The sequence below is a fragment of the Protofrankia symbiont of Coriaria myrtifolia genome (genome assembly GCF_900634755.1).
GTDB lineage: Bacteria > Actinomycetota > Actinomycetes > Frankiales > Frankiaceae > Protofrankia > Protofrankia coriariae.
The window spans coordinates 1,536-51,936 of record NZ_CAAAFS010000168.1 but is presented as its reverse complement, the minus strand read 5'-3'; the positions used below and the strand labels follow the sequence as shown (position 1 = coordinate 51,936).

The 50,401-nt window shown below is 69.2% G+C and carries 37 protein-coding genes and 2 pseudogenes; 8 read left to right on the top strand and 31 right to left on the bottom strand.

The window, feature by feature from the left end:
• Positions 1-286 (top strand): annotated as a pseudogene (locus CM1CMNOD_RS09515) (hypothetical protein); the annotation flags it as partial.
• 384 nt (positions 287-670) lie between these two features.
• Here CM1CMNOD_RS09515 and CM1CMNOD_RS09510 read toward each other — a convergent pair.
• Positions 671-1,333, bottom strand: coding sequence for a TetR/AcrR family transcriptional regulator (locus CM1CMNOD_RS09510; RefSeq protein ID WP_131773949.1), 663 nt, complete (start codon positions 1,331-1,333; stop codon positions 671-673).
• A 609-nt stretch (positions 1,334-1,942) separates the two neighbouring features.
• Between CM1CMNOD_RS09510 and CM1CMNOD_RS09505 the strand changes: the two genes are divergently transcribed.
• Together CM1CMNOD_RS09505 and CM1CMNOD_RS22385 are read left to right on the top strand one after the other, a co-directional pair.
• Positions 1,943-4,282 (top strand): PEP/pyruvate-binding domain-containing protein, encoded by a 2,340-nt coding sequence (locus tag CM1CMNOD_RS09505; protein WP_013873446.1) that lies wholly within the window; start codon positions 1,943-1,945, stop codon positions 4,280-4,282.
• A complete protein-coding gene (locus CM1CMNOD_RS22385) occupies positions 4,266-4,736 on the top strand; it encodes a PEP-utilizing enzyme (RefSeq protein ID WP_202797691.1) in 471 nt (156 codons plus the stop codon). The genes CM1CMNOD_RS09505 and CM1CMNOD_RS22385 overlap by 17 nt, the downstream gene beginning before the upstream one ends.
• Positions 4,737-5,142: 406 nt before the next feature.
• On the opposite strand, the gene CM1CMNOD_RS09500 is transcribed toward CM1CMNOD_RS22385, so the two are convergent.
• The 13 genes from CM1CMNOD_RS09500 to CM1CMNOD_RS09440 all read right to left on the bottom strand — a co-directional run bounded on the left by CM1CMNOD_RS09500 (position 5,143) and on the right by CM1CMNOD_RS09440 (position 22,376).
• Positions 5,143-6,942: an acyclic terpene utilization AtuA family protein gene (locus CM1CMNOD_RS09500; protein ID WP_050803757.1), complete on the bottom strand. Its 1,800-nt coding sequence runs from the start codon at positions 6,940-6,942 to the stop codon at positions 5,143-5,145.
• Between the two features lie 55 nt (positions 6,943-6,997).
• On the bottom strand, positions 6,998-7,795 hold the full coding sequence (locus CM1CMNOD_RS09495) for a TIGR03084 family metal-binding protein (RefSeq protein ID WP_013873444.1): 798 nt from the start codon (positions 7,793-7,795) through the stop codon (positions 6,998-7,000).
• A gap of 64 nt (positions 7,796-7,859) precedes the next feature.
• Positions 7,860-9,848 (bottom strand): biotin carboxylase N-terminal domain-containing protein, encoded by a 1,989-nt coding sequence (locus CM1CMNOD_RS09490; protein WP_013873443.1) that lies wholly within the window; start codon positions 9,846-9,848, stop codon positions 7,860-7,862.
• Between the two features lie 5 nt (positions 9,849-9,853).
• Positions 9,854-11,488, bottom strand: coding sequence for an acyl-CoA carboxylase subunit beta (locus CM1CMNOD_RS09485; protein WP_013873442.1), 1,635 nt, complete (start codon positions 11,486-11,488; stop codon positions 9,854-9,856).
• Positions 11,489-11,498: 10 nt separating this feature from the next.
• Positions 11,499-12,653 (bottom strand): acyl-CoA dehydrogenase family protein, encoded by a 1,155-nt coding sequence (locus tag CM1CMNOD_RS09480; protein ID WP_013873441.1) that lies wholly within the window; start codon positions 12,651-12,653, stop codon positions 11,499-11,501.
• Between the two features lie 230 nt (positions 12,654-12,883).
• Positions 12,884-13,294, bottom strand: coding sequence for a transposase (locus tag CM1CMNOD_RS09475; protein ID WP_043603389.1), 411 nt, complete (start codon positions 13,292-13,294; stop codon positions 12,884-12,886).
• A 343-nt stretch (positions 13,295-13,637) separates the two neighbouring features.
• Entirely contained in the window at positions 13,638-15,806 is a 2,169-nt protein-coding gene (locus CM1CMNOD_RS09470; RefSeq protein ID WP_013873438.1) for a 3-hydroxyacyl-CoA dehydrogenase NAD-binding domain-containing protein, read from the bottom strand.
• A 29-nt stretch (positions 15,807-15,835) separates the two neighbouring features.
• Complete coding sequence (locus tag CM1CMNOD_RS09465) at positions 15,836-17,047, bottom strand: acetyl-CoA C-acetyltransferase (protein ID WP_043605993.1); 1,212 nt, start codon at positions 17,045-17,047, stop codon at positions 15,836-15,838.
• A gap of 144 nt (positions 17,048-17,191) precedes the next feature.
• A complete protein-coding gene (locus CM1CMNOD_RS09460; protein WP_013873436.1) occupies positions 17,192-18,703 on the bottom strand; it encodes an aldehyde dehydrogenase family protein in 1,512 nt (503 codons plus the stop codon).
• A gap of 47 nt (positions 18,704-18,750) precedes the next feature.
• Positions 18,751-19,275 carry a flavin reductase family protein gene (locus tag CM1CMNOD_RS09455; RefSeq protein WP_235433547.1) on the bottom strand — a complete coding sequence of 175 codons (525 nt, stop codon included), beginning with the start codon at positions 19,273-19,275 and terminating at the stop codon, positions 18,751-18,753.
• Between the two features lie 104 nt (positions 19,276-19,379).
• Positions 19,380-20,954, bottom strand: coding sequence for an AMP-binding protein (locus CM1CMNOD_RS09450; RefSeq protein ID WP_013873434.1), 1,575 nt, complete (start codon positions 20,952-20,954; stop codon positions 19,380-19,382).
• Between the two features lie 7 nt (positions 20,955-20,961).
• Positions 20,962-21,939 carry an NAD(P)H-dependent flavin oxidoreductase gene (locus CM1CMNOD_RS09445; protein ID WP_013873433.1) on the bottom strand — a complete coding sequence of 326 codons (978 nt, stop codon included), beginning with the start codon at positions 21,937-21,939 and terminating at the stop codon, positions 20,962-20,964.
• Between the two features lie 47 nt (positions 21,940-21,986).
• Positions 21,987-22,376: a hypothetical protein gene (locus tag CM1CMNOD_RS09440; RefSeq protein WP_013873432.1), complete on the bottom strand. Its 390-nt coding sequence runs from the start codon at positions 22,374-22,376 to the stop codon at positions 21,987-21,989.
• Between the two features lie 627 nt (positions 22,377-23,003).
• Here CM1CMNOD_RS09440 and CM1CMNOD_RS09435 point away from each other — a divergent pair.
• A complete protein-coding gene (locus tag CM1CMNOD_RS09435; RefSeq protein ID WP_013873431.1) occupies positions 23,004-24,215 on the top strand; it encodes an acyl-CoA dehydrogenase family protein in 1,212 nt (403 codons plus the stop codon).
• Between the two features lie 272 nt (positions 24,216-24,487).
• Here the strand turns inward: CM1CMNOD_RS09435 and CM1CMNOD_RS09430 are convergent, their stop codons facing one another.
• The 3 genes from CM1CMNOD_RS09430 to CM1CMNOD_RS09420 form a co-directional block, all read right to left on the bottom strand.
• Positions 24,488-25,711 carry a LuxR C-terminal-related transcriptional regulator gene (locus CM1CMNOD_RS09430; RefSeq protein WP_013873430.1) on the bottom strand — a complete coding sequence of 408 codons (1,224 nt, stop codon included), beginning with the start codon at positions 25,709-25,711 and terminating at the stop codon, positions 24,488-24,490.
• On the bottom strand, positions 25,708-26,877 hold the full coding sequence (locus tag CM1CMNOD_RS09425) for a helix-turn-helix transcriptional regulator (protein WP_013873429.1): 1,170 nt from the start codon (positions 26,875-26,877) through the stop codon (positions 25,708-25,710). The genes CM1CMNOD_RS09430 and CM1CMNOD_RS09425 overlap by 4 nt, the downstream gene beginning before the upstream one ends.
• Positions 26,878-27,141: 264 nt before the next feature.
• Entirely contained in the window at positions 27,142-28,332 is a 1,191-nt protein-coding gene (locus CM1CMNOD_RS09420; protein ID WP_013873428.1) for a TetR/AcrR family transcriptional regulator, read from the bottom strand.
• Positions 28,333-28,817: 485 nt separating this feature from the next.
• Between CM1CMNOD_RS09420 and CM1CMNOD_RS09415 the strand changes: the two genes are divergently transcribed.
• Complete coding sequence (locus tag CM1CMNOD_RS09415) at positions 28,818-29,855, top strand: TIGR03617 family F420-dependent LLM class oxidoreductase (protein ID WP_013873427.1); 1,038 nt, start codon at positions 28,818-28,820, stop codon at positions 29,853-29,855.
• A gap of 107 nt (positions 29,856-29,962) precedes the next feature.
• Here the strand turns inward: CM1CMNOD_RS09415 and CM1CMNOD_RS09410 are convergent, their stop codons facing one another.
• The 12 genes and pseudogenes from CM1CMNOD_RS09410 to CM1CMNOD_RS09355 all read right to left on the bottom strand — a co-directional run bounded on the left by CM1CMNOD_RS09410 (position 29,963) and on the right by CM1CMNOD_RS09355 (position 44,494).
• Complete coding sequence (locus CM1CMNOD_RS09410) at positions 29,963-30,169, bottom strand: hypothetical protein (protein WP_043603387.1); 207 nt, start codon at positions 30,167-30,169, stop codon at positions 29,963-29,965.
• Positions 30,170-30,177: 8 nt separating this feature from the next.
• Positions 30,178-31,353, bottom strand: a complete 1,176-nt coding sequence (locus tag CM1CMNOD_RS09405; RefSeq protein ID WP_013873425.1) for a peptidylprolyl isomerase — start codon at positions 31,351-31,353, stop codon at positions 30,178-30,180.
• Positions 31,350-33,713 carry an RND transporter gene (locus CM1CMNOD_RS09400; RefSeq protein WP_013873424.1) on the bottom strand — a complete coding sequence of 788 codons (2,364 nt, stop codon included), beginning with the start codon at positions 33,711-33,713 and terminating at the stop codon, positions 31,350-31,352. The genes CM1CMNOD_RS09405 and CM1CMNOD_RS09400 overlap by 4 nt, the downstream gene beginning before the upstream one ends.
• Before the next feature lie 159 nt (positions 33,714-33,872).
• A complete protein-coding gene (locus CM1CMNOD_RS09395; protein ID WP_013873423.1) occupies positions 33,873-35,162 on the bottom strand; it encodes an MlaD family protein in 1,290 nt (429 codons plus the stop codon).
• Positions 35,159-36,454 carry an MlaD family protein gene (locus CM1CMNOD_RS09390; RefSeq protein ID WP_013873422.1) on the bottom strand — a complete coding sequence of 432 codons (1,296 nt, stop codon included), beginning with the start codon at positions 36,452-36,454 and terminating at the stop codon, positions 35,159-35,161. The genes CM1CMNOD_RS09395 and CM1CMNOD_RS09390 overlap by 4 nt, the downstream gene beginning before the upstream one ends.
• Positions 36,451-37,926, bottom strand: a complete 1,476-nt coding sequence (locus CM1CMNOD_RS09385) for an MlaD family protein (protein WP_013873421.1) — start codon at positions 37,924-37,926, stop codon at positions 36,451-36,453. Before CM1CMNOD_RS09385 ends, CM1CMNOD_RS09390 begins: the two co-directional genes overlap by 4 nt.
• Positions 37,923-39,212 carry an MlaD family protein gene (locus CM1CMNOD_RS09380; RefSeq protein WP_013873420.1) on the bottom strand — a complete coding sequence of 430 codons (1,290 nt, stop codon included), beginning with the start codon at positions 39,210-39,212 and terminating at the stop codon, positions 37,923-37,925. Before CM1CMNOD_RS09380 ends, CM1CMNOD_RS09385 begins: the two co-directional genes overlap by 4 nt.
• 135 nt (positions 39,213-39,347) lie before the next feature.
• Positions 39,348-40,607, bottom strand: a complete 1,260-nt coding sequence (locus CM1CMNOD_RS09375) for an MlaD family protein (RefSeq protein ID WP_013873419.1) — start codon at positions 40,605-40,607, stop codon at positions 39,348-39,350.
• Positions 40,604-41,836, bottom strand: a complete 1,233-nt coding sequence (locus CM1CMNOD_RS09370; protein WP_013873418.1) for an MlaD family protein — start codon at positions 41,834-41,836, stop codon at positions 40,604-40,606. Before CM1CMNOD_RS09370 ends, CM1CMNOD_RS09375 begins: the two co-directional genes overlap by 4 nt.
• 5 nt (positions 41,837-41,841) lie before the next feature.
• Positions 41,842-42,634: pseudogene (locus tag CM1CMNOD_RS23955) on the bottom strand (ABC transporter ATP-binding protein).
• Between the two features lie 125 nt (positions 42,635-42,759).
• On the bottom strand, positions 42,760-43,617 hold the full coding sequence (locus CM1CMNOD_RS09360; RefSeq protein WP_013873417.1) for an ABC transporter permease: 858 nt from the start codon (positions 43,615-43,617) through the stop codon (positions 42,760-42,762).
• A gap of 16 nt (positions 43,618-43,633) precedes the next feature.
• Entirely contained in the window at positions 43,634-44,494 is an 861-nt protein-coding gene (locus CM1CMNOD_RS09355) for an MlaE family ABC transporter permease (protein ID WP_013873416.1), read from the bottom strand.
• 879 nt (positions 44,495-45,373) lie between these two features.
• On the opposite strand from CM1CMNOD_RS09355, the gene CM1CMNOD_RS21675 reads away from it, so the two are divergent.
• Both CM1CMNOD_RS21675 and CM1CMNOD_RS09345 read left to right on the top strand, forming a co-directional pair.
• Positions 45,374-46,156: a hypothetical protein gene (locus tag CM1CMNOD_RS21675; protein ID WP_013873415.1), complete on the top strand. Its 783-nt coding sequence runs from the start codon at positions 45,374-45,376 to the stop codon at positions 46,154-46,156.
• A gap of 49 nt (positions 46,157-46,205) precedes the next feature.
• Entirely contained in the window at positions 46,206-47,168 is a 963-nt protein-coding gene (locus CM1CMNOD_RS09345) for a hypothetical protein (protein ID WP_013873414.1), read from the top strand.
• A 347-nt stretch (positions 47,169-47,515) separates the two neighbouring features.
• Here the strand turns inward: CM1CMNOD_RS09345 and CM1CMNOD_RS09340 are convergent, their stop codons facing one another.
• On the bottom strand, positions 47,516-49,150 hold the full coding sequence (locus CM1CMNOD_RS09340; RefSeq protein WP_013873413.1) for an acyl-CoA synthetase: 1,635 nt from the start codon (positions 49,148-49,150) through the stop codon (positions 47,516-47,518).
• Positions 49,151-49,325: 175 nt separating this feature from the next.
• Here CM1CMNOD_RS09340 and CM1CMNOD_RS24390 point away from each other — a divergent pair, with 175 nt between their 5' ends.
• Positions 49,326-49,640, top strand: a complete 315-nt coding sequence (locus tag CM1CMNOD_RS24390; protein ID WP_043603384.1) for an SDR family NAD(P)-dependent oxidoreductase — start codon at positions 49,326-49,328, stop codon at positions 49,638-49,640.
• Positions 49,641-49,751: 111 nt separating this feature from the next.
• On the opposite strand, the gene CM1CMNOD_RS09330 is transcribed toward CM1CMNOD_RS24390, so the two are convergent.
• Positions 49,752-50,390, bottom strand: a complete 639-nt coding sequence (locus tag CM1CMNOD_RS09330) for a TetR/AcrR family transcriptional regulator (RefSeq protein WP_013873412.1) — start codon at positions 50,388-50,390, stop codon at positions 49,752-49,754.
• Between the last annotated feature and the right edge of the window lie 11 nt (positions 50,391-50,401).

The following is a 50,401-nucleotide window of genomic DNA, read 5'->3' as shown; positions in this document are numbered from 1 at the left end:
TTACGACCCAGCGACCCACGCGATCACAGAGAAGTCAATAGTTTCGCTGTTCAACCTGCGTCCGCTGCCGGGCCCCATTGTGACAGGTAGCGACGGAAACCTGTACGTGGCCGAAGGCGGCCTGGTTCTCGGCAGCAATGTCGGACGTTACAACCCGGTCACCAAGACCTACACCCCGATCCCGCTGCCCACGCCGCTGGGCGGGCCATGCGATCTCACGGTGCGGGGCAACAGCATCTACTTCGGCGAGTTCACCGGTAACCGCATCGGAAAACTCACCGTTTAGGAGCGCTCCGATCCCTGGCCACAGCCAGGGGATCATAGCCAGGAGGGCATGACCAGAAGGGCATGGTCGCCCGTTCCCGCCGGATCAGCTCCACCGGTCCGGCGGGAACGGGCGACCATCACCCGCCTCGAACCCGGCTGCCCGGTCACGCACCGTCTCGCACAGGCACCGTCTCGCGCGAGCCGCACCCGCGGTACCGACGGCCGGTTCCAGCCACACGGGCCTGACGGCGCATGCCGGCCGCCGACCGGCCGCCGGGCGAATCCCCGGCCACGCCAGGCGAATCCCCGGCCGCTGTCCGGCCGGACGCGCCGTACGGCGCCAGGCGGCTGGGCGGCACGAGAACTGTCAGCGTTCGTTCACGCCCGCTTGCTTACCACACGCTCACGGGCCCGGATCGGTGGTGAGCACCCGGCCGGATGCCGCGGACAGCTCACCCGCGAGGAAGCGGACCAGCATCTCGGTGGCGTCGTCCGTCTCCCGCTCGGTACCGACGATCGCGGAGAACAAGCCCATGCCGCACAGGATCGCGACGAGCATATCGCCGATCACCCGCGAATCCACGTCCGAGGGCAACTCGCCACGCGCGATCGCGCGATCGACACTGACGAGGAAGAAGTCGCGCATCTCGCCGATCTGCTCGCGGGCCTGGTTGGTGAGCTCCGGATAACGCAGCCCGTCGACCAGCGAGGTGATGGCGAACCTGGCGTACGTCGGGTCCTCGTGGTTGAGCGCCGCGCACACGCGGAAGACGGTCGCCACCTGGTCGACGAGGGCGGTGTGGGCGGACGTCTGTGTCCTCATCCGGTCGATCACACTGGGATACATCGATTCGAAGACCGCGGCGTAGAGGTCTGACTTCGACGGGAAGTACCGGTAGATGGTCGACCGCGTGACCCCCGCGTCCTCGGCGATCTCCGCCGGGGTCGCGTCCCGGTAGCCAACAGTGCTGAAGAGCGCCCGGGCGCTGCGGAGGATGCGCCCCCGGGTCACCGCCCCGTTCGATCCTGGCGGGCGGCCGAGCTTCCTCGCGCTGGGTTTGGACATCTTCTCCTTCACCGGAAACCACCGGTTCTCCGTCACCGCGGACGCCTACCGGCGCGCTGCCCGCTGATCCGGCGGAGCGGCGTCGTCAGTGCGGACAGCGTCGTCGGCGGAGACATCGTCAGTGGAGACACTGGTCGGCTGCCGCGATGGTAGTAGCAACGGATGTCCCGGAAACCGGGTTCCCGGGATCGCCGTCCGCCCGGCGACACGCCACCCGTACGGCCCGCCGGCCGGCCGATCACCGTGTGCCGGGCCGTCCGCCGTCTCCGGCGAGCCCCGGCCGCCACCAGCGCCGATCCGCACGAGCGAAGATCCACCGGATACGACCTGCCCGCCGGCCGTGACCAGCGGCTGGAGTAACCTGACCGCCCGATGTCACCAAACCATCATGAACTCGCCAAACCATCCCGAACCCACCATCGGGAGGGCCCAGCGGCGGCGACAGCGGCGCCCGCGGCCCGCACGGACGCCCCGGCGCGGACGGACAACTGAAAACGTCGGCCAGCGGCCTCGACATGGCCCCGGATCCCTCTCGACACCGGCTTCGCGAGGAATACACAGTTTCGCAAGGAAGCCCACCCTCCACCCATCGAGCCCCTTGGAGCAGTGATGTCCCCGGTGCCAGTCGCGCCCGAACGACCAGAGGCCCCCGTCCACGTCCTCCCGCTCGCGTCCTGCGCCGATGACGACGTCGCGGCCCTGGTCGGCGGGAAGGCCAGTGGCCTGGGCAGACTGATCAGCCAGGGCCTGCCGGTCCCCCCGGGCTTCGTCGTCACCACGGACGCCTACCGGGCCGGCGTCGCCGCCGCCGGCCTGGGCCCGCGGATCGACCAGTTGCTGGCCGGGGCCGGGACCCCGTCGGGCGACCACGAGGTCTCCGAGCGGATCCGCGCGCTGTTCGTCGACACGGTCATAACGTCCGACGTCGCCGCCGCGGTGCGGGCGGCCTACGCCGGACTTGGCCACGGGTCGGCCGCCGCCGATGGTGATCACGAGCAGGGCATCCCCGTCGCGGTCCGCTCGAGCGCCACCGCGGAGGACACCGCCGACGCCTCGTTCGCTGGTCAGCAGGAGACCTACCTGTGGATCCGCGGCGCCGACGACGTCGTCGCCAGGGTGCTCGACTGCTGGGCGAGCCTGTTCACCGCGCAGGCGATCGGCTATCGCGCCCGGTTGGGGGTGCCCGTCGAGGACGTCGCGATGGCGGTGGTCGTGCAGACGATGGTGCCCGCCGAAGCCGCCGGCGTCCTGATGACCCTGGAGCCGACGACCGGCGACCGGTCACGCGTCTACATCGAGTCCGCGTTCGGCCTCGGGGAGGCCGTCGTGCGCGGGGACGTCACCGCCGACCGCTACTGGGTCGCCAAGGAGACCCTCACCCTCACCGCCGAGCAGATCAACCCCAAGGAGAAGGCCTGGCGGTTCGACGCGCAGGCCGACGCGCTGCTCTTCACCGACGTCCCCGCCGAGCTGCAGAAGACGCCGTCGCTGCGCACGGAGGAGGCCGTCGCGCTCGCGGGCGTCGGCCGGCGCGTCGAGGAGGCGTTCGGGTTCCCGGTGGACATCGAGTGGGCCTTCGGCCCCGCCGACGCCGACGGGCAGCGGGAGCTGTTCACCCTGCAGGCAAGGCCCGAAACGGTCTGGAGCCGCCGGCCGGCGCCACCCGCCACGGCCGCCCAGCCCGCCGAAACAGCACAGCCCGCCGAAACAACGCCGACGGCCACCGCGCCGGTGGTCGACCCGTATGACGACTGGGACCCGCTGCACGACCCCAGCGCCCCGGAGCTGCACTGGTCGACGTCCAACCTCGGGGAGGCGATGCCCGGGATGCTGACCCCGCTGAGCTGGTCGTTGTGGTCCCCCGTGGTCGAACACGCGCCGCGGGAGGCCGCCCGCGCGATCGGCGGGCTGACCAGGGCCGAGAGCCGGGTACCGGCGGACGTCTCGCAGCGGTACATCCGTATCTTCTACGGCAGGCCCGCCATGCAGGCCGAGTTCCTCGCCCTGCTCGGGGACCGGATGCCCGGCACGACCGGGCCGGACGCGGTGGCGAGCATCCTCGGCCGGGTTCCCGAGGACATTGCCTTCGCTCCGACGGCACGGCGCTACCCGTCCGTGGCCTGGCGGCTTCCCGTGACCTTCGCGACGGCGCCGAAGAAGGCGCGGCAACTCGCGCGGGAGACCGACGAGTGGTGGCGCGCCAGCCTGGCGCGGGTGGACCAGCTCGGGCACGCCGACCTGCTCGCCCTGCTCCAGGACGCCGCCCGCCGGCACGACTACGCCGTCACCCTCCAGTCGATCCTGATCCTGAGCACGATGCAGCCGCTCTACGACACGCTGCGGAAGATCGTCGAACGGGCCGGGGTCGGGGACATCGCCACCCTCGGCGGCGTCGGCGGCGCCGAGATGGCGGTCGTCGCCGACATCTGGCGGGCCTCCCGTGGCGAGCTGACCGTCGAGGACGTGGTCGGTCGGCACGGTTTCCACGGACCGTTCGAGGGCGAGCTGTCCAGCCGGGTGTGGCGCGAGGACGACTCCCCGCTACGGAAGATCATCGAGGACTACGCCAGGCGGGACGACTCCGCGGATCCGGTTGCCCGGGAGCAGGCCCGCCGCCTTCAGCTCGCCGAGGCGCAGCGGGAGGTCGTCGCGGCGCTGCCCGTCACCGGCCGGCCGGCCGCGCGGACGGCGTTGCGGCTGGCCGCCGCCCGGCTGCCGCTGCGGGGCGTGCCGAAACGGTCGTTTCTCCAGGCCTTCGACGTCGCCCGGGCCTGCGCCCGCCGGATCGGCGCGCTGCTCGCCGCGGACGGGCGGCTGGCGGACCCGGAGGAGGTCTTCCACCTGACCGTGGACGAACTCACCGGCGACCCTGCCGGCGGACACCACCGCGCTGGTGGCCCGCCGCCGGGAGCGCCGCGCCCAGTACCAGCAGGTGACCATTCCGGGTGAGTGGAAGGGGTCGCCACAGCCCTCCCTCGTCACGGCGGCGGACCCCGCGGCGGACCCGTCGGGGGAACGGGTGATCAGCGGGATCGGGGTGAGCAGCGGCGTGGTCGAGGGCGTCGCCCGGGTGGTGACCGACCCCGCCTTCGCCGACGTCGAACCCGACGAGATCCTGGTGGCCCCGACCACCGACCCGAGCTGGTCGTCGATCATGTTCATCTCCGCGGCTCTGGTGGTCGACATCGGCGGGGCGCTCAGCCACGCCGCCGTCGTGGCACGCGAGCTCGGTATCCCGTGCGTAGTGAACACCCGGGCCGGCACCCGCGTCGTGCGGACCGGCGACCGGGTACGGGTCGACGGCACCGCCGGCACGGTCGAGATCCTCTCGAGCGCGCACGGCGACACCGAAGGGTCAGCCGTTGAGGAAACACGGGCCGAAGGAGCGGCGGCCACCCGATGAGTACGGGCCGTCCGGCCGGGCGGGAACGTCGGCCCACCCGACACCACCCGGCCGGGCGGCCCATGACCACAGCAGATCGCCAGGAGAACCCCGCGGGCGCCCGTGCCCGCCCGCGGCCGCGCCCCGCTCCATGCTCCCCGGCCCCGTACGCGGGACGGGGCCCGTACGCAGGACGGCCCCGGCATGGCTTCCAGAGCATGCCGGGGCCGTCCGCGACACCCCATACCGGTTTACGCGCCAGCGCGCCGCATGTGCCGCACGCGCGATCCGGCGCGCGCCGCCCGGTCTGCCCTTCGGTGTGAGACAGCCGACCGGCCTACCGGTACCGCGGGGAACGTCGCGACGAACTCGACGTCGCCACGTCCCCGCCGCGTTCCCACCGGGCCTTCGCCGGAGGAGATCGTTCCTACCGGACGAGCTCGGCGGGTACGTCGATGTGGCGAGAACGCACGTACTCGCCGAAACCCTTCGCCTGCGGGTCGGGGCGGGTCGCCGAGGCGACCCCCTCCCCCAGCAGCCCGACGACGACGAAGTTGAGCGCACGCAGGTTCGCCAGCTCGTACCTGCGGATCTCCAGGCTGGCGGCCTCCGGTACCAGTTCGGCGAACTTCCGCGTGGTCAGCTCGGCGGCGAGCCAGGCGTAGGTGGCGTCGTCCCGGGCCCAGATACCCACGTTCGCGTTGCCGCCCTTGTCCCCGGAGCGGGCGCCGGCCAGACGCCCGAGCGGGACCCGCACCCGTTCGCCCGTGCCCACCGGCGGGGTGGTCGTCACGCCCACGGGCTCCTCCGCGGCGGCCGGGGGCTGCGGCGCCGACGGGCTGTGCTCGATGACGAACTCGGAGCCGTCGTCGAGCACGACCCGCTGGGTGACGACGTCCCGGGCGACGAGCGTGGGCCAGTAGACGCCGTACGCGCTCTCGCTGGTGGGTGGTGTCGTGGTGTGGAAGCCGGCATAACCCCCCAGCGGGAGGGCCATGGTCGCGTTCGAGAAGGACCGGCCGACACGCGCGGGATCACGGTCCTTGACCGTGACCTGCAGGTGCGCGGTCGCCAGCGCGTTGATCTCGGCGTTGTCGTGGTCGAAGCGCAGCAGCCGCACGTCGACGGCGTCGAAGGAGTCCTCGCCGCCGAGGATGTCGAACAGCTCCTGGCGGGCCCACGCGGCCTTCTCCTCGATGTCGAGGCCGGTGATGACCAGGGTCATCGTGTTGCGGTAGCCGCCGAGGTAGTTCACGGCGACCTTCAGCTTGTCCGACGGGGCGCTGCCGCGGGTGCCGCTGAGCAGCACCCGGTCCGGGCCCTCCTGCGTCAGCTCGGCGGTGTCGAAATGGGCGACGACGTCGGGGTTGGCGTACGCAGGGCCGGCGATCTCGTAGAGCAGCTGGGCCGTGACCGTGCCGACCGAGACCAGGCCGCCGGTGTCGGGGTGCTTGGTGATCACGCTGCTGCCGTCGGCGGCCACCTCCGCGATGGGGAATCCCGGGTAGCGCCGGTCGGTGACCTCCGACAGGAACCCGTAGTTGCCGCCGCAGGCCTGCGGGCCGCACTCGATCACGTGGCCCGCCGCGACCGCTCCGGCGAGCTGGTCCCAGTCGGTCCGTCCCCAGCGATGCCACCAGGCCGCGGGGCCGACCACGAGGGACGCGTCGGTCACCCGGGGCGTCACGACGATGTCGGCGCCCGCCTCCAGCGCGGCGGCGATGCCCCATCCGCCGAGATAGGCGTTGGCGGTCACCGGCTGCACGCCCAGCTCGGCGAGCTTGCGTCCGGTGTCGAGGTTGACGAACGGCTCGCCGGCCGCCTGCAGCTCGTCGATGCGGCCCACGAGATCGTCACCGGTGACGTAGGCGACGCGGGGGGAGAGCCCAAGGCCCGCGGCGAGCTTGGTCACCTGCTCGGCCAGGCCACGGGGGTTGAGGCCGCCGGCGTTAGCGACGATCTTGATGCCGCGTTCCAGGCTGGTGGCCAGCACCTGCTCAAGCTGGGTGAGGAAGGTGCGGGCGTACCCGGCCTCGGGGTCGCGACGCCGGGCCTTCCACAGGATCAGCATCGTCAGCTCGGCGAGGTAGTCGCCGGTCAGCACGTCGATCGGGCCACCGTCGACCATCTGCTTCGCGGCGTCGATACGGTCCCCGTAGAAACCCGAGCAGTTGGCGATGCGTACCGGACGCCGCTGTGCGGCCGGTGTGGTCACGTGCGGCACCATCCTTCCTGCGAGGCCGATGGGACGGCCGACGAGGGGGTTGCTGAGGGGATCGCTGTCACGGGTGCTGCCCACCGGGGGGACGCCCCGGGCCCGGCGGCCCGGCGAAGACCTGGGCGATCTCGAGGAAGCGGGCCGCGGTGGCCCCGGTGGCCCGCAGGCCGAGGTCCGCGTGGTGGCGACGCTGGGTGACGAGCAGGCAGAAGTCGAGCGCCGGGCCGGTGATGACGTCGGCCGCGTCCGGCGGCCCCCACTGCCACAGCGAGCCGTCGGGGGCGGTGAGGCTGATCCGGATCGGGCTGTCGGGCGGGGGCAGCTGCCGGACGACGAAGCTCCAGCGGACCGTCGCGACGCCGAGGTGCGCGATGTGGCGCAGCCGGGCGGTCGGCTCACGCCGCACCCCCAGGGCGTCGGCGACGTCCTGCCCGTGCGCCCAGGTCTCCATCAGCCGGGCGGTGGCGGAGCTCGGGGCGCTCATCGGCGGGCCGAACCAGGGCAGCTTCGTCCCGGGCTCGACCGCCCCCAGCGTGTCCAGCAGTGTGCCGCGCGCCTGCTCGAACCAGGTGAGCAGCTTGCTGCCCGAGCGGTCCCGGTACCACAGGGCGACGTGCGCGGCGAAGTCCTCACCGAGGCCGGTCAGCTTCTTCACCTCGATGTCGAAGCGGTCCGGGTCGGTCGCGGCGAGCGTTGTCACGTCGTCGAAGTACGCCAGATGGCTGACCTGGTCCTTGATGTCCCAGCCGGCGGCCGGTGTCGGCGTGAGCCAGTCGGGCTCGTCAAGGCCGCGCAGCGCAGCCGTCAGCTCCTCGGTCTCGGCTGCCAGGTCGGCCAGCAGCGGGCCGATGTCGGCGGCCATCAGCGTCCGCTCCAGACCGGCGTGCGCTTCTCCCGGAACGCCCGGTTGCGGGTGACCGGTGCCGTCATGACTGTTCACCGTCGGCGGCGAGCACGGCCAGGACATGGCCGCCGTCGACGGTCTGGCCCTGGCGTGCGTTGATCTCCACCACCACGCCGTCCTGGGGGGCGGTGACGGTGTGCTCCATCTTCATCGCCTCCAGGACCAGCACCACGTCACCGGTGGTGACGGTCGCGCCCTCCTCCACGACGACCCGCACGACCGTGCCCGGCATGGGGGCGACCAGCGAGCCCGGGGCGACGTTCGCGCCCGGTTCGACGAACCGTGGGACCTCCCGCGCCACGGTCGAGGCGCCGCGGCCGTCGAGGTGGAAGACGGCCCCGTCGCGGGTCACGTACACGGTCGCGCGGACACCGTCGACGGTGATGTCGACCAGGCCGGCGTCGATGCGGTGGACCAGCGCCTCCAGCGCGCGGCCGTCCACACTGGCCTCGACCCGGTTGCCGTACTGGCGGTAGCGGACCTCGATCGCCCTGCCAGCCACCTCCAGCACGGTGCGCTGGGCCTCGGTCGGGACGTTGCGCCACCCCGGCGGCAGCGTCGGCAGCACCGCGTTCGCCCGGCGCCGCGTGGCATCGGTGAGCGTGGCCGCCAGCAGATGGGTCGCCAGGACGTCGTCGGGCAGGGCCGGAGTGCTCAGCGCCACCGGGTCGTGCCGGTTGAGATACCCGGTGTCGATGGCGCCGGCGCGGAACTCCTCCTCGCGCAGGATGCCCACCAGCAGCTCACGGTTGGTGGTCACGCCGTCCACCCGGGTGCGGGCGAGGGCCCGGCCGAGGCGGCGGATGGCGTCCGCCCGGGTCGGGCCGTGCGCGATGACCTTGGCGAGCATCGGGTCGTAGTGCACGCCGATCACCGACCCGTCGGCGATCCCGCTGTCGACGCGGATCCCCGTCAGCGCCGGCACCTCGAAGTGGTGCACCGTCCCGGTCGCCGGCAGGAAGCCGGCCGGGACGTCCTCGGCGTACAGCCGGACCTCGATGGCGTGCCCGTTGATGCGCGCCTGGCGCAGCTCGTCGGGCAGGGGCGCGCCCTCGGCCACCAGCAGCTGGGCGCGGACGAGGTCGAGGCCGGTTATCTCCTCGGTGACCGGATGCTCGACCTGCAGCCGCGTGTTCACCTCGAGGAAGAAGAACTGCCCCTGCTGGTCGAGGACGAACTCCACCGTCCCGGCACCGACGTAGCCGATCGCGTTCGCGGCGGCGACCGCGGCCGAGCCGAGGCGCTCGCGCAGCTCGTCGTCGACGGCGACTGAGGGGGCCTCCTCGATGATCTTCTGGTAGCGGCGCTGGATGGAGCACTCCCGCTCGAACAGGTGCACCGCGTTGCCGTGCTGGTCGGCGAAGATCTGCACCTCGATGTGCCGGGGACGCTCGACGTAGTGCTCCAGGAACACCGTCGCGTTCCCGAACGCCGAGGCCGCCTCGCGCTGCGCGCCGGCGACCGCCTCCGCGAGCTCGTCGACCTGGCGGACGATGCGCATGCCGCGTCCGCCACCGCCGTAGGCGGCCTTGACCAGCAGCGGGAACGCCAGGTCCGCGGCGGCCTGGGAGAGCTGTCCGCCGTCGGCGAGCAGGTCGGCGTCGATGACCAGGCCGGGCAGGACGGGCACCCCGGCCTTGTCCATCAGTTCCTTCGCCCTGGTCTTCGACCCCATCGCGTCGATGGCGTCCGGGGGTGGCCCGACGAAGGTGATGCCGGCGTCGGCACAGGCCCGAGCGAAGTCGGCGTTCTCCGACAGGAAGCCGTAGCCGGGGTGGATCGCGTCGGCCCCGGTGCGCTGGGCGGCGGCGATCACCAGGTCGCCCCGCAGGTACGTCTCGGTCGGGGTCGCGCCGGGCAGCCGGACCGCCTCGTCGGCCTCGCGGGCGAACGGGGCGTCGGCGTCCGGGTCGGAGAAGACCGCGACCGTGGCGATGTCCAGCTCGTGGGCGGTGCGGATGATCCTCGAAGCGATCTCACCGCGGTTGGCAATCAGCAGCTTGGTGACCACAGCACTCACATCCTGAAGACGCCGTAGCCGCGGCGCCCCTCGATCGGGCCCGAATGAGCGGCGGACAGGGCGATACCGAGCACGGTGCGGGTGTCGCGGGGGTCGAGGACACCGTCGTCGTAGAGCTTGCCACTCATGAAGAACGAGTGTGACTCGGCGCTGATCTGACCTTCGATCTCCTCGCGGCGCCGGTCGTCGGCCTCCTGGTCGAACGGCCGGCCGGCCGCGGCCGCCGCGGCCTTGCCGACGATCGACAGCACGCCGGCGAGCTGGGCGGCGCCCATGACGGCGCACTTGGCGCCCACCCAGGCGAACATCAGCCGCGGGTCGTAGGCCCGACCGGACATGCCGTAGTTGCCGGCGCCGAACGAGGCGGCCATGTTGACGGTCAGATGCGGCACGCGGCTGTTGGTGACGGCATTGATCATCTTGGCGCCGTCCTTGATGATGCCGCCCTGCTCGTAGGCCGCGCCGACCATGTATCCGGTGGTGTTCTGCAGGAACACCACCGGCGTGTCGGCCTGGTTGGCCAGCAGGATGAACTCCGAGGCCTTCTTGGCCTCCTCGCTGAACAGCACGCCGTTGGCGTTGGCCAGCACCCCGACCGGGAAGCCGTGGATGGAGGCCCAGCCGGTCACGATGCTCGTGCCGTAGTCGGGCTTGTACTCACCGAAGCGAGAGCCGTCGACGACCCGGGCGAGCACCTCGCGTGGGTCGAAGGGAACACGGAAGTCCGACGGCGCGATCCCGAGCAGCTCGTCGGGATCGTAGAGGGGCGGGTCGGCCGGCAGGCTCGGGCCGGGGCCGAGCTTCCGCCAGTTGATCTCGGAGAGGATGCGCCGGCCGATGCGGATCGCGTCCTGCTCGTCGACGGCGAAGTGGTCGGCGAGCCCGGAGACCCGGGCGTGCATCGCGGCGCCGCCGAGGTCCTCGTCGTTCGACTCCTCGCCGGTGGCCATCTTCACCAGCGGGGGGCCGCCGAGGAACACCTTGGCCTGCTGGTCCACGAGCACGGTGTAGTCACACATACCCGGTACGTACGCACCGCCCGCGGTGGAGTTACCGAACACGAGCGCGATGGTGGGAATGCCCAGTGCCGAGAGCTCGGACAGGTCGTGGAAGATCTTCCCGGCCTGGACGAACAGGTCGGCCTGGTTCGGCAGGTCGGCACCACCGGACTCGACGAGGTTCACCACCGGCAGCCGGTTGCGCCGGGCGATCTCGAGCGCACGTAGCGTCTTCTTCAACGAGTAGGGGTTCATCGCGCCGCCACGCACGGTCGGATCATGCGCGAGGATCACGACCTCGACACCGGAGACCACTCCGATGCCGCTGACGACGCTTGCCCCGACAGCGAACTCACTCCCCCACGCGGCGAGCGTGGACAGCTCCAGGAACGGTGCGTCGCGGTCGAGCAACAGCTCGATCCGCTCACGTACCAGCAGCCGGCCCCTGTCGTGGTGCCGCTGCCGGTAGCGTTGTCCACCGCCTGCCCGCGCGAGATCCAACTGGTCGTCGAGCTCGGCCAGAAACTTCAACTGGGCCGCACGGTTGGTGCGGTACAGCTCCGAGGCTGTGTTGAGGCGGGACCGCAACGGGGTGCCTTCAACTGCCCTGGGGTGGGTGGCGACGATCGTCATGTACATCCCCTCAGTACGACCGAGGAAGGCCGAGGCTGTGCTGCGCGACGTAATTGAGAATCATTTCCCGGTTGACTGGCGCGATGCGCAGTGTCCGGGCCAGTCCCCACAGCGGCACCAGACCGTACTCGACGGACATGCCGTTGCCACCATGGGTCTGAATAGCCTGGTCCACGGCGGCGAGCGCGGCCTCCGCGGCGGCGTACTTCGCTATGTTCGACGGCTCGCCCGCGGGCAGGCCGTGGTCGTGTGTCCAGGCCGCCTTGTGGGTCATCAACGCGGCCAGGTCGGTTTCGATCTTTGCTTTCGCCAGCGGATGTGAAATCCCCTGGTAGGTACCGATCGGCTGGTCCCACACCTGCCGGTTGCGCGCGTAGTCGACGGCTTTGCCCAGCGCGTACCGGGCAATCCCCACGCACAGCGCGGCACCGGTGATCCGCTCCGGGTTCAGACCGTGGAAAACCTGCCGGAACCCGTCCCCCTCGTCGCCGACAAGCGCGTCGGAGGCGACCCGGGCGCTGTCGAAGAAGAGGGTGAACTGCCGCTCGGGAATCTGCGCGGCAACCGGCAGCGGGTGGGCGGTCAGACCGGGGGTGTCGGTCGGCACGACGAACAGCGACAGGCGCGCCCTGCCGCTGGCCTCGTCAGTGCCGGTACGGGCCACCACCAGGACGGCGGCGGCGTCGTCAAAACCGGAAATGTAGTACTTCTGGCCGGTGAGAAGCCAGTCGTCACCATCCCGGACGGCCCGTGTCGAGATCCGGTGGGTGTTCGAGCCCGCGTCGGGCTCGGTGATGGCGAAGACAATCTTGTGAGCACCGGAGGACAGGCCCGGCAGCCAGCGCTGCTTCTGGTCGGCGCTGCCGAAACGGGCGATCACCTCGCCGGAGATCGCCGACGAGACGAGCAGGAGCAGCAGCGGGCAGCCCGCCGCCGCGCTCTCCTCGGTGACGGCGGCGAGTTCGACGATGCCGCCGCCCCCGCCGCCATACTCCTCGGGGAGGTTCACGCCTATGAAGCCCGCTTCGGCAAGCGCCGCCCATATCTCACTGGTCGGCTTTCTGGCCTCCGAGCGCTCGGTGTAGTAGGCGCCACCAAACGGTTTGGAGATCGCCGCGACCGTCTCCCGCAGAGCCCGCAGCTCCGCGTCCTCACCGAAGTCCACACCGTCTCCAAGGATTGTTCATCAGCTCGTGAGCCAGGGGCAGCGCGGTCATATCCCCTGGGTCACGGACTCGTCGGCCGCTGTCACCCGCCAGCCTTCCCCGGGCAGCTGTTGTGACGGACACGAGCTTTCCCGGTAGCGCCGATAGTACGTGGACCGGGAGCGGCCGACCGCGGCACAGGCCGCCGTCACACCGATCTGGGGCACCAGTACGGCCATTGCGTCCGCTATCAGCCGTTCTGCTTCTGTGAGAAGGTCGGCACACCGACGTCGCTGGGCGCGCTCCTGGACAACGTCGCCAAGAGCGCGTGCAGTTTTCCCTGGACGTCGATCACGAGCCGGGCCTTCGCCAACTCCTTCTCCAACCGCCCGTTCTTCGCACGCAGTTCGGCCAGTTCGCTGTCCCGGGCGTCCGCCGGCGGCCGGCCGATCGGCCGGGACAGCTCCGCCAACGCGCCGGCGTCCCGGGCTCGGCGCCACACCGCGATATGCGCGGCGTAGAGCTGCTCCCGGCGCAGAATGGCGCCCTTCGCACCCGGTGTCGTCGCCGCCTCGTACTCCGCCAGGATCGCCAGTTTGTAATCGGCACTGAACGAGCGCTTACGCGCCCTCCCCTGCGCCTGCGGACCAGGCCGACCCACCCGGTCACCATCGGGCGGCCGGCCGTCATCGACTACGTCTGGCCTGATGCTCAGCCCCACGGACACCGACATCCACTCCCTTCCACCTGGCTGCGTTTCCCTCAAGGCTTCCGGCTGTGCGACACAAGCATCACACAGCCTTCAGCCGGCGTTTCCCCCGCGGCTTCCAACCGTGCGACACAAGGGCCGCACGGCTTTCAACCAGTACTCCTTGAGGGCCTCCGGCCGTGCGACACGAAAAACATGACGGACATTGATCCACCGTATGTGGCGGCGCAATATCCTGCCGTATGCACAACGACGCTGTCGCACGTACAACAGTCATTTCGGTGCCGGTCCCTCCCTATGCGTACGACGCGCCCGCGGCCGCCGCCCGCACCAGGGAGTCCGGCGGGGTGAACCGTTCGCCGTAACGCTCGGCCAGCTCGTTCGCCCGCGCCACGAATCCGGCTGTTCCGCCCTTGTACTGGTCGATGTACTGGAACACTCCACCGGTCCACGAGGGGAAACCGATGCCGAACAACGAGCCGATGTTGGCATCGGGTATCGAGGTGATGACCCCCTCGTCCCGCGCGCGGACGGCCTCCAGCGTCTCGGCGAACAGCAGCCGCTCCTTGAGATCCTCGAACGGGATCGTGCGGCCCGGTACCCGGAACGCCTCATGAAGGCCCGGCCACAGTCCCTGCCGGCCGCCGGAGTCGTCGTATTCGTAGAAACCGGCGCCGCCGGAACGGCCCGGCCGCCCGAACTCGTCGATCAGCCGGTCGATGACCGCCTCCGCCGCGTGCTCCTTCCAGACCCCGCCGGCGGCCTCGACCGCGGCCCTGGCCTCCTGGCGGATCTTCCTCGGCAGGGTCAGCGTGAGCTCGTCGATGAGCTGCAGCGCGCCGGCGGGATAGCCGGCCTGCAACGCGGCCTGCTCGATGCTGGCGGGAGCGATGCCGTCACCGACGGCCGCGACCGCCTCGTTGAGGAAGGCGATGATGACCCGACTGGTGAAGAACCCGCGGCTGTCGTTGACGACGATGGGCGTCTTGCGGATCTGCTGCACGAAGTCGAAGACCCTGGCCAGGGTGCGCTCCGAGGTGCGCTCACCCTTGATGATCTCGACCAGGGCCATCCGGTCGACCGGTGAGAAGAAGTGGATGCCGATGAAGTCCTCCGGCCGCTGGACCCCCTGCGCCAGCAGGGTGATCGGCAGGGTCGAGGTGTTCGACCCGAGCACCGCGTCCGGATCGACGATCTCCTCGATCTCGCCGAAGACCTTGTGCTTGAGCTCGACGCTCTCGAAGACCGCCTCGACGACGAAGTCGACCCCGGCGAAGTCGGCCGGATCCTCCGTCGGCAGGATTCGGCCGAGTATCGCGTCCGCCTCTGCCTGCGGCGTCTTCCCCTTGGCCACCGCCCTGGAGAGGGTCTTCTCGACACCGGCCTTGCCACGCTCGGCGGCGGCGAGGCTGACGTCCTTCAGGACCACCTCGATCCCGACCTTCGCCGCCGCGTAGGCGATACCCGCGCCCATCATCCCGGCCCCGAGAACACCGACCTTGCGCGCCTGGAAGCGGTCGAACCCGGCCGGCCGGCTACCACCGGCCTTGATGTGCTGGGTGTCGAAGAAGAACGCCTGGATCAGGTTCTTGGCCACCTGGCCGGTGGCCAGGTGGATCAGGTACCGGGTCTCGATCAGCGACGCCGTGTCGGCGTCGACCTGCGCGCCCTCCACGGCGGCGGCGACGATGGCCCGCGGCGCCTGAAGTGGCGAGCCGCCGAGCTGGGCACGCAGCTTGGCTGTCAGGCTGGGCAGGACCGGCGCCAGCGACGGGGAGTCCGGTGCCCCGCCGGGTATCTGGAAGCCCTTGACGTCCCACGGCTGGCGCGCCTCGGGGTTCTTCTGGATCCACTCCTTGGCCCGGGGGACCAGCTCGGGGATGGTCGCCACGATCTCGTCGACCAGCCCGACCTCGACCGCGTCGGCCGGGCTGAACCGGGTGCCGGGCAGCAGCACCTTGTTCAGGGCGTCGACGACGCCGAGGATGCGCACGGTCCGCACCACCCCGCCGCAGCCGGGCAGCAGCCCGAGCCCGACCTCCGGCAGACCGATCTGGTTGCCCGGGACGTCGGCGGCGATCCGGTGGTGGGTGGCCAGCCCGAGCTCGAGACCGCCGCCGAGGGCGGCGCCGTTGAAGGCGGCCACGACCGGCCGGTCGTAGGTCTCCAGGGCGCGCAGCAGCCCCTTGATCCGGTTGAGGTGCGCGGTGAACTCCGCGGCGTCCTCCTTGCGCAGCGCCCTGAGCTCGTTGAGGTTGCCGCCGGCGAAGAAGGTCTTCTTCGCGGACGTGAGAACGACCCCGGTGATCGTCTCCTTCTCCCGCTCGAGCCTGTCGACGGCTGCCTGCAACGACTCGACGAAGTCCCGGTTGAGGGTGTTCGCCGAAGCCTGCGGGTCATCCAGGGTCAACACGACAACGCCGTCGGGGTCGTGCGCCCATTGGATGGTTTCTGTGTACGCCATAGTCGGTCCACCCGTATCCGTCGACATGTTCACACGCGCTCGATGATCGTGGCCACGCCCATACCACCGCCGATGCACAGCGTGATGAGCCCCCGACGCTGCTCCCTGCGCTCGAGTTCGTCGAGCACGGTGGAGACCAGCATCCCGCCGGTGGCACCGAGCGGGTGCCCCATCGCGATCGCCCCGCCGTTGACGTTCACGTTCTCTTCGGGGATCTTCAGATCCCCGATCCACTTGAGTACCACCGACGCGAACGCCTCGTTGAGCTCGAAGATGTCGATGTCGTCCAGGGTCAGCCCGGCGGTGGCGAGCACCTTCTCCGTCGCCGGCTTCGGCCCGGTCAGCATGATGGTCGGGTCGGCCCCGCTGATCGCCGTGGCGACAACCCTGCCGCGCGGTGTCAGGCCGAGTTCCCTGCCCGCCTGCTCCCCACCGATGAGCAGCAGCGACGCGCCGTCGACGATGCCCGAGGAGTTCCCCCCGGTGTGGACATGGTTGATCTTCTCGACCTCGTGGTACTTCTGCAGCGCGACGGCGTCGAACCCGCCCGAGCGGCCGAGACCTTCGAAGGACGGCTTCAGCCCGCCGAGGGACTCCACTGTCGAGCCGGGCCGGCGGTGCTCGTCGTGCTCCAGGATCACGACCCCGTTGACGTCCCTGACCGGTACCACCGAACGTGCGAAGTAGCCGTTGCGCCAGGCCGCGTCCGCGCGGTCCTGCGAACGCACGGCGTACGCGTCCACGTCCTCGCGGCTGAAGCCCTCGATCGTGGCGATGAGGTCGGCGCCGATGCCCTGCGGGACGAAGTAGTGGTCATAGGTCGTGACCGGGTCGTTGAACAGCGGTCCGCCGTCGGAGAGTATCCCCACCCGCGACATCGACTCGACGCCGCCGGCGAAGACCAGCCGGTCCCACCCCGAGCGCACCTTCTGGGCCGCGATGTTGGTCGCTTCCAGGCCCGAGGCGCAGAAACGGTTGACCTGTATTCCGCCCACCGTGTCGGGCAGGCCGGCCGCGATCGCCGCCGCCTTCGCGATGTCACCGCCCTGGTCCCCGATCGGGGAGACAACTCCCAGGACCACGTCATCGACGTATGCCGGATCCAGTTGCGGAAGCCGCTGTTTCACCTCGTCTATGAGGCCCACCACGAGGTCCAGCGGCTTCGTGCCATGCAGCGCCCCTTTCTTTCCCTTTCCTCGAGGGGTCCGAACCGCCTCGTAGATGTACGCCTCGGCTGACACGATCAGGTTCCCTTTCTGGGATGTCGCCGACACCGGCGACGGCAGTCGTTCATACCCGGCTCACGCCGGATGGACGCGCCGTCGGCATCGGCGCGCGGTGCCGACAGGGTGTCGGCACCGCGCTGTTTCCTTCAGGCCCGTCACTTATGCGGGCGGCGTCCCCAGTACCAGGGCGAACGCCGCCCGGTTCTCCAGTCCGCCGCTGCGGTCGACCGCGATGTACTTCTGCTCGGTGTAGGCGTCGAGCGCGTTCGGGCCACCCTCGCGCCCCAGGCCGCTCTGCTTGTAGCCGCCGAACGGGTAGGCCGGGTTGATCACGTGCCAGTCGTTGACGTAGACCATGCCGGCGTCCAGCTGCCGGGCCACGTCCAGCGCCCGGGACTCGTCACGTCCCCACACCCCGGCCGACAGGCCGTAGTTCGTGTCGTTGGCAATCTTGATCGCCTCGTCCACGGAGTCGTAGGTCAGCACGGTCAGCACCGGGCCGAAGACCTCTTCCCGGGCGATGCGCTGGTCGTTGGTGACGTCCGTGACGATGGTCGGCTCCACCCAGTTCCCGGTGGCGAACTCCGGCCCCTGCGGCACCCCGCCGCCGAGCGCGATGGTGGCGCCGTCCGCCCGGGCGGACTCGATGTAGCCCAGGATGCGGTCCCGCTGCCCGGAGCTGATCACCGGGCCGACGTCGGTGGCGAGGTCCAGCGGGTTGCCGAGCTTGAGGGTCTTCGCCCGCTCCACCAGCCTGGTGAGGAACTCCTCCTTCAGGCTGTTCGGCACCAGCAGCCTGGTTCCCGCCTCGCAGGCCTGCCCGTTGTTGGCCAGGGCCGCGAACAGCGCTCCGTCGACGGCCAGTGGCACGTCCGCGTCGTCGAGGACGACGTTCGGCCCCTTGCCGCCGAGCTCGAGGGTGACCCGCTTGACCGTGTCGGCGGACTTGCTCAGGATGCTCTTGCCCACCTCGGTCGACCCGGTGAAGGCCACCTTGCGGACGTCCGGGTGGCCGCTGAGGTGGGCGCCCACCGGGTCGCCGTCACCGGTGACGAGGTTCAGCACGCCCTTGGGCAGACCGGCGGCCTCGAACTCCTTGGCCAGCTCGAGCGCGACCAGCGGCGAGTGCTCGTCGGGCTTGAGCACGACGGTGTTGCCCGCGGCCAGCGCCGGGCCGACCTTCCAGACGATGACCAGCAGCGGGATGTTCCACGGCACGATCGCGGCCACCACGCCCAGCGGCTCGCGGCGCAGCACACCCACGGCCGGGATCGGCCCGATCTCGGGCCCGTTCTTCTCGAACTCGTAGGTCGTCGCGAGGTCGGCGATGTAACGCAGCTGGGCGATGGACAGGCCAAGGTGCAGGGCCCCGGTGACGCGGATCGTCGCGCCGTTCTCCCGGGTCTGCAGGGCCGCCAACTCCTGCAGCCGCTTCTCCAGGCGGTCCGCGACCGCGTGCAGCACCGCGGCACGCTCCTGCGGCGGGGTACGCCGCCACTGCCCCGCCTCGTGCGCGGCCTTGGCGGCGGCAACCGCCCGGTCCACGTCGGCGGTCCCGCCCTTGGCGACCGTTGCCACCAGCTCGTCCGTCGCGGGACTGCGAATCTCGTACTTCTCGGCGGAGTCGACCCATTCTCCGTCGATGAACAACCCGTAATGCGGTACGGACACCTTGTCCTCCTTTGGACGCGGATGGCTTGTGATGCCGGCCAGCCAGGCTAGTCCAGCGACCGGATACGCCGATACTTGCTCCGGTAGTAGAGGAGCGGATCGCGCTCCCCGGGGGTCTGGAGGGACTCCACGTGACAGGTGACGATGTGGTGGTCGCCCCCGTCGTAGACCGTGGCTATCCGGGCGCCGATGTGGGCGACGGCGCTGTCCAGCGCCGGCGCGCCGTTGGGCAGCAGCGTCCAGCCGACGCCGGCGAACTTGTCCGCGCCGCTGCGCGCGAACCCGTTGCTGACCTCGTCCTGCCCCTCGCTCAGGATGTTGATGCACAGGCTGTCCGCCGCCGCCACCGAAGGCCACGACGTGGACGACTTGGCCGGGCAGAACAGCACCAGCGGCGGCTGCAGGGACAGCGACGTGAACGACTGGCAGGTCAGGCCGGCCGGCCTGTCCCCGACTATCGCCGTCACGACGACGACCCCGCTCGCGAAACGCGAAAGGACGTCGCGAAAATGGGCGGGGTCCACCACGGAAGTCTCCGGGCCGGGATGGCCGGTACTGCTTTGAGCACTCATCGTCATTCCCATGGCTTGGGGGTTCTTCCTCGTCTCGCGCCGATCGGTCTGGTGTTCACCCTGATCAGACGGCCAGGGTGAACACCGGCCGAGGGGCGGCGGAGCTATCCGATCTGACGGGTCCGGCCGGCCCAGTAGGGCGCGCGAATCGTTTTCTTGTCGACCTTCCCGGCCGGGTTGACCGGCAGCTGGTCGGTGAATTCTATCGACTTGGGCGCGGGCACACTGCCCAGCTCGCGCTTGACGTGGTTTATCAGCTCGCTCTCGTCGACCTGCTGCCCGGACCGGGCGACCACGACGGCGTGTACGGCCTCGCCCCACTTCGGGTGCGGAATGCCGAAAACAGCCGCCTGGGCGACCGCCGGGTGGGTCAGCAGCACGTCCTCCACCTGCCGTGGGAAGACGTTGAACCCACCGCTGACCACCAGGTCCTTCTTGCGGTCGACGATGTAGAGGAAGCCGTCCTCGTCGAGGTGACCGATGTCCCCGGTGTGTACCCAGCCGTCGCGCAGCGCCTCCGCGTTACGCGAGGCGTCGACGTAGGTGAGCATCTGGCCGAGCTGCTTGGAGGTGACCTCGCCGACCTCGCCGACGGGCAGCGGGCGGTCGTCGTCGTCCTGGATGGTCACCGACACGTACGGCAGGGGCCGACCGGCCGACGCCAGCCGCTTGATGTCCTTCTCGGTGTCCACCCGGTGGTCCTGCTTGCGCAGGCTGGAGACGTACCCCGGTTCGGTGCCGGCATAGGCCTGGATGAAGATCGGGCCGAACACGTCGAGTGCCTCACGCAGACGCTCCGGAGCGATCGGGGCACCCGCGTAGACGATGGTGTTGAGCGACGAGAGGTCGAACTTCTTCCGGTCCGGGTGGTCGAGCAGCAGATAGATGATCGTCGGGACCAGGGCCGTGGCCGTCACCTTCTCCTTCTCGATCTTCTCGAGGAGGGTGTTGACGTCCAGTCCCGGCAGCATCACGTTCGTGCCGCCGCGCAGGAAGGTCGGCAGCACGAAGATCTGGGTGAAGTGGGTCAGCGGGGCGCCGTGGGCGAAGATCTCACCAGGCCTGATGTCACCGATCTCCAGACCGGCGGTGATGCTGTAGTGCGCCCAGGTGAAATGAGAGTTGATCACACCTTTCGGCTCGCCGGTGCTGCCGGAGGTGAACAGCACGTACGCCTCGTCGTGCTCGTCGATGTCCACCGAGGGGGCCGTGTCCGACTGCGACTCGAAGTGCTTCGCATAGTCGACGACACCGGCGACGGTGGTCTCCGCGGGCCCGCGCCCGTCGTCGAGCCGGATGACGTGGCGCAGGTTGGGCAGCCCGGCCACCACCTCGGCGACGGTCGAGTCGAACTGCGCGTGGTAGATGAGCGTGGTCGCCTCGGCCTGCTTGAGGTTGCTGCGGTGGCCGGACGCGGAGGCCCGAGTCGGCAGCTGCACCAGCACCGCGCCGGCCTTCCAGATGCCGTGCTGGGACGGGATGAACTCCAGGACGTTGGGCAGCAGCAGGCCGACCCGCTCCCCCTTGGCGACCCCTAACGCGATGAGCCCGTTCGCAACCCGGTTGGCCCATTGCCGCGTCTGCCGGTATGTCAGCCGACGATCACCGTCAATGATCGCCGTTGAATCGGCGTAGTACAGGGTGACCCGATCGAAAACCGTTGGCAGCGTGCCCCACATGCGTGCTCTACCTCCACCTTCTGGAAATACCGTTCGCTGCCGCCGGTAGCAGCAGGTCCTGGGCCTGCTGGTATTCGCGGGCAAGCCGCTCCGCCAGCTTCGGAATGTCGAGAACCTCGTCGATGCCGGACACCGAGTGGCCAGCCGCCCAGACGTTCTGCTGGGCGAGCAGCCGGTCCTGGGCGAAGCCGGGAGAAGCGTCGCCGGCCCCCCCTGCGGGCGGGGTCGGCGTGATGTCCTGGGCTTCGAGCCAGCTTCTGAGTACGTTCGCTGGTAGGCCGCTGACCTGCACCGATGCGGCGATGTCGTCGAGAGTGGCCGCGACGACGGCCTGCCGGTACGCGTCGGAGGCCAGGCTTTCGGTGGTGGCGATGAAGCGGGTGCCGAGATAGGCCAGGTCGGCACCGGCGGCGCGGGCGGCCAACACGCCGTAACCGTCGCTGATGCCGCCGGCCAGGACCAGGATCCCGTCGTAGTCGTCCCGCAGGGCCCGTACGAAGGAGAGCGGGTTGGCCCACCCGGTCTGTCCGCCGGCGCCGGCGGACAGCAGCACCAGGCCGTCCACCCCGGCCTCGATCGCCTTGTGGGCGTGGCGTATGCTCGCCACGTCCGCCAGTACCAGGATGCCGGCGTCGTGCAGCGGCCCGACCACCGCCGCGGGAGAACCTACGCTGGTGATGACGATTTCCAGACGATGCCGCAGCAGGCTGTCCAGGTCGCTGGCGAGCCGCGTGTTGGACCGGTGCACGACGAGGTTGGCGCCCACCGGGGCGGCCTGCGCGGACCCGGCGGGCCCTGTCGCCGCGGTAATGCGCGACAGCCATTCCTCCAGTTCGTCGGCACTTTTCGCGTTATGGGTGGGAAAAGTGCCGATGATGCCGTTCACGGCGGCGGCGATCACGAGATCGGGGCCTGACACGTCGGTCATCGGCGCCGCCACCGCCGGCAGCCTCAGCCGTTGGTGCCATGCATGCGGTAATGTCACCGGTACCTCCACGATCGGCGGAGTGGTGTCACCTTCGGTCCGCCTGTTCAGACCGACGAACCGGGGTCGGCATCCTTCTCCCAGGAGTGCGGGGTGGGGACCGGCGGCCCGATCCGCTGAAATACCGGGGCGTCGTTCCAGGTGGCCGGCTCACGGTCAATTCTGCCGTCGGCGTCGGCCAACCGCCAGGTTTGGTCCCGAACGGAAAGACTTTCGTCGCCGGTTGACGGGTCCTGGTATCCGGCAGGGTGCTCGCCACTTTGGTGCCACAGGACGGTTACGGAACGCGACCCGCCTCCCCCGGTGGTCGTGACCGCCTCAAGTACCTCGAAACGAGGAGCTTCCGAGTCGCTGTCGGTGTACAGCGAGATCGCCACATCGGTGTCACTCGTGATCCCCTGCGCCCAGTGTTCGGCGTGTTCGGTGACTCGGCTCATCGACGCGCTCCGTTCCGATCCCGGTTGGCCCGACCAGGGTCAGGCGACGGTCACACCCACGAGCGACGGTCCGGCGGAGCCGCGGTGGGTCGGCTCCGCCGGACCGACGGGTATGATCAAGCTTTTCCTGCGTACCCGCGGTCCCGGAAAATCCGGGAAAGCTCAAGAAAGACACCGCCGGCCCGATCGGCGGGTAGGTGTCCCAACGGTAGAACCAGTTCACGGCCGGCGCCTCATCCCCCAGGGGTAAAGACGGTGCTCCTTCGGGTGAACCGGTGCTCCTTCGCGTGAACCAGCAGGCCGGCGGCGGCGCACACCGCCACGATAGCCTGATCGCGGACGATCATCCGCTGGTCGGCGATGGCCAGCTTACCGTGCCCGGGTAATGACGGAAGGGCCGATAATGACGGAGGCCGGGCAGCCGTGGTCGCGGACCGCACCCGGCCCGGGGCGGCGCGCGCGTGACCGGCTCCCGAATCCCCCGGGGAGGAGGCGGTTCCCGGCGGGTGTCACCCCGTTGAAGGGCAGAATCTCTCCCGCAGGGAGATTCCGGCCGGCGGCGGCGCGATTACGCTCGCAACGGCTTCGCAAGCACATGGTCGTCGATGGTTGGGAGTGAGTTGCGGTATGGGGAAGCACGACGCGGAAATAACCCCGGCCGAACAAGCCGAGGTGATACAGATAGCCCGTTCGGTGGCGAAGCACTTTGCCGAGGCCGGAGCACGGGCTGATGCCGAGAACCGCTTTCCGACCGAGCTCGTGCCGATCTACAAGGAGAGCGGCCTGCCCGCTCTGGCCGTCCCGAAGAAGTACGGCGGCCTCGGCGCCGACATCTGGACCACCACCTTGGTGTCCAGGGAGCTCGCCAAGGGCGACCCGGCCATCGCGCTGGCGTTCAACATGCACCAGACCATGATCGGCATCTTCCGTGGCCTGCTGAACGAGGAGACCCGGCAGCGGGTCTTCGCCGAGGTCGTCAACGAGCGCAAGATCGTCTGTGGGCCCTTCAGCGAGGACCGGGCCGGGCTGACCGGTCTCGCCGACACCGTGGCGGTCCCCGACGGTGAGGGCGGCTGGCACGTCAGTGGCAAGAAGACCTGGGCCACCCTCTGCCTGGGGGCCGACATCGTCGCCTTCAACGCCACCGTCACCGACCCGTCCGGGGAACTGCCCGAGGACTTCCAGGAGCACGCGTCCCGCGAGTCCGTCTTCGTCATCCCGATCGACAGCCCCGGGGTCAGCATCGTCGAGACCTGGGACACCCTGGGGATGCGCGCGACCGGCACCCACACCCTCGTCTTCGACAAGGTCCACGTGCCGGCCTCGGCGTACGGCGGCAACTTCCGCAACGGCCTCTTCGGCGAGTTCGAGTGGGCGTCGCTGAGCTTCTCCGGTGTCTACCTTGGCCTCGCGGAGAAGGCCTACACCGAGACCCGGGAGATCCTCAAGAAGAAGTCCCTCGGCGCGACGCAGGAGGGCAAGGACGTCGCCCTGAAGGGGATCGGCTACATCCAGTACGGGCTTGGCAAGATTCTGCTGGAGACGGAGACGGCGGCCCGGGCGCTGGAGACGACCGCCCGGATCCTCATCGAGGGCCGTGACGCCGAGTGGAACCCGATCGCGCGGGCGGCGTTCGTCGACGTCACCAAGGTCGCCGCGACCGAGACTGCGATCAAGGTGACGGACGCCGCGCTCCGCCTGGTCGGCGGCTCGGCCTTCCGGCGCGGGCACGTCCTGGAGCGGCTCTACCGGGACGCCCGTGGCGGACCGTTCCACCCGCTGACCACCGACCAGGCCTACGACCTGCTCGGCCGGTCCGAACTCGGTCTGCTCGGCTGACCACCGACCAGGTCCTCGGCCTGCTTCGCGCTCCGTAGCCGCTGCTCGCGTTGCCGCCGGCGAACAGGATGCCGGCGGCAACGCGAGAGTGGGCGTCACTGGCGACACCAGCCACGATGCCCTACCTGCGGGGACCGCGGCCACCGCGGCCGCGGTCCCCATCGAGGAGCGGGGTTCCCTGTCGGGGGCTGTGGTTCCAGGTGCTAGAAAAACCAATACGCATTGTAACTTTTTGTTACGTTGCATATTGGCTTTTCGGCTGTGACCAGTTTTCAGGCCTCGATCTCACGCATGGTCATCCCCAGGGAGCCCGCGATCGCCTGGGAGCGGTTCACCGCGCCGAGCTTGCGCAGGATGTGCTTCACATGCGACTTCACGGTCTCCTCGGCGATGACCAGGGTTTCCGCGATGACGCTGTTCGTGGCACCCGCCACCATCAGCTCCAGAACCTCCGACTCCCGCGCGGTGAGATCCCCGCCGGTGTGCGCGGTGGCGACCGGGGCGGGCCGCGCGCCGTCGCCGGGCATGGCTCCGATACCCGCGTACCGGGAGAGATCGATGCCCGCGTCGCAGAAGTCGTTCATCATCTCCACTGCCGACGACAGGATCTCCCGTACGTGGTTGCGCTGGGTACGCAGGCGTTCGGCCAGCACGGCTCGTTCGTAGATGTGGCTGAAGCCGTCCGCGAACATCCAGAGAACGTCCCGGTCGACCTCGTCCACCCGGCGCGAGGACGGATGGTGATCCGCGTGCAGGAAACCCACGACCTCCGTCCCGCGCATCACCGGGGCGACGACGTAGGACTTGGAACGCCCGGACTCCACGATGATCGGCCGGTGGACGGGCGCGTTCGCGGTGTCGTACACGACCGCGGGCCGGCAGTCGGTCAGCAGCCTGGTCTCGGGCGTCATGCCCTCCAACGGGATCGGCCGGTCGACCCAGCGCACGAACCATGACTCGAACTCGTCACTGTTGCTGAAATAGGCAATCCACGGATGCCAGGCGCTGTCCTCCACCCGGGAGAGCACCGCGCGCCCGAACCCGCACCGGTGGACGAGCTCCTCGCACACCTGGTCGAGCAGGTCGGCCGAGCTCGGCAGCGTCCGCAGGCGCTGCAGCCCCGCGGCGCAGTCGGCGAACCGCCGGGTGCACAGGTTCAGGTCGTGCTGGTAGAGGTCGAACGAGAGTTCCTGGAGATCCAGGATGAGATGGCACAGCTGCAGGCTGGTGTCGCCGTCCGCGGCGGTGATGCCGTCGGTGCCGGCGGTGGCCCGCAGCTGGTCGATGCAGCGCCCGGCCAGGGTCGAGACGACCTCGGCCGACGTCGCCAGATCGTCGGGGATGACGGATGCTGTCGGCTCCGTGTGGAGGGCGGCCCGGACCTCGTCGTGCATGAGGTCGATGCGGGTCGCGAGATCGCGTTGGCGGCGTCGCCATCCTCGGGCGCCGGCGGGCGCCGGGAACATGCCGGGCTTCCGGTCCGGGTCGGCGGTCATAAGGCACGGTCCTGACTGCGCGCAAGGTACAGGTACCGGGCGATCGCCTCGGCGCGGTTCGACGCGTGCAGCTTGCGCAGGATGTGTTTCACGTGTGATTTCACCGTGGTTTCGGAAACGGTCAGACGATCGGCGATCTGTGCGTTGGTCGCCCCGCTGGCCAACAGGGCGAGCACCTCCCGCTCCCGTGGGGTCAGTCCGTCCGGGAGACGAGGTGCGGAGGCCGCGAGCATGCCCGGTAGTGACACCGGCGGCTTGGATTCGGCCGCCGGGGTGCTCTGCCGCACGAGCCGGACCGGAGCGGCGCTGAGTCCTTCGGTCATCATCCGGGCAGTGCAGAACGCCTTCGCGATCCGTTCCCGCTGCAGGGCGAGGCGTTCGAGCAGCACCGTGCGCTCAAGAATCAGGCCGAAGCCGTCGGCGAAGATCTGGATACGCTCCCGGTCGTAACCGGTGAGGCGGCGCCCGGAGGAATAGGCGTCCGCGTGCAGGTAGCCGACGACCGAACCATTCGCCAGGATCGGTGCGACCACATACTCCCGGGTCTGGGACACCTCGACCAACGGGCGGAAGAGCCGGGGCTCGGACTGCGCGTGCTGGATCAGCGCGGGTACCCTGCGCCGGACGAGTTCGGCTTCCGGCATGGCGGAGGTCAACGGAATCCGCAGGTCCTGGATGAAGTCCCGGAACGCCACGTTGACCGCGCTGTCGGCGTCGGCCCCGACGTGCAGCCCGGCGGGCAGCCAGGTCGAGCCGCGCAGGCTGGAAATCATCGCCCGGTCGAATCCACCGGCCGCGCACAGGGCTGCCGGCGCGGACGCGATGGCCTCCGCGGAAGTCGTGGCCCGGCGTATCCGGGCGAGTTCCTCCCGGATGCGGCTCAGCACCCGGAACGGCATACCGAACATGTGTTCGCGCAGATCGTTCTGCACGGCGCTGAGCTCGGCGAGCAGCGCGCCGGCCCGGGCCGCTTCCCCGCCCCGGACCTCCGCGTCGATGGATTCACCTTCGATCCGCTCGAGTCTCGCGGTGAGCGCCGCGGCCGAACGGCTGCCAGGTTCGACCGGAGCCGCGTCCACCGCCGTGTGTAATGCCGTGACCAGCTTCTTCTGGCGAATCTGAAGATCCGCCTGGGCTAACGCAGTGGTGGAATATGGTGACGCCACTGTCCCTTGTCCTCCACGTCCGAAGTGGACCGATCGCGACGACGGCGCGGCCCCCAGGGCCCAGCGCCCCTCGCGGGGGCCGGACAACAGCTCCAGAGACCGGATCTATGTGTTGCCACATTTACTTCGGGACAGAACGTAGGTGATTCAGGTCACTTCGTCAAGGCTTCTCCGGATACGATTCTCGGGTCGACCTCGGAGCACCGGCCCGTCGCCACGGCCGCCCGCCCGCGACGGAGGCCGGCGGCCACCGTCGACACAGTGTTAACTGTGCAGGATATGAGCAGCTACCAAACGAAGTTTTTCTGTTACTTTTGGTTGGCTTCGCAGGTGAGCGGTGCGCGCTACGTCGTTGACCACCATCAACACGGCGTGGATGCGGAAAAGCGCCGCGGTCCGGTCCAGATCCGGGCGCGTGGCCGCCATCAGGGACACCCATTCCGCAACGTAGTCGTGCTGCGCCTTACGAATTCTGTGACGGTTCCAATACGGAAGGTTCATCACCTCGGCGACCAGCACGTTGACCAGATCGGTGTGCGCCATCGCGAAGTCGATGTAGGCGGCCACCACGTTCTCCAGGCCGGCCTGCGGGGTCGTGGCGGCCGCCAGCGCCCGAGCGATGCCCAGCTGCAGGGACTCGGCCGCACGCGCGACGATCGCCATCAGCAGGTCGGCCTTGGTGGTGAAGTGCCGGTAGACGCCGGCGCTGGTCACCCCGACCTCGGCACCGACCTCCTCCATGGTCACCGTCTGGTAACCACGGATGCTGAACAACCGGGCCGCCGCCACCAGCAGCGCCTCCCGCCGCCCCTGCGGTGACAGCCCGGCCTCGGTGGTGACCGGCTCCGGAGCCGGCTGCCCGGACACACCGGCGATGTCAACGGTGCACACCGACAGGGCCATCCTGCGCAGCAGGGCGACCATCGTCTCCGGGGCGGCCGGGACCCCGTGGTAGGAGGGGCTGGTGAGCACGGCGAGCGCGCACCATGCCAGCAGTTCCGCGTCGTCCCGGCTCAGCCCGTCACGCACGTCGTTCAGGGCGACGACGAAGCCCGCCAGGAAGGCGAAGAACCTCTCCCGCATCCGCTGCCGCTGCTCGTCGTTGAGATGGCGGCTCTCCCGGCTCCACAGCACCCCGAGGTCGCGTCGCCGGCCCGCGGTCTCGGCCAGGTCCTGCACCATGGCTGTGAGCTGGCCATCGTGATGCCGGTCGACGACGGACGCCGCCAGGTCGAAGCTGTCGGTCAGCGCGCACACCAGCAACTCCTCCTTGCTGCGGAAGTGCCGGTAGAGCGCGCCGGCGGTGATCCCGACCGCGCCGGCGATGTCCTCGGTGCCCACGTTGTGATAACCGAAACGATAGAACAGTTCACTGGCAGCAGTGATGATCTGAGCTCTGCGGTTGCGTGGACGCGGAGTTCTCGCGATCGTCCCTCTACCGCCATGCTCACTCACTGTCCGCCCCCACCATGCCGTCTCACGCGGATACCGGTCCTACTCAAACTTCCCCACCACCGACGGCAGCTGACGGCACGATCCGACGGCAACGCCCCCAGCCAGACGTCCAGCCCGCGTCCGGGGAGCGCCGTGTGCCGCTTCGCGCACCGCCTCGCGCATCGCCGGACGAGGTGGAGTTGTTGACCCATTAAGTTACTCCTGATTTACTTCTCGCCATCGGAGCCAATTCTCCACGATCGGCCGCCCGTCGGCCCTGCCCTGATCGCGACGGCGCCCCTCACCCCGTCCGCCGAGACGCCGGTCGACCTCTCACGGCCAGGCAGGCCGACCGGGAGAAGAAAATGATCTTCGCTGGTACCCGCGACCGGCCGGCCCGTCGGTGGACAGCCGGGCCGTCAGGGCACGGCAGTCGATCCGGGCGGAGCGCGTCGACCCCGTAGCAGGTCTGAAACTGTCGTCGTGACGATCAGGAGGAGCTGACAGTGCTGGTTGACGGATTCATTGGTGGCGGATCCTCGGACGGGACCAGCGGCGCGGATATCGCTGGCATCTCGGCCCAGGTCGCGGCGGCCGAACGGATCGGATACGACGGGGTGTGGGCGACCGAGGTCGGCCGCGACCCTTTTTTACCATTGCTGCTGGCCGCGGACCGCTCACCGCGGCTACAAATCGGTACCGCCATAGCCGTGGCATTCGCCCGCAACCCGATGACCATGGCGTCGACAGCGAACGACCTCCAGACATTCAGTTCCGGCCGGTTCGTGCTGGGGCTTGGCTCTCAGATCAAACCACATATTCAGCGCCGTTTCAGCATGCCGTGGTCCGCGCCGACCGAGCGGATGCGGGAGTTCGTCCTGGCCATGCGGGCGATATGGCGTAGCTGGCACCACGGGGAGCCGCTCGACTTCCGCGGCGACATATACCAGCACACATTGATGACACCGCTGTTCAATCCCGGCCCCAACCCCTACGGCCCGCCACCGGTCCTGATAGCCGCGGTCGGAACGAAGATGGCCTCGGTCGCCGCGGAGGTCGCCGACGGCATACTCGTGCACTCTTTCACCACGGAACGCTATCTGCGGGAGGTCACGCTCCCCATCGTGGAATCGGTGCTTCGTGACAACGGCCGGCGACGGGAACAGTTCACCCTGTCCTACCCGGGACTGGTGGCCACCGGAATCGACGAGAAAAGCTATGACGAGGCCGTGCGGACGGTGCGCGAGCGCGTCGCCTTCTACGGGGCCACCCCGGCCTACCGCGGCGTCCTGGAACTGCACGGCTGGGGCGACCTGCACACGGAGCTGCACCGGTTGTCCAGGCAGAACGAGTGGGACGTCATGACCAAGATCGTGGACGACACCGTGCTGCACACGTTCGCGGTGGTGGGTGAGCCGGCCGCGGTCGTCACGGAGCTCCGGCGCCGCTTCGACGACCTGATCAACCGGTTCACCCTGTTCGTGCCCTACCCGCTGGCCGACGAGGCCCGGCAGATCATTGTGACCGGACTGCAGCGGCACTGACCGGGAAGGGCCGGCCCGGCCACCGCTCCCCCGCCGGCGGTCCCCGTGGCCGTCGGAGCTGTCACAGGCCGCCAGCCCTCCCGCCCTGGCCCTTCCCAGCTCCCTGATCAGCCGGGGAGGACCGCCCCGACCACACCGAGCACGACGAAGAGCAAAGAAATGATCTTGCAGGAACGTGCCCCCCGGCGCAGGGAGCGCTCCCTTTTCGCCCGTCCCTCCGGAGAGAGGGAGACGGGGACGAGAGCGGGTGCATTCCGCTGCCCCCACCGTCCGACGGCGAAGAACGCGGCTGCGAACGCGAACTGCGCCAGCACCCCAACGATCATCGCGCCACGGGGAGGGACAGCGACGGCGGAGCCGACAGCGACGGCGGGGCGGAGGCAGACGGCAGGGACAGCAGGGACCCTGAGAGAGAAGAGGCCGCTGGCGCCGGGCTGCCGCTCATGCCCGGCTGCGGAAGCGTCGCGGAGTCGTCGGGCGGCGGCGCGTCAGGATCCGCGGGCCGGTAGTCGTCGGCGTACTCCACGTCCGCCGCCCTGATCCGGTCGGCGAGCCACGTCCGCCAGGTCGCGACCGCGCGCTCGGAGCGCAGCGCGTCCCGTACCTGGTCCTTGACCTGCTCGAAGGACGGCTGGCTGGCCGGCCTGTCCTCGAGAACCTGGCCGACGTTCCAGCCGTAACGGGTCTGCACCGGGCCGAACACGGAGCCCACGGGGACGGCGAAGGCGGCTTTGGCGTACTCGGCATCCAGCTGCGAGGCGGTGACGAACCCCAGATCGCCCTGGCTGCTCCGGGTCGACTCGTCCAGCGACGTCTCACCGGCGAGGGCGGCGAAGTCCGCGCCGTCCCTGGCGCGCCGCACCACCTGGTCGGCCTCCTCCCTGGTGGCGACCACGATGTTGCGCAGGTGGCGCTGCGCGGGGACGGCGAAGTCCGCCCGGTGGCTCTCGTAGTACGAGGGCAGCTGGTCGTCGGTGACGGTCGCGACCGCCGGCGCCGTCACCTCCTGGAACAGCCTGGCCGTGCGCTGCTGGCGTCCGACCTCGTCGAGGACGTCGTTCTCAGACACCTTCAGCTTGGCCAGCAGGTCGGTGAAGGCACGTTGCCCGTCCTGCCCCGACCCCATCTGCTCGTCGATCATCTTGGTGAGGGTGTCCCGGGCCGACTTGTCCGCGATGACGATCTTACGCTCGGAGGCGGCGTTGTCCAGGATCTTACTCACCGCGACCGCTTTGGCGATGTCCCGCCGGAACTGCTCCAGCTCGCTGCCGCCGACCGGCTCGCGGATCCCGTAGAGCGCGCTGAGCACCTCGACCCGGTCGTGCAGCTGGTCCTTGGTCACCACGGTGCCGCCCACCCGGAAGGCCGCGTTGCCGGGCAGCCCGGTCACCAGCGGCACGATCAGCAGCGCGAGCCCGGCGATGACCAGCGGTACCAGCACCACCAGAACCGCGCGCGCCCATGACCGGCCCAGCGGGCCCGGTAGCGCGATCCTCACACCTTCACCTCCGTCCGCGCCGCGCTGGGCGTGCCGTCCGGCGCTGGCGCCTCATGCTCGCTGTCGGGCGCCGGTACGCCGCGCCCGTCGTCCGGCACCGCCCCGCCGGGCACGGCATCCGGCACCGCCACGCCGTCGGCGCCGTCGGCCCGCGGCCCGGCCGCCGGCCGGACGGGGAACAGCCGGACGACGACGAACGCCGCCAGCAGCGACAGGCCGACCGTGGCCGCCAGGAAGATACCGAACTGCCGGATGAGTGACAGGCCGGACGCCGCCAGCGCAAGGTAGCCGGCGGACGCGGCCAGCGCCGCCACCGCCACCGACCGGCGCAGGCGTGGTGACCGGCGCGCGTACCCCTGGCCGAGCAGCACGCTGAACTCGCACGCGGTGGCGGTGGCCAGCGAGCCCAGCGTGACCGTCAGCGGGGTGAGCGCGATGCCGCACAGCCACGCCCCGGCCAGCCCCCACCCGGTGGCCAGCGCCGCGGCCAGCACGGCACGCGCCGCCTCGGAACGGCGGGGCAGGCCCACCAACAGCACCAGCCCCGCCGCCACGATCCCGAGCAGGCTCGCCGGGTAGCGGTCGTTGGACACCAGCTCGTATCCGCGCGCAGCCACCACCGGCAGCCCGACCAGCTCGGCGGTCAGCCCCTCCGGTGGCTTGGGCAGCGCGGCCCGCACGTCCCGCAGCAGGGTCTGCTGACGCGCGACGTCCTCCAGCTCGACGCCGAAGCTGATTACCGCCTGCCGGCCGTCGGCACGCACGACCGCGCTGGCGAGGTAGCGCGGGAGCTGCTCCAGCCCGGCCGTGATCTGGTCGGGTGTCGGTGAGGTTCCCAGGAAGGCCAGCAGGTCGGGGAGACTCACGATGGGATGCAGGTCGTCCCCGAAGCGGCGGATGGTGGAGTCCTCGGCCTGCCGCATCCAGTCCAGTGCCTGTGGTGTGGTCACGTCCGCGCCGCGGACCAGGATCTGGACCTCGCCGGCCGATCCGAGCACATTCTCGGCGTGCTGCGCGTCGGCCAGTGTGGACACACCGTCGGCGAGCCGGTCCGGCCGGGCCTCGATGTCGAGGAACGCCAGCGCCGACCAGCCTGCTCCCGCGACGGCAACGAGCATGACCAGCACGGCTGCCCGGCGCGGCCGCGACATCGTCCGCGCCGGTTTCTCCTTGCCCACCGCACGGCCTGCCGCGTCGCCCGCCGCCGGCTCGGCCGTGGCGTAGACGACCCGGCTCCGGGTGAGGAAGCCCAGCCCGACGGCGAGCAGGACGCCGGCCGCGAGCGCCCATCCGAGGTCCTGGACGAACGGCACCGGTGAGAGTCCCAGCGAGGCGAAGCCCGCGGCGCTGGCCAGCGCCGCCACGATCACCCGCCGCGGTTCGGCGCCTCGGATCAGGTAGGCGGGGAAGTCGCTGCCGATCCCGACCAGGATGGGCAGGAAGGCCACGACACCGAGGGAGAGCGGATGCCCCAGCCAGCCGAGGGCCGCGAGCGTGAGCGCTGTCGCGCCGAGCGTGGCGGTCAGCGGCAGCAGCCGGTGGCGGCGGCGCACCCAGGGCACGAACAGATAGCAGGCCACGATCAGCCCGAGAGCCAGCACACCGAGTAGCGGGATCTCGCGCCGCACCTGCCCGCCGAGATCGGCGGCGATCGCGGGCATGCCGGTGACGGTCAGTTTGCTCGTGTGCAGCCCGGCGCCGTGGGCGGCCTTTCGGGCGGCGGCCACCAACCGCTCGGTTCCCGCCTGGTCCAGGCCCTCCCGGGGACGGACCAGGATGGCGACGGCGTTCGGCGACGGCACCACGAACCGCCACTGCTGGCGGGGGGAGCCGTCCTGGTCGAACACCACGGCGTTGACGAAGGACGGGTTGCGCAGCGTGGGCAGCCCGGCGGGCAGGCCACGCACGAGCAGGCTGCCGTAGCGCAGGTCGTACTGGGCGACGGCCGCGTCCGCGGCCTGGGTGACCTCGGCGTCGGAGCGGCCGGCGGCGCGCGCCTGCTCCTCGGCCTCGGCCCGCAGGGCGTCCCGTTTGCCGGAGATGGTCGCGAGCAGGTTCTGCGCCGCGCCGGCGATCTGGTTCAGGATGGTCCCCGGGCCGTAGACCACGGCGACGTCGGGCAACTGCGCCAGGTCGCCCTCCAACGCCACCAGCTTGGTGATCTCCTCGGCGCCCAGCAGCTCACGTGCGTTCGCGGACTCCGCGAGGATGACGATCGGATCGCCGCCGAAGGAACGCGCGGACTCCTGTAACGCGCGCTGTGCCGGATCCCCGGCGGGCAGGAAGGACGCCCGACTCGACCCGGGTGAGCCCCACCCCCGTCGCCAGCGCCACGACCAGCACGACGGCGAACCCGGCACAGGCCCGCACGGACGGACGCCGCAGTCGCGGCCGCGGCCGCGCCAGCAGCCAGCGCACCCCCCGGAACGGGGATGCCAGCAGCCGGCGCGGCACGCCCGGCCGGCGCGGGGGACGAGTCCCCCGCGCCGCCGAGCGCCGGATGGCGGGCCTGCGGACCCTCATTCGGGGTCCCGCTCCACCCTCGGGTAGGGCCCACTGAAGGGACCGGGCTTCGCGCCCGTGCCTGGTGCCGGGTACGGGTTGGTGTAGGTCAGCACTTCATATGGCACGGGCGTCTGCACGGAGTATGTGTTGACCAGAGGTGTCAGCCTGACGTAGTGAGCTCCGGATTCGTCGGTGTACTGCATGATCGCGTTGAAGTTGGCGAAGAAGGCCGACAGTTCGGGCCCGTAGGGCTTGATGAACGCGAGCATCGGGTTGACATCCCGCAACGCTGTCCGCACCGGCGGGATGACGTTGCGGACATCGGTGCCCAGGGTGGGCACGCGATTGAGCGTGTCGGGCGCCAGGTCGAGCGTCCCCGACAGCGGAGGGAGCAGCCCGTGCAGATCCGCTGAGGTGGCGGGTAGCTGCTCCAGCGCGTCGGTCAGCAGCGGAGAGGCCGTCTTCAGGTCGGCCGCGACCGGTGCCAACGCCCCGGAGAGCTTCGTCAGGGTGCCGGACGCCGTCTTGGCGCTGTCGAGCACTCCGGGCGCCTGCCGGAGCACGTCCTCGATCGCCTGCTGCTGGCCCGCGGTGGCCTGGGTCAGCTGGTCCACGTTGCTCACCAGGGTGGCGATCTGCCCCTGCCCGGTGTCGAGGGCCCGCAGCACCGTGGACGTCTCCTGTGCCAGCGCCTTGAGATCCTCGGACTGGGACGCGATGGCGTCCAGGGCGGTGTGCCCCTCCCGGCCGAGGTCACCCAGGCCGTCCAGGATCCCGGAGACGTCCTGCTGGGGGCCGTCGGTGCCCTGCCCCAACGACCGGACCAGACTGCCCAGTTCATCGCGGGTGTCCGTGTCCAGGCTGGCGAGTATGTCGCCCAGCTGCACACTCGGCTTCACCCCGTCCTCGGGGATGGTGGCTCCGGAGCGGAGCTCCTTGCCCTTGCCGTCGGTGACGTCGAGGTAACCCTCGCCGACGAGTGAGCGCTCGCCCAACCGTACGGCCACCCCCTCGTGGAGCGGGGCGGCCTTGTCGTCCACCGAGAACTTGACCCGCATTCCGTCAGCCTGGCGAGTGACCTCGCGGACCTGGCCGACCTGCACACCCGCGATCTGCACCCGGCTTGCCGTCACCAGGTTGTCGATGTCCTTGAACACGGCGACGGCGGTGTACTCCTTGCCGCTGATCAACGGTATCCGCACCCCGGCACCGGTGGACAGGTAGAGCAGGATCGCGAGGCTCCCGCCAAGGAAGAGTAGGACGGTCACCAGCCGGCCCAGTGACCCGGTCAGCACGTGTCTCATCGGCTCTGGCCTCCCTGCTGCGTGCCGGTGGGCAGACCGTTCTCCGGCCCGGGGAAGTAGCCGTTCGGTTCCTGTTTCGGCAGCACCCCGAGACCGGGCAGCGGCACGATCAGATGCCCGCGGATGATGTTGCCCTGAGCATCACCCGCGCCGAAGACGGACGACGTGTTGTACACGAACGCCTGGATGTCGGTGAGGTAGGACACGACCGTCCTCGTGTCGCGGTCGAGGTTACGGGTGACCGGCCTGAGATTGACCAGGGAACCGTCGATGTCGTCGGCCATCGGACGCAGGTCGGCGACCACCGGCCGGGCTTTGCTGATCACTGGCTTCGCCGCGTCGACAGTGTTCCCCAGTTTGTCGACGGTGCTTTCCAGCCGTTCCAGCGTCTTCGGCAGTTCGCCGGAGGCACTCTGAAGGTTGTCCAGTGTCGGGTCGAGCTGCTTGGTCAGCTCCTGGGTGCTGGTCAACGTCTTGCGGAGCTGGTCGGTCAGGCCGGGCAGCTGCGCGAGGCTGTCGCGCAGCTGCCCGTCGTTGCCCGCCAGTGTCTCCAGCGTCTGCTGGGTCGCCGTCGCCAGCTGGGCGACCCGCTGGTCGTTGCCGCCGACCGCGGTGGAGATCTGCGACAGCGCGGTCACGAGCTGGCTGATCTTCTCCCGGCGGGTCTGCAGCGCCTCGACCACCGGCTGCAGCTGGTTGACCGTGCCGTCCGTCGCGGCCAGGCCCGCGGGCAGCTCCTGTTCGGAGCGTGCCAACGCGACGTCGGACTCGACGAGCAGATCGGTGAGGGCCAGCTGAGTGCGCTCGTCAAGATGGTTGAGCACCTCGTCGGCCTGCACCGGTCGGATCGTCTGCCGCAACGGAATGACGCCCTTCGACGGCAACGGGTGACCGGGCGGCCCGCCCGGGTTGAGCTCCACCGACATCTCGTTGAGCGCGTTGTTCGGACGCAGCACCGCCCGGGCGTTGTCATAGACGGGGTGACCAGGCTCGAGCTCCATGCTGAGGATGGCCGTCCCGGTCTTGGTCACCTCCCAGCTCGCGATCTTCCCGACCCGCACACCCGCGATCGTGACCAGGTTGGAGCTCTCCGGGTTCACGCCGGGAACCGACGCGAACTCGGCTTTCACGATCGACTTCTTGGCCCACGGGAGCGTCGGACTGAGGTTGGACTGAATGACGATGGCGGCCACGATGCCCAACACGATGAGCACGGTCAGCGCGCCGACATCCCGGCCGAGGCCCGGAACCGTCCGGATCCGTTCCCATCGACGACTCAGTGACATGCTCATCGAGAACTCCCCGACACCAGCGGAAGATTGATCGCGGGTAGCAGCGGACCCGGCCCGCCCGCGTTGGTTCCCGCCGCGGGCGGTGGGATCAGACCGGAAGCACCCTCACGGGTTCCCTCCTGCGGCCCCACGGGCTGCTGCAGGCCGAGGGACTCCAGGTACCTCTCCAGCGGCTGTACCACCGTGGTCCCGCCGACGCTGTTGACCCCGACACCGGCCATGAGCCGCCCCGCCGCGCCGTTGCTGTCGTGGAACTTCCAGACCTCCGCGCAGTCGGAGAGCAGGTAGCCGACCTCCTTGTAGAGCAGGTGGTCGTTACCGCCGCCGTCGTAGATGCCGGTGCCGTGCCACGGGGAGAGCACCGCCTTCGTGATCGGGCCGTTGAGCCGGTCCAGCACCGGGCCGCGCACATCGGTCAGGGCCCCGGTGGCGTTCTGCGCAGTGGGTACCAGCCGGTCCACCAGCGGCCGGGCGTCCTGCAGGAGAGCCCGCAGGTCGGTGACCACCGGCAGGGTGCGTTCCAGCACCGGGTCGAGCTTGGCCAGTACCGGGTCGAGCTGGCGGGCCGCTGGCCGGAACTCCTGCGCGGTCGTGGTCAGCTTGTCCAGGGTGGGGTTGAGATCGGCAAGGCCAGCGCGGGTGGTCCGCAGCGTCTGGGGCAGGTCCGCCACCGTCTGGGCCAGCGGACGACGCTCGTCCGCAAGCGCCGACGAGGTCGTCGCCAACGAGGTGATGATCGAGTCGAGCTGACCGTCCTGCTTGGTCAGCGCCGCCGCTGTGTGCTGCAGGCCGGTGACCACCCCGGTCAGGTCGACGTCCGGACGGGTGCCGCGGGCTGCGTTGAGCACCACTCCGGCCGGTTCGAGGGCGTCCGGCGCGTCCGCGATGAGCTTGCGCAGCTCCTCCTGCCCGTCGTTACGCAACGTCGCATCCAGATGTCCGACCGTGCTCGGAATGGCCTTCTGCGCATCCGGAGTGATGGTGCTGAGGACATAGTCGAGCTCGACCGGGGTGGTCGTGCGTTCCAGCGGAATCGTGTGGCCGGCCTTGAAGGCGTCGCCCGCGCTTCCGCGGGCGAGCTCGACGTAGTAAAGGCCGCCGACCAGCAGCGTCGGTCGCACGGACGCCGAGGGCTGGTCCCCGATCTTCCCCAGTACCCCCTTGTCCACCTTCATGGACACGATGGCGGTGTGGCGGTCGGTGACCTTCACGCCGGTGACCTGCCCGACCTTCACGCCGGCGACCTTGACGACGCTCCGGTAGGGCTCGAGCTTGTAGGACCTCGAGAACTCGGCTTTGACCGTGTCACCGGAGTGGAGCGTGACCGAGATGCGGTTGCGGTTGAAGGCCGCGACGCCGACCAGGAGCAGCGTGATCAACACCAGCACACCGAGGGCCCGGTTCGACGCCAGCTTTCCCAGTTTTCCGTGCTGGATGGCACGAGCCAGCTGCGAACGACGCGAAGCGCTCATCGGGTGCCTCCTACCAGCGGAATGCCTGACGGCAGCCCCTGCGCACGGTCGCTCGAGGCCTCACCGGGCCGGGGGTACTGGTTCTGGGCGTAGTTCCCGGAAGGAAGCAGACCGTTGGTGACGGTAGCCAGGCCAGGGTTGACGCTGAGCCGAGCGTAACGAACACCCGGAACAGGTCCTTCGGAGACGAAGCTCTGGCCGCGAACGAAGAGCTGTCCGATCTCGGGTGCATATGGTGCCAGGACCCGCAACGGAGTGTTCAGGTCACTGATAGCCCGCCGTAGCGGCGACGCCAGCGGCCTGGCATCCGAAACCGTGTGCGTAAGGTCCTCGACCGCGGGGACGGCCTGTTCGGCCACGCCCGGTACCTTGCCGGCGACCGGTACACCCTCCACGAGCACGCCACGGACGTCGGTTTCCGACCGGGCGAGCGCGCCCGCGCCCGGTTCGAGATCCCGCACCGCCGAGGCGGTGTCGGCCAACGGTGTGTTCAGCGAGTCCAGCGCGTGCTTGGCCGTGTCCAGCGTGGCCGGCAGCCGCTCCAGGGTGTTGGTCAGCGGCTTGCCCCCGTCCACCGACACCGCCCGCAACGTCGTGTCGGACTGGCTGACCAGGGAGGCGATCTCCTGCTGCCGGTCGCTGAGCCGGCCCGCCAGCCGGTCGACGTCCTGCAGCAGCGTGGGGAGGTCCGCCTGCTCGGAGGCGAGCGCCTGGGAGACAGTACCGATGTCCTCGAGCAGGTCGGGGGCGGTCTTGAGCAGGTCCTGCAGATCGTCGCTGTGGCCCGCGGCCCCGCCGCCGAGCGCGCGGATCGTCCTGGTGGCCGCGTCCCGGGTCGGCTGGTCCAGCACGTCGAGCAGTTGGTAAAGGTCCGCCGAGTCGACATTGCGGGTCGCCTCGATGGTCCGGCCACCGAGTTCCCCGGCCCTCTGGGTGCCCCGGTCAAGCTCGACGAACTTGCTGGCCAGCGCCGAGACGTCCCAGATCTCGGCGTGCGCGTCCTGGTAGACCTTGACGTTGCCGTCGAGCTCCATGGTCACCAACGCGACACCGTTGACGTAGTCGATCTTGCTGACCCGGCCGATGCGCTTGCTCATCTCACGGACGTCGTCGTTGACGCGCAGCGAGTGGATGTTGCCGAACGACGCGCTCGCCGTCGTCGTCGGCGCGAACGGCAGTCCGGTCTGTGCCTTGAACGTCAGGTACAGGACCACTGCCAGGATGGCCAACACGACGAAGCCCGCGCGGAAGGAACGCGTCCGCGCGCGCAGCTCCGGTGTCGTCATGACAGCAGCCCCCCAAGCAGTTGGCCGACCAACGAGTTCTCCTGCCGCTCGGTCAGCCCGGTCGCGCTGCCCCCGCTGGTGGCTGACTGCGCGCCGGTCTGCCAGCTGCCGGCGGACGTCGCCGGGGCGTTGGTCTTACCGGGCAGCGGCAGCTCCGGCGGCGCGGGCAGCGGCAGGCTGGGGATCGGCGCGTCCGGCAGCGGGTTGACGATCCCGCCGACGACCTGCCCCAGCGGTTTCGGTGACAGCGGGACCATCGCCTTGAAGTAGTGGCTGATGGCGTCGTAGTCGCTGGTGGCCATCGACCATCCCTTGAGGAACTCCATCAGGTTGGTCAGCCGCAGGCTCAGTGCCTGCCCCATCAGTGTCTGCACCGATGACGACAGGGTGAGACGACAGGGTGAGCAGGTCCGGCGTGGCCGGGCGCAGTGCCTTCACCAACGGCGCCGCCTCGTCCAGCAGGGTGTTGGCCTTGTCCAGGACCGGCGGCAGGGAGGCCAGCGCGGGATCGGCCGCGTCGGCGAACCGGTGCAGCTCACCGGTGATGTCGCTGAGATCGTCGGTGACCGGACGCAGCGACGCCAACGTGCGGGTCGCCGGGTCGGAGACACCGGCCAGCTGCGCGAGAGTGGCGCGCGCGCTGGCGATGGTCCCCGGGAGGCGGACGAGGGAGTCCTGCGTGGCCTTGCGGTTGGCCGCCACGGTCGCGAGCGTGTCCGTGGCCGACCCGACCAGTCGGTCGAGGCTCTGCCCGTTGTCGGTGGCCAGCGAGCTCGCCACCGGCTGGGCACTGTCCACCAGTCTGGTCAACAGCTCGTTCTGTTCGTCAAGGATCGCAACAAGATCCTTGGTCTGTGTCATCGCCGGCTCCAACGCGGTGATCGCGTTCGCGGCCTGCTTGCCCTGCCCCTTCAGGCCCTCACCAGCGGTGGTCAGCAGCGCGCCGAGCGCGGACGCGGTCGGCGTGTCCACGGCGTTAAGTACGTCCTGCAGGTCCACCACCCGGTTGGTCTGGGTCTGCGGGATCATCAGGGGCTCGGACAGCACCGGTGCCGACGGCGACCCGCGCTCCAGCCGGATGAACCGCTCACCGAGCAGGTCCTGGGTGGTGATGGTCGCGCGGACGTCGGTGTGCAGGGGCAGCACGCTGCGGTCCAGAGCCATCCGTACCTTGGCCAGGCCGCCCTCGAGGTCGATGGACTTGACCGTGCCGACCTCCACACCCCCCGCCTTGACCGCGTTGCCGGCGACGAGGGGGCTGGCGTCGGCGAACGTCGCGGTCACGATGGCCCTGTCGTCCCCGGGCTTGAGCACCAGCCAGCCCACCACCAGCACCAGCACCGTCACCAGCGCGATGGCGACGGTCCGGCGACGGCCGGCGAGAGCCGCGCTCATCGGATCCCGCTTCCGGTCGCGTCCACCCACGGCTGGCCGACCGGCTGGCCGACCGGCTGGCCGGGATACGGCTCAGGATTGCGCCGCGATCCGGGTGGCTGTACCACGCTCTCGTCGACAGCGTTGGTGCCCGGCGCCAGCAGTCCCGCCCAGACGTGTCCCTCCCCGTCATAAGGAGCGAACGCCTGCCCCCAGTTGTGCAACATCCCAATCCCTTCGGGCGTGTAGGGACGGAGGAAGGCGACAGCGGGCTGCACCGCCTGCACGAACTGCTGGGCTGGCGGAACGACCTCGTGGGCGACGTCGATCAGTCCGGGGGTCTCCTTCAACAGCCCCTGGGCCGACACCAGCGTGGGGCGTAGCTCGGCGACGCTGGGCCGCAGCTCGGTCAGTACCGGACTGAGGTTCCTGGCGACCGACGGCAGTCTGTCGGTGGCCGGCTTGAGATCCTGGAGCAACGCGATGGTCGGCTCTCCCGCCTTGGGAACCCGGTCCAGGGTGCCCTTCGCGGTCTGCAACGTTGACGGCAGTTCCTTGAGGCCGTCGGAGAGCTGCTGCTGCTGACTGGCGACCGCGCCGGTCGCGCTGGTCAGATCGTTGACCACCGAAGCGAGATCCTGACGGTGGTCGGCCCCTATCGCCACCATCTGCTGGAGCTGGGTGACCAGCGCGCGGATCGCCGGGCCGTCGCGCCCGACCGCCTCCAGAATCGACCCGAGCGCCTGCACGCTCGATCCTGCGCTCCTGACCGTCGCGTTGAGATCCGGTTCCCGGCCGTCCACCGTCTGGTTCAGCTCTGTCACGAGCGAGGTGATCTTGTCACGGGTCGGCTTGTCCAGCACGGCGAGCACCTGGTCGACCTCGATCTGCAGGGACTTGCCCTCGATCATGCCGCCCTTGGGAATCGTCGTGTTCCCCGCCGGCCCCGGATACAGGGTCAGCATGCGTTCGCCGAGCGCGGAGTTCCACTCGATCCGGGATGTCGTGCCGTCGCGCAGGGGCGCGTAGCCATCGTTGAGGGAGACGGTGACGAGGGCCTTGCCGTCCTTGACCTCCAGGGACTGCACCGAACCCGCCTTGGCACCGTTGACCCAGACCGGTGAGCCGTCGGCGAGCTGGGCCGCCGACGGTATCAGTAACTTCACTTTGTAGTCGTCACCGCCACGCCAGAAGATGCCGCCGATGACGACGCCCACCAGCGCCACGATGAGAACTATTCGTCGAGACATCTTCTTCAGTCCATCCCCAGCGGGCCCACCGAGTCTCCGGACAGGAACTGGCGAACGAATGGCATGTCAGAGTTGAATGCTTCCTCGGTCTCGCCGTAGTGAATCAGTTTGCCTTTCCAGAGCACGCCGACGTAGTCACTCACCTTGCGCGCGGTGCGAATGTCGTGAGTGACCAGGACGTAGGTGCCACCGTGCTCGGCGTGTACCTTGAGGATCAGGTCGTTGAGCAGGCTGGTACGTACCGGATCCAGCCCAGAGTCCGGCTCGTCGAACATAACCACGCTGGGGTTCAGAACCAGCGCCCTGGCGAATCCGGCTCGCTTCTTCATACCGCCGGAAATCTCACCCGGAGCCTTGGGTGGCGGCCCGCGAGAGACCAACCTCCTCGAGCCTCGACATCACGATTTCACGGATTTCCGACTCGCGCTTGTCCGTGTGCTTGCGGAGCGGGAAGGCGACGTTGTCGTAGACGTTCATCGAGCCGAACAGGGCACCGTCCTGGAACAGGACACCGAACCTCTTACGGATCTCCTGCCGTTCGTGCTCGCTGATCTCCCAGATGTTCTGCCCGAAGACGACGATCTCGCCATGGTCGGGTTCGAGCAGGCCGACTATGTGCTTCAGTAGAACGCTCTTACCTGTACCTGACGGCCCGAGAACGGTAGTGATCGCGTCGTCGACGAAGTTCAGCGTGAGCCCGGTCAGCACGTCGAACGAGCCGAAGGACTTGTGGACATCGCGGATCTGCACGGTCTGCCGCAGCTCCGATGTGGTCGGCTGCTCGCCGGTCACCGTCACCGGTGACCAGTTGTTCGCGACATCGTCTACGAACTCGTTACTTGCTGTCATGAGGCTTCCTTTCCGAGAACACGTAAAGGAGAGCTCGACGAGCGGGCACGGGACATCCTCCACATAGTGAGCACCTAGTTTCCGATCGGGGCACGGGTGAAGCCGCCGAAGAAGAGCTGCTGAAAGATCGCACCTACGACACTGACGATGATCAAGTTGATCACCATTGACTTCGCCGTGTTCTTGCCCACGCCGACCGGGCCGCCGCTCGCCGTGTATCCGTAGAAGCAGCCGATCAGTACGATCATCGTTCCCATGATCCCGCCGGCAACAAGCGAGAGCAGCACGTCCGTCTGAGTGAGGAACGTCCAGAAAACAGAGAGATAGGCGCCTTGGGTCACGCTGTGGAACACATGGACGTTGAGTACGTAGTTGACGATGTACATGATGCCGGTACCGGCGATGAACATGAAGGGCGTGACGATGATGACGGCGAGCAGACGCGCGCTGACGAGGTAGGACATCGAGTCGAGACCCATGACCTCCAGCGCGTCGATCTCCTCGCTGATCCTCATCGAGCCGAGTTCCGCGACCAGCCCACAACCGACCTTGGCCGCCAGAATCCAGCCCCACATCTCCGGCGCAACCGTGTAGTCCGACACCGCGGTGAACACGGCCGTATATCCACCGGCACCGAGCTGGCGCAGTAGGTAGTGCCCCTCCAGCGAGATCTCCGCGGCGAGCATCGCCATCATGAACCAGATGATCCCCGAGCTGGAGAGAATGATGATTCCGGTCTGCCGGAAGACCTCCGAAGCATAACGGCGTGTCTTGGGAATGTCACGGAACGCACGAACCGCGAATAAAGCGGCTTCACCGAGGTCCGTAACAAGTGCCTGACCGCCACCGTATGCGTCCGAGGTGGACCCGCCAACACGAACGGGCTTCTTCTTCGCCCCCGGATCTGATGTCTCCTCGGAGATCACAGCCACAGCAGGACCTTCCTTCTCACCGGTTGACCAACATCTCAGGATTGAGACCGAGCAGCACTGCGTTGGCCACGAAGTTGATTACCCACACGGCTGCGAAACAGAGCACGACAGCTTCGTTGACGGCGCGCCCGACACCCTCCGGACCGCCTCGGGCGTTAAGGCCCTTCTGGGCGCAGACGATACCGATGAAAAATCCGATCAGAACAGTTTTCACGACCGTGCCGACCAGATCGGGCACCGTCACGTTCGACAGGAAGACCGAGAAGAAGGAGCCCGCGGAGGTGTCACCGATCACGGTTCCAGAGATCATCGCCATGGCCACACCGACAGCGACACCCACAATGTTGAAGGCAGCGGTCATCACTGTGATGGCGATGACCCGCGGAAGTACCAGAACGCGCATGGCATCGAGGCCGAGGACCTTCATCGCGTCGAGTTCCTCACGGATACGCCGAGCCCCCAGGTCAGCCGTCAGGGCGGTGCCCATGACCCCGGCCACCGCCATACCCGTGCAGAAGGGGGAGATCTCGCGAGCGCTGGCGAAGACGAAGACGGTCCCCAGCCGGTTCTGCGCACCGAGTAGCGTGAGGATGTTGTAGGCGTAGTTGCCGATCAGAAAGCAGAAGCCACCGACTGCGAGCGTGCAGGACAGCCAGCAGAAGCGCAGCATCGCGTACATCTCGTCGCGGGTCTCCGCCCAGTACCCGCGTGGCTGCCGTACCGCCGTGGACACCAGCTGCGCGAGCAGCTGCCCGCTCTGGCCGACATCGACGATCACCCGCTGAAGAGACGGCGGGAATTTGATCATAACGTTCGTGACAGCGGGACTGGAACGTGGGCGGTGCCGGCTGGGCCCGGCCGCAACCTGGTGCGTCATCTGTCTCCCTGCGTCGGCTTGGCGGTGTACCACGTCCGCAGACCCGCCGTCGAAGGGACCCCGCTCGCTTTCAGCGCGCTCAGGAGCGGGGAGCCCTTGGCTCATCAGACGGATTGGATCTTTATTGGGTCATGAACCTATTCCAGTGGGAAGCACGGTCGCGACATCCCCGGGGAGGAATTGACCTACCCGTTGGGGTGGGACAGGGGGGAGAGCCACCCTACCAGGTAGGCCCGGCCCTACCGTCCCCGGATGCACCATGACAGCAGATGTCCTGAGCACCACCTTGACGACGCTCACCCCTATGACACACCTGCCCCGACAACGCCAGGTGAACAGCGCCAGGACAGGCACTGAGGCAGATGACGGGGCAGCCTGTGGGACAGATGGACGGCATCAAAAAATCACATCGCACCATAAATTACAATCAACAAATACACAACAATCACTATTGTTGACAACACTACTGGATTTGTCGATGGACCGGAAGCGGGCGCCTGGATAACAGCCGGAACGCCGGCTCCCAGGCGAGCGGGGAAGAACCAGCCTGTAAACACGACGGCTGGAGAACGGGAAGCGGCTCGGTACCCGCGCGGCACGCCGACGCAGGTGATTCGACGCCCGTCGGTCCCACCGCCGCTGTGTGCCGGCGCCCCGGCTCCGCGCGCACCGCCGGTAGTCACCCCATAGAAGGGCGGAACTTCTCCACGAGAGAGATTCCACTGACGCGCGGAGCGGACTACTTTCAGGATTCGCTGTCCCCGGACGGACGGCGGACTCCGGCGGAGGACGCCGCGCCGTCGGCATGACACCGGCTGAACAGATCGATGCCCACGAAAGCACGGTCACCAGCCAGGCAGGCAGGAGGGTTCATCGGTCATGGCGCTTCGACTGACCGCGCGCAAGACCGCCGACAACGGGAAGGCCGAAGGCCAGGACCAGGACGCGGAGGACGACACCAGTATCCGGCAGGAGCAGGAGCAGGAGCAGGGGCAGGGGCAGGGGCAGGCACAGGAGCAGGAGCAGCCCGGTGACCGCCCCGGGGCCGACGGGAAGCCGGCACGGCCCGCCGGCCCCACCGGCGGCGCCCAGCGCTCCCGGCGTGCCCAGCGCTCCCGCCGTGGCGACGCGGCACCCCGCTATCCCCGGGCGCGCCAGGTCACGGGATTCGTGCTCGCGGGCCTGCTCATCATCGCTGTGGCCGCGTCTGCCTGGCAGGGTCTGCGCTGGTGGGCGGAGGAAAAATCCGGCGGCAACGCGAAGGCCACGTTCACGGCCGACCGCGATGCCGCGATGACCGCCGGGCAGGACAGCATGGTCATATTCAACACGGTGGACTACCGGGAGCCGGCGGAGAGCCTGGACCGCTGGGCCGCCGCCTCGACGGGAGCCCTTCAGGACAAGGTCCGGCAGGAAAGCGCACAGATCACCAAAACGATCACCGATACCAAGACCGTCAGCACCGCGCGACTCATCCAGGGCGGTCTTGTCGCGTTCGACCGTGACGCCGGCACCGCCAAGGTGATCGCGGTCATCGAGATCCGCTCGGTCCCCGAGGGACAGCCGGCCACCACCGAACGCACCCGCCTGACCGGCGACGTGACACGGACAGCCGCCGGCTGGAAGCTCAGCTCCATCCAGACGGTCCCGGCGGGGACATGACATCACCCGGTACGTCATCCGGTCACTTCACAGTTGTAAGGACGCCCCTGTGACATCCGCTCACCGTTCCCGGACCGACAGGGCCACCACGCATCCGTCCGCACCGGGGCGGCGGCGACCCTCTCACCGACAGCGGCGCGACGGCGACAGCGATGTCGACCTCGCGGTCGACCCCAGCGTCGACACCACTGTTGATCACGAAGCCAGGGACGGCGCGTCGAACGCCTTGACCACACCCGAGGCGCCCGACGCTTCCAAGGTGCCTGAAGCGCCCGACACGCCCGACACGCCCGACACGCCCGACGCTTCCGGCGCCTCCAAGGTGCCCGAGGTGCCCGAGTCGTCCGCTGACGGGGGCGAGAGCGACGGGTCCGCCCTGGACGCGGCGACCGGAAAACCGGCGGATGACAGCCCCGCGGCCGCCACCGGTGAACCGCGCGTGGGGCCGGGCACCCCCGGTGGCGGCGCGCGGAGGCGATCCACCGTGCCCGCCGTTCCCGCGCTCGCCCGCGTCCAGGTTCTCGTAGCTCTCGTGGCGGGTCTGGCGGCCGCGGTCACAGCGGCCGTCGCGCTGGGTGTGCACGCGGACAGGGCTGGTCGTCATCCCCTGTCGACCAATGACGCCTTCGTCGACTCCGCCGCCACGACAGCCCTGATGCAGGACATCGGCAAGACCGTGGAGACGGTCTTCACGGTCAACCCGAACAGTGTCGCCGCCACCGAGCAGGCCGCCAAGGACTCCCTGACCGGAAGCGCGACCGACCAGTACGAACAGCTCTATCGGCCGCTGCTGCAGCAGGCCCCGGCGCGAGGGGTCAGCGTCACCACGACCGTCCGCGCCGTTGGCGTGACAGCGCTCAACGGCAACCGCGCCGACGTGCTGGTACTGGCCGACCAGGCCGCGCAGAGCTCCTCGGCGCAGCAGTCCAACTCCTCCGGCCCGGCACACCTCGGGCTGGTCCTGGAAAACCAGGACGGCCACTGGAAGATCTCGAACATCGAAATCCTGTAACCGCCGGCGGGCGCGCGGCCACCTCACTCCCCCGCGCGCCCGCCACGCCGAAGCACCCCACCCGACAGGCTCCGGCATCGTCCGGCCCCTGGCTCGGTGAGGCCAATCCCGGCCCTTGACGCGCTCTCCTCGTTCGTCACCCCGTCGGATACTTCCCTGCCGAAGACCGCTCCCCATGGCGGTCGTCACTGCGCAGGGTGTCCTATATCACAGGCCTGACGGCTGGCCACGGATGAGAGGGGCCACCGAAAAGCAGGCTGCCGGGTCGGCAGATATATCGCGGAATCCCCCAGCACCAACTTCACAACACCGCCACGCGGCGAAGTCGGCCCACCAGATATCTCGGGTCAGCCCCGGGTCGGGCGGGCATTTCGGTGCGGACGAGAGCTCGCGTCAGCGGTGGTTTCGTGATCGGCGAGATGAGCGTACTCGTCACGCAGCTGACGCTTGAGGATCTTCCCTGAGGGATTCTTGGGTAGTGCGTCGGCCACGACGACGTACTTCGGTGTCTTGAAGCCGGCCAGCCTGGTGCGGGCATACTCGGAGACCTGCTTCGGGGTGAGCGTCACTCCGGGCTTCGGCACCACAACGGCGGTGACGGCCTCGACCCAGCGCGGGTGCGGCACCGCGAAGACGGCCACCTCGGCCACCCCGTCGAGAGTGTAGATCACCTCCTCGACCTCGCGGGTCGCGACGTTTTCACCACCGGTTTTGATCATGTCTTTCTTGCGGTCCACCACGTAGAGGTAACCGTCCTCGGTGAGGTAGCCAAGGTCACCGGAGTGGAACCAGCCGTTGCGGAACGCCTCCGCTGTCTTCTCCGGCTGCTGGTAGTAACCGAGCGTAGCGTGAGGCGTACGGTGGACGATCTCGCCGATCGTCCCGGCCGGTACGGGACTGTCGTCGTCGTCGACGATCCGGGTCTCCACGTTGAGCGCCGCCCGCCCCGCGGACCCCGCGTGCGAGACCTGGTCCTCCGGGCCGAGCAGGGTGCCGAGCGGGGCGATCTCGGTCTGCCCGTAGAAGTTCCAGAGTCGTATGTCAGGGAGCCGCTGCCGCATCTCCTCGAGGACGGCGACCGGCATCGGCGAGGCGCCGTAGTAGCCCTTCCGCAGGCTGGACAGGTCGCGGGTGCCGAAGTCGGGGGATCGCAGCAGACCGATCCACACGGTCGGGGGCGCGAAGTACTTCTTGACCCGGTACTCCTCGATCGCCCGCAGCACGGTGCCCGGGTCCGGCGTGGGCAGGATGATCGAGGTGGCGCCGAGGTAGACGTCGACGCCTAGGAAACAGTCGAGCTGGGCGCAGTGATAGAGCGGCAGGGTGTGCAACTCGACGTCGTCGGCGGTCATCCCGCCGCCGACGACGCACGAGACGTAGTGCCACATCAGTGACCGGCTCGACAGCAGCGTCCCCTTGGGTCGCGACTCGGTGCCGGAGGTGAACATTATCCGGACCGGGTCGTCGTCGGCGACGGGGACGTCGGGCGCCGTGCCGTCGTATGACGTCCAGCCGGCGACGCCGCTCCAGCCCGCCGGAACGGGTTTGCCCTGCAGCGGGATGACAACGCGTACCTCGACAGCCGATTGGGTCCCGTCGAGTTGCCCCAGCGCCTTCTCGGCCACCGGGAGCAGGGCGGCCTCGACCACGAAGCCCTTCGCGCCGGACTGGTCGAGGATGAAGGCGATCTCGTTGGCGCCCAGCATGAAGTTGACGGGGACGAGGATGACGCCGACCCGGGCGGCGGCGAAGTCGAGCACCGCGAACTGCCAGCAGTTGTGTGACAGCAGCGCGAGCCGGTCGCCCTTCGCCAGGCCGGCAGCGGCGATCGCCGCCGCGGTCCGCTCGACCGTGGCTTCGAACTCCGCGAACGTCAGGGTGGTGGCGCCGTCGATGATCGCCGGCTTACCCGGAAAGCGCTGCGCTGTCCGTCGCGGAATGTCGCCGAGGCTGTGGCGACGGGTGATGTCAATGTCTGACACGGTTCTCTCCTCTTTGCGGCGCGCTGCGATCTATTTTACAGTCAGAGTTGACTGTAAAATAGGAGTCGCCTGCCGTGAACAGGGCGAGAAGAACGGAATGCCGACACGTCGCGCGACCGCTCAGGACGCTCCATCGCCTGGGCGAGCGCATGGACGAGCAACCGCGGGTGGCACGGTGACCGGCGCGGGGACGACTGTCGTCGTCGCTGGTGGGACGAGTGGGATCAACCTCGCGATCGCGCGGGCGTACGCCGCGCGGGGCGCCCAGGTCGCGGTGCTCAGCCGCAGCCAGCAGAAGGTCGACGACGCCGTTGCCCGGTTGTCGGGGCAGACCACCGCGCGTGGGTACGCCGCCGACGTCAGGGACGGCGAGGCCGTGCTGTGGCTGACGTCGCCGCGCGCGTCCTACATCACCGGTGCCGTGCTGAGCGTGGACGGCGGGCTGGCTCTCGGCGGCTCTTCGGCGATCGCTGCCGCCATGCGGGCGTAGATCTCATCCCGTAGGGGGAGACCTGCTTCTTTCTGGTTCCTCACCGATCGGGCGGCCTTCACGATCATCTCCGATGGGGTCGACGTCTACCCGCAGGAGATCGATCCATCGTCAGGCGTCGAGTCCGAGCTCCCGGCGGGCCAGTGACTTCCACACCTTGAGGTGGGGATCCGTGAGCGGGTCGCGCGGGTCGAACGAGTACGTCAGCGCGACTCCACGCATGCTCGTGTTGAGCATCTCGCGAAGAGCAGTGTAGTTGGGGTGCCGGACGAGTTCGGGCCCGAACATCTTGTCGATCTCCGCCCTGATCACGTTGCCGAGAGCGTACTCCCTGGGCGCGAGCGCCTCGGCCAGACGCGCGTTGTAACGCGCGGCCAGCCAGAGTTCGGTCGCCGCCCAGAAGTAGCCCTGATGGTAGGTCGACCACACCGCGTCGACGGCGGCCTCGACGCGGTCGTGCGGCGAGCGGGGCCAGTTGGCGGAATCGTGGGTCGAGGAGATCCGCACCTCGGCGATGTGCTGTACGGCCGCGACCAGGAGCGCGTCCCGGTGAGGGTACTGATGGAGGAGCCGCCCGCGGCTGACTCCCGCGCGCTCCTGGATCTTCAGCGTGGAGGCGCCGCTGTAGCCGAACTCGATCAGGACCTGGACGGCGGCGTCGAGGATGTGCTGCTGAGTGGTCCGGCTGCGCGCGGCGTAGTCGGCGTAGCGTGGGGCCGCCGCCTCGGTTCCGCTCCCGTTCGACGTCATCGTGTCCTTCC

What these genes read in the sequence shown, in the direction of transcription:
- CM1CMNOD_RS09485 (WP_013873442.1), bottom strand. Translation starts at nt 11,488, where the DNA reads ATGACGATCGTCGCCACCCACCCCAGGGCAGTTGAAGGCACCCCGTTG.
- CM1CMNOD_RS09470 (WP_013873438.1), bottom strand. Translation starts at nt 15,806, where the DNA reads ATGGCGTACACAGAAACCATCCAATGGGCGCACGACCCCGACGGCGTT.
- CM1CMNOD_RS09435 (WP_013873431.1), top strand. Translation starts at nt 23,004, where the DNA reads ATGGGGAAGCACGACGCGGAAATAACCCCGGCCGAACAAGCCGAGGTG.
- CM1CMNOD_RS09330 (WP_013873412.1), bottom strand. Translation starts at nt 50,390, where the DNA reads ATGACGTCGAACGGGAGCGGAACCGAGGCGGCGGCCCCACGCTACGCC.
- CM1CMNOD_RS09510 (WP_131773949.1), bottom strand. Translation starts at nt 1,333, where the DNA reads ATGTCCAAACCCAGCGCGAGGAAGCTCGGCCGCCCGCCAGGATCGAAC.
- CM1CMNOD_RS09385 (WP_013873421.1), bottom strand. Translation starts at nt 37,926, where the DNA reads ATGAGCGCTTCGCGTCGTTCGCAGCTGGCTCGTGCCATCCAGCACGGA.
- CM1CMNOD_RS09500 (WP_050803757.1), bottom strand. Translation starts at nt 6,942, where the DNA reads ATGGTGCCGCACGTGACCACACCGGCCGCACAGCGGCGTCCGGTACGC.
- CM1CMNOD_RS09455 (WP_235433547.1), bottom strand. Translation starts at nt 19,275, where the DNA reads ATGAGTGCTCAAAGCAGTACCGGCCATCCCGGCCCGGAGACTTCCGTG.
- CM1CMNOD_RS09355 (WP_013873416.1), bottom strand. Translation starts at nt 44,494, where the DNA reads ATGACGCACCAGGTTGCGGCCGGGCCCAGCCGGCACCGCCCACGTTCC.
- CM1CMNOD_RS21675 (WP_013873415.1), top strand. Translation starts at nt 45,374, where the DNA reads ATGGCGCTTCGACTGACCGCGCGCAAGACCGCCGACAACGGGAAGGCC.
- CM1CMNOD_RS09495 (WP_013873444.1), bottom strand. Translation starts at nt 7,795, where the DNA reads ATGGCCGCCGACATCGGCCCGCTGCTGGCCGACCTGGCAGCCGAGACC.
- CM1CMNOD_RS09380 (WP_013873420.1), bottom strand. Translation starts at nt 39,212, where the DNA reads ATGACGACACCGGAGCTGCGCGCGCGGACGCGTTCCTTCCGCGCGGGC.
- CM1CMNOD_RS09370 (WP_013873418.1), bottom strand. Translation starts at nt 41,836, where the DNA reads ATGTCTCGACGAATAGTTCTCATCGTGGCGCTGGTGGGCGTCGTCATC.
- CM1CMNOD_RS09440 (WP_013873432.1), bottom strand. Translation starts at nt 22,376, where the DNA reads ATGAGCCGAGTCACCGAACACGCCGAACACTGGGCGCAGGGGATCACG.
- CM1CMNOD_RS09395 (WP_013873423.1), bottom strand. Translation starts at nt 35,162, where the DNA reads ATGAGACACGTGCTGACCGGGTCACTGGGCCGGCTGGTGACCGTCCTA.
- CM1CMNOD_RS09430 (WP_013873430.1), bottom strand. Translation starts at nt 25,711, where the DNA reads ATGACCGCCGACCCGGACCGGAAGCCCGGCATGTTCCCGGCGCCCGCC.
- CM1CMNOD_RS09375 (WP_013873419.1), bottom strand. Translation starts at nt 40,607, where the DNA reads ATGAGCGCGGCTCTCGCCGGCCGTCGCCGGACCGTCGCCATCGCGCTG.
- CM1CMNOD_RS09450 (WP_013873434.1), bottom strand. Translation starts at nt 20,954, where the DNA reads ATGTGGGGCACGCTGCCAACGGTTTTCGATCGGGTCACCCTGTACTAC.
- CM1CMNOD_RS09390 (WP_013873422.1), bottom strand. Translation starts at nt 36,454, where the DNA reads ATGAGCATGTCACTGAGTCGTCGATGGGAACGGATCCGGACGGTTCCG.
- CM1CMNOD_RS09505 (WP_013873446.1), top strand. Translation starts at nt 1,943, where the DNA reads ATGTCCCCGGTGCCAGTCGCGCCCGAACGACCAGAGGCCCCCGTCCAC.